The organism is Pseudofrankia asymbiotica (assembly GCF_001983105.1).
Taxonomy (GTDB): Bacteria; Actinomycetota; Actinomycetes; order Frankiales; family Frankiaceae; genus Pseudofrankia; species Pseudofrankia asymbiotica.
Window position 1 is genome coordinate 1 of the sequence record NZ_MOMC01000006.1, and the last position, 57,671, is coordinate 57,671.

Annotated in this window: 46 protein-coding genes, 2 tRNA genes and 1 pseudogene (1 of these 49 running past the window's edge); 38 read left to right on the plus strand and 11 right to left on the minus strand. The window is 73.2% G+C overall.

From position 1 onward, the window contains the following. Positions 1-248: hypothetical protein (locus tag BL253_RS44630; RefSeq protein ID WP_131831433.1), on the minus strand; the 248-nt coding region annotated here is incomplete at its 3' end. 263 nt (positions 249-511) lie between these two features. Between BL253_RS44630 and BL253_RS02185 the strand changes: the two genes are divergently transcribed. The 8 genes from BL253_RS02185 (at position 512) to BL253_RS02220 (ending at position 8,309) form a co-directional block, all read left to right on the plus strand. Then, on the plus strand, positions 512-1,048 hold the full coding sequence (locus BL253_RS02185; RefSeq protein WP_076813144.1) for a DUF1697 domain-containing protein: 537 nt from the start codon (positions 512-514) through the stop codon (positions 1,046-1,048). Between the two features lie 137 nt (positions 1,049-1,185). Continuing rightward, positions 1,186-2,130, plus strand: coding sequence for a ribokinase (locus BL253_RS02190; RefSeq protein WP_076813146.1), 945 nt, complete (start codon positions 1,186-1,188; stop codon positions 2,128-2,130). Positions 2,131-2,322: 192 nt separating this feature from the next. Next, complete coding sequence (locus BL253_RS02195) at positions 2,323-3,165, plus strand: polysaccharide deacetylase family protein (protein WP_081437918.1); 843 nt, start codon at positions 2,323-2,325, stop codon at positions 3,163-3,165. Positions 3,166-4,080: 915 nt separating this feature from the next. Further along, positions 4,081-5,445, plus strand: a complete 1,365-nt coding sequence (locus BL253_RS02200; protein ID WP_241834436.1) for an ATP-binding protein — start codon at positions 4,081-4,083, stop codon at positions 5,443-5,445. A 3-nt stretch (positions 5,446-5,448) separates the two neighbouring features. Beyond that, positions 5,449-5,859, plus strand: a complete 411-nt coding sequence (locus BL253_RS02205) for a roadblock/LC7 domain-containing protein (protein ID WP_076813150.1) — start codon at positions 5,449-5,451, stop codon at positions 5,857-5,859. Further along, complete coding sequence (locus BL253_RS02210) at positions 5,856-6,230, plus strand: DUF742 domain-containing protein (protein WP_076813151.1); 375 nt, start codon at positions 5,856-5,858, stop codon at positions 6,228-6,230. Before BL253_RS02205 ends, BL253_RS02210 begins: the two co-directional genes overlap by 4 nt. Beyond that, positions 6,211-6,855 carry a GTP-binding protein gene (locus tag BL253_RS02215; RefSeq protein ID WP_076813153.1) on the plus strand — a complete coding sequence of 215 codons (645 nt, stop codon included), beginning with the start codon at positions 6,211-6,213 and terminating at the stop codon, positions 6,853-6,855. The genes BL253_RS02210 and BL253_RS02215 overlap by 20 nt, the downstream gene beginning before the upstream one ends. Before the next feature lie 29 nt (positions 6,856-6,884). Next, positions 6,885-8,309 (plus strand): cytochrome P450, encoded by a 1,425-nt coding sequence (locus tag BL253_RS02220; protein WP_241834437.1) that lies wholly within the window; start codon positions 6,885-6,887, stop codon positions 8,307-8,309. 79 nt (positions 8,310-8,388) lie between these two features. On the opposite strand, the gene BL253_RS02225 is transcribed toward BL253_RS02220, so the two are convergent. Further along, a complete protein-coding gene (locus BL253_RS02225; protein WP_241834438.1) occupies positions 8,389-9,369 on the minus strand; it encodes a terpene synthase family protein in 981 nt (326 codons plus the stop codon). Between the two features lie 1,136 nt (positions 9,370-10,505). Further along, on the minus strand, positions 10,506-12,161 hold the full coding sequence (locus BL253_RS02235; protein ID WP_241834439.1) for an aldehyde dehydrogenase family protein: 1,656 nt from the start codon (positions 12,159-12,161) through the stop codon (positions 10,506-10,508). Positions 12,162-12,737: 576 nt separating this feature from the next. Between BL253_RS02235 and BL253_RS02240 the strand changes: the two genes are divergently transcribed. The 10 genes and pseudogenes from BL253_RS02240 (at position 12,738) to orn (ending at position 21,642) form a co-directional block, all read left to right on the plus strand. Further along, positions 12,738-13,457 carry a response regulator gene (locus BL253_RS02240; protein ID WP_076813158.1) on the plus strand — a complete coding sequence of 240 codons (720 nt, stop codon included), beginning with the start codon at positions 12,738-12,740 and terminating at the stop codon, positions 13,455-13,457. A gap of 336 nt (positions 13,458-13,793) precedes the next feature. Further along, positions 13,794-14,222, plus strand: a complete 429-nt coding sequence (locus tag BL253_RS02245; protein WP_241834440.1) for a hypothetical protein — start codon at positions 13,794-13,796, stop codon at positions 14,220-14,222. Between the two features lie 99 nt (positions 14,223-14,321). Further along, positions 14,322-15,446 (plus strand): bifunctional adenosylcobinamide kinase/adenosylcobinamide-phosphate guanylyltransferase, encoded by a 1,125-nt coding sequence (gene cobU / locus BL253_RS02250; RefSeq protein ID WP_241834441.1) that lies wholly within the window; start codon positions 14,322-14,324, stop codon positions 15,444-15,446. 324 nt (positions 15,447-15,770) lie between these two features. Then, positions 15,771-16,211, plus strand: a pseudogene (locus BL253_RS45755) (hypothetical protein); the annotation flags it as partial. Positions 16,212-16,461: 250 nt separating this feature from the next. Further along, positions 16,462-17,250 carry an adenosylcobinamide-GDP ribazoletransferase gene (locus tag BL253_RS45760; protein WP_476644101.1) on the plus strand — a complete coding sequence of 263 codons (789 nt, stop codon included), beginning with the start codon at positions 16,462-16,464 and terminating at the stop codon, positions 17,248-17,250. A 225-nt stretch (positions 17,251-17,475) separates the two neighbouring features. Next, a complete protein-coding gene (gene cobT, locus BL253_RS02260; protein ID WP_081437916.1) occupies positions 17,476-18,606 on the plus strand; it encodes a nicotinate-nucleotide--dimethylbenzimidazole phosphoribosyltransferase in 1,131 nt (376 codons plus the stop codon). 189 nt (positions 18,607-18,795) lie between these two features. Further along, positions 18,796-19,254, plus strand: coding sequence for an SRPBCC family protein (locus BL253_RS02265; RefSeq protein ID WP_076813163.1), 459 nt, complete (start codon positions 18,796-18,798; stop codon positions 19,252-19,254). A 42-nt stretch (positions 19,255-19,296) separates the two neighbouring features. Next, positions 19,297-20,142, plus strand: a complete 846-nt coding sequence (locus tag BL253_RS02270; RefSeq protein ID WP_241834449.1) for an iron reductase — start codon at positions 19,297-19,299, stop codon at positions 20,140-20,142. Positions 20,143-20,344: 202 nt separating this feature from the next. Further along, positions 20,345-20,857 carry a hypothetical protein gene (locus tag BL253_RS02275; RefSeq protein WP_076813166.1) on the plus strand — a complete coding sequence of 171 codons (513 nt, stop codon included), beginning with the start codon at positions 20,345-20,347 and terminating at the stop codon, positions 20,855-20,857. Between the two features lie 77 nt (positions 20,858-20,934). After that, positions 20,935-21,642 (plus strand): oligoribonuclease, encoded by a 708-nt coding sequence (orn, locus tag BL253_RS02280; protein ID WP_076813168.1) that lies wholly within the window; start codon positions 20,935-20,937, stop codon positions 21,640-21,642. A 98-nt stretch (positions 21,643-21,740) separates the two neighbouring features. Here the strand turns inward: orn and BL253_RS02285 are convergent, their stop codons facing one another. After that, positions 21,741-22,709, minus strand: a complete 969-nt coding sequence (locus BL253_RS02285) for a pirin family protein (RefSeq protein ID WP_076813169.1) — start codon at positions 22,707-22,709, stop codon at positions 21,741-21,743. A 649-nt stretch (positions 22,710-23,358) separates the two neighbouring features. Between BL253_RS02285 and BL253_RS02290 the strand changes: the two genes are divergently transcribed. From BL253_RS02290 to BL253_RS02310, 5 genes are all read left to right on the plus strand, one after another. Continuing rightward, positions 23,359-23,431 (plus strand) — tRNA-His (locus BL253_RS02290). Between the two features lie 964 nt (positions 23,432-24,395). Then, positions 24,396-25,145 carry a Crp/Fnr family transcriptional regulator gene (locus tag BL253_RS02295; protein WP_076813171.1) on the plus strand — a complete coding sequence of 250 codons (750 nt, stop codon included), beginning with the start codon at positions 24,396-24,398 and terminating at the stop codon, positions 25,143-25,145. A 90-nt stretch (positions 25,146-25,235) separates the two neighbouring features. After that, positions 25,236-26,135, plus strand: a complete 900-nt coding sequence (locus BL253_RS02300; protein WP_076813173.1) for a HipA family kinase — start codon at positions 25,236-25,238, stop codon at positions 26,133-26,135. Then, positions 26,128-26,535: a DUF3037 domain-containing protein gene (locus tag BL253_RS02305; protein ID WP_076813174.1), complete on the plus strand. Its 408-nt coding sequence runs from the start codon at positions 26,128-26,130 to the stop codon at positions 26,533-26,535. Before BL253_RS02300 ends, BL253_RS02305 begins: the two co-directional genes overlap by 8 nt. 297 nt (positions 26,536-26,832) lie before the next feature. Then, positions 26,833-27,813 carry a DUF222 domain-containing protein gene (locus BL253_RS02310; protein WP_076813176.1) on the plus strand — a complete coding sequence of 327 codons (981 nt, stop codon included), beginning with the start codon at positions 26,833-26,835 and terminating at the stop codon, positions 27,811-27,813. Here the strand turns inward: BL253_RS02310 and BL253_RS02315 are convergent. Beyond that, positions 27,704-30,103 (minus strand): glycosyl hydrolase, encoded by a 2,400-nt coding sequence (locus tag BL253_RS02315; protein WP_241834443.1) that lies wholly within the window; start codon positions 30,101-30,103, stop codon positions 27,704-27,706. The two genes, BL253_RS02310 and BL253_RS02315, sit on opposite strands and share 110 nt — an antisense overlap. Positions 30,104-30,574: 471 nt before the next feature. Here BL253_RS02315 and BL253_RS02320 point away from each other — a divergent pair, with 471 nt between their 5' ends. Together BL253_RS02320 and BL253_RS02325 are read left to right on the plus strand one after the other, a co-directional pair. Continuing rightward, on the plus strand, positions 30,575-31,582 hold the full coding sequence (locus tag BL253_RS02320; protein WP_076813178.1) for an LLM class F420-dependent oxidoreductase: 1,008 nt from the start codon (positions 30,575-30,577) through the stop codon (positions 31,580-31,582). Between the two features lie 262 nt (positions 31,583-31,844). Beyond that, positions 31,845-32,381 (plus strand): glutathione peroxidase, encoded by a 537-nt coding sequence (locus tag BL253_RS02325; protein WP_076813179.1) that lies wholly within the window; start codon positions 31,845-31,847, stop codon positions 32,379-32,381. Between the two features lie 149 nt (positions 32,382-32,530). On the opposite strand, the gene BL253_RS02330 is transcribed toward BL253_RS02325, so the two are convergent. Then, complete coding sequence (locus BL253_RS02330; protein ID WP_076813181.1) at positions 32,531-33,385, minus strand: DUF72 domain-containing protein; 855 nt, start codon at positions 33,383-33,385, stop codon at positions 32,531-32,533. A gap of 11 nt (positions 33,386-33,396) precedes the next feature. Next, positions 33,397-34,719 carry a helix-turn-helix domain-containing protein gene (locus BL253_RS02335; protein ID WP_076813234.1) on the minus strand — a complete coding sequence of 441 codons (1,323 nt, stop codon included), beginning with the start codon at positions 34,717-34,719 and terminating at the stop codon, positions 33,397-33,399. 367 nt (positions 34,720-35,086) lie between these two features. Here BL253_RS02335 and BL253_RS02340 point away from each other — a divergent pair, with 367 nt between their 5' ends. Beyond that, positions 35,087-35,794 (plus strand): hypothetical protein, encoded by a 708-nt coding sequence (locus tag BL253_RS02340; protein WP_076813182.1) that lies wholly within the window; start codon positions 35,087-35,089, stop codon positions 35,792-35,794. Between the two features lie 52 nt (positions 35,795-35,846). On the opposite strand, the gene BL253_RS02345 is transcribed toward BL253_RS02340, so the two are convergent. Continuing rightward, positions 35,847-35,919, minus strand: a tRNA-Arg gene (locus BL253_RS02345). Between the two features lie 485 nt (positions 35,920-36,404). Continuing rightward, entirely contained in the window at positions 36,405-37,286 is an 882-nt protein-coding gene (locus BL253_RS02350; RefSeq protein ID WP_076813184.1) for an aldo/keto reductase, read from the minus strand. A 390-nt stretch (positions 37,287-37,676) separates the two neighbouring features. On the opposite strand from BL253_RS02350, the gene ssb reads away from it, so the two are divergent. The 4 genes from ssb to BL253_RS02370 all read left to right on the plus strand — a co-directional run bounded on the left by ssb (position 37,677) and on the right by BL253_RS02370 (position 42,616). Then, positions 37,677-38,330 carry a single-stranded DNA-binding protein gene (gene ssb / locus BL253_RS40900; RefSeq protein ID WP_081437921.1) on the plus strand — a complete coding sequence of 218 codons (654 nt, stop codon included), beginning with the start codon at positions 37,677-37,679 and terminating at the stop codon, positions 38,328-38,330. A 294-nt stretch (positions 38,331-38,624) separates the two neighbouring features. Continuing rightward, positions 38,625-40,925: a DUF7846 domain-containing protein gene (locus BL253_RS02360; protein ID WP_076813187.1), complete on the plus strand. Its 2,301-nt coding sequence runs from the start codon at positions 38,625-38,627 to the stop codon at positions 40,923-40,925. Between the two features lie 190 nt (positions 40,926-41,115). Continuing rightward, positions 41,116-41,556: an NUDIX domain-containing protein gene (locus BL253_RS02365; protein WP_076813188.1), complete on the plus strand. Its 441-nt coding sequence runs from the start codon at positions 41,116-41,118 to the stop codon at positions 41,554-41,556. 31 nt (positions 41,557-41,587) lie between these two features. Beyond that, positions 41,588-42,616 carry a tellurite resistance TerB family protein gene (locus BL253_RS02370; protein WP_076813190.1) on the plus strand — a complete coding sequence of 343 codons (1,029 nt, stop codon included), beginning with the start codon at positions 41,588-41,590 and terminating at the stop codon, positions 42,614-42,616. Positions 42,617-42,650: 34 nt separating this feature from the next. Here the strand turns inward: BL253_RS02370 and BL253_RS02375 are convergent, their stop codons facing one another. Next, entirely contained in the window at positions 42,651-43,709 is a 1,059-nt protein-coding gene (locus BL253_RS02375; RefSeq protein ID WP_076813192.1) for an LLM class F420-dependent oxidoreductase, read from the minus strand. A 433-nt stretch (positions 43,710-44,142) separates the two neighbouring features. Between BL253_RS02375 and BL253_RS02380 the strand changes: the two genes are divergently transcribed. From BL253_RS02380 to BL253_RS02405, 6 genes are all read left to right on the plus strand, one after another. Then, entirely contained in the window at positions 44,143-44,688 is a 546-nt protein-coding gene (locus BL253_RS02380) for a DUF4232 domain-containing protein (RefSeq protein ID WP_241834444.1), read from the plus strand. A 250-nt stretch (positions 44,689-44,938) separates the two neighbouring features. Further along, on the plus strand, positions 44,939-46,171 hold the full coding sequence (locus BL253_RS02385; RefSeq protein WP_076813195.1) for a toxic anion resistance protein: 1,233 nt from the start codon (positions 44,939-44,941) through the stop codon (positions 46,169-46,171). A 122-nt stretch (positions 46,172-46,293) separates the two neighbouring features. After that, entirely contained in the window at positions 46,294-46,824 is a 531-nt protein-coding gene (locus BL253_RS02390) for a hypothetical protein (RefSeq protein WP_076813197.1), read from the plus strand. Between the two features lie 198 nt (positions 46,825-47,022). After that, complete coding sequence (locus BL253_RS02395) at positions 47,023-49,011, plus strand: TerD family protein (RefSeq protein WP_076813198.1); 1,989 nt, start codon at positions 47,023-47,025, stop codon at positions 49,009-49,011. 293 nt (positions 49,012-49,304) lie between these two features. Continuing rightward, on the plus strand, positions 49,305-53,312 hold the full coding sequence (locus BL253_RS02400) for a GTPase (protein WP_076813200.1): 4,008 nt from the start codon (positions 49,305-49,307) through the stop codon (positions 53,310-53,312). A 125-nt stretch (positions 53,313-53,437) separates the two neighbouring features. Then, a complete protein-coding gene (locus BL253_RS02405; RefSeq protein ID WP_076813201.1) occupies positions 53,438-55,186 on the plus strand; it encodes a GTPase domain-containing protein in 1,749 nt (582 codons plus the stop codon). Positions 55,187-55,219: 33 nt separating this feature from the next. Here the strand turns inward: BL253_RS02405 and BL253_RS02410 are convergent, their stop codons facing one another. Further along, complete coding sequence (locus tag BL253_RS02410; protein WP_420801613.1) at positions 55,220-55,837, minus strand: nitroreductase family protein; 618 nt, start codon at positions 55,835-55,837, stop codon at positions 55,220-55,222. Between the two features lie 212 nt (positions 55,838-56,049). Between BL253_RS02410 and BL253_RS02415 the strand changes: the two genes are divergently transcribed. Both BL253_RS02415 and nudC read left to right on the plus strand, forming a co-directional pair. Then, positions 56,050-56,958, plus strand: a complete 909-nt coding sequence (locus BL253_RS02415) for an alpha/beta fold hydrolase (RefSeq protein ID WP_076813203.1) — start codon at positions 56,050-56,052, stop codon at positions 56,956-56,958. Between the two features lie 201 nt (positions 56,959-57,159). Further along, a protein-coding gene (nudC, locus tag BL253_RS02420; protein ID WP_076813204.1) for an NAD(+) diphosphatase crosses the window boundary here: on the plus strand, positions 57,160-57,671 show its start. It continues 577 nt past the right edge of the window; 512 of the gene's 1,089 nt are visible here — the first part of the coding sequence; the start codon lies at positions 57,160-57,162; its stop codon lies off the right edge, out of view.

Sequence of the window (57,671 nt, forward strand, 5' to 3'; positions counted from 1 at the left end):
GCGACGAAGGCGCCCGCCGCGACGAAGGCGCCCGCCGCGACGAAGGCGCCCGCCGCGACGAAGGCGCCCGGCACGACTATGGCGATGAAGGCGCCCGGTGCCACCAAGGCGCCCGGTGCCACCAAGACGCCCGCCGCTACCAAGGCGACCAAAGCGGCTGGCGTGACCAAGGCGACCAAGGCGGCCGGCGCGACCGGTCCGGCCCCGGCGGCCGCGCGGAACAGCTCGGGCGCGGCGCGTGGCGTCACCCCGCCTCGGGGCGCCGCCGCGGTGGGCGAGGGGGGTTCGGCGTCGGCTGGCACCGGCTCGAAGCGGTCCGCGGCCCCGGGAGGCCCCGCAGGCTCCGCGGGCCCGGCCAACACGGGCGAACCCGCCGGCCAGGCTGGCGGAGCGGCTTCGGCGGCCGCGCCTCGGCCCGATGGGTCCGCGCGGATTCTGTCGGATCGGTGAACTAGCGGAGAGCGGGTGCCTCGTACTCGTAGAGTGCCGCGTGGGGGCCGGAAGGAGGCTGGTGACCACCTACGCGGCGCTGCTCCGCGGGATCAACGTCGGCGGTGTCAAGGTCGACATGGCCGACCTGCACGCCGTCTTCTCCGGGCTCGGGTATGCGGGGATCTCGACCTATCTGCGGACCGGCAACGTGCTGTTCGGCACCGAGGCACCCAGGTCGGCGCTCGCGGCGGACATCGAGACCCGCATTGATCGGGAGATCGGCGTGCGCACCACCGTCCTGCTCCGCAACCGGGACGAACTGGCCGCGCTGGCCGCTGGTAACCCGTTCCTGGACCGTGAGCCCGACCCCACCAAGTTGCATGTCACGTTCTTGGCGGAGCGGCCAGGCAAGTCCCTCGTCGCCGGGCTTGCCGCGCTCGCGGCCGAGGGCGAGGACGTCGTCGTCGTCGGGCGTGAGGTCTACCTGCACTGTCCGCACGGCTACGGCCGTACCAAGCTCAGCAACACCGCGATCGAGCGCCGCCTCGCGGTCATCGCCACCACGCGCAACTGGCGCACGGTCACGGCGCTGCGCGACCTCGCCACCGCGGCCTGACCACGCCGAGCCCGCGCCCGCGCTCGATCCCAGCCGCGTGGGCCGGATGAACGGGCCGGACGGCCGGGCCTTGAGAAGGCCACCGCATATGCCCGCCCAGGAGCCCAGGAGCCCAGGAGCCCAGGCGAGGATGAGGCGTGGCTGAGCGCGGGCGGGTCGTCGTCATTGGTTCCATCAACATGGACGTGGTGGTGACGGTGCCTCGGCTGCCAGCGCCCGGCGAGACGCTAGCCGGCGGCTCGGTACACCAGGTGCCCGGCGGCAAAGGCGCCAACCAGGCCGTGGCCGCGCGCCGGCTCGGTGCCCCGACGGTGCTCGTCGGGGCGGTCGGCGCCGACGGTTTCGGGACCGTGCTGTCCGGCTTCCTCGACGGCGAGCGCATCGACACGGCGTGGGTCCGGAGCGAGCGGGGCCCGTCGGGCACCGCGTTGATCACGGTGGTCGACGGCGGCGAGAACACCGTCATCGTGGTCGCCGGCGCCAACGCGGCGGTGAGCCCGGCGAGAGTGACCGACGCGGCGATCCGCCCGAGTGACGTCGTGCTGCTGCAGGGCGAGATCCCGGCCGAGACCAACGAGTCGGCCGCGCGCGCCGCCCGTGCCGCCGGCGCGACGACGATCCTCAATCTGGCGCCGTTTCGCGCGCCGAGCCGGGAGCTGCTCGCCGCCGTGGACGTTCTGGTCGTCAACGAGACCGAGTTCGCCCAGCTGGTGGGCCTCGGCGTCGGCGGGGGTGGCGCCGCGCCGGGGATCGAGGAGCTGCTGCGCTCCGGAGATCGGCTGGCCGCTCCGGACGGCGCGCCGCTCGGCGACGTGGTGGTGACCCTGGGAGCGGACGGTGCGCTGGCGCGGATCGGCGGCGAGGTGCTCGTGGTGCCCGGCCGGCGGGTGCCGGTGGTCGACACCACCGGTGCGGGCGACTGCTTCTGCGGGGCGCTCGGCGCGTCGCTGGCCATGGGGCTGGCCCCGGCTGAGGCCCTCGAACGGGCGAACGCCGCCGCCGGCCTGGCGGTCGGCCGGTTCGGGGCCGGCCCGTCCATGCCCACTGAGGCCGAGGTCGCCGAGGCGCTCAGCGCGGTCTGACCTCACCGCGCCATCGGCGGTCATCGTCGTCCGCCGGCCCGGGCGGTTCGATCCTCGCCCCTCTCGTCGCCGCCCTGTCCAGCATGATCGCTTTCCGTGTCGTTTTAGGCGCGCCGGGTGGTGAGATGAGGGGCTATTCGCGATAGCCATGGCACAGTGCGATACATGGTGACCGATTCGGTGACCGACCCGATGACTGCGTCTCGCGAGGCGGTGACCACCGCGGGCGGGCCGCGCGGCTCGGCGCGGCGGACGCTCGGCGGCGTCCCGGGGCTCCCTGCCGCCGCGGTGGCATCCTGGCCGGCCGTGGCGGGCGCCGCCCTCGTGGCGGGGCTGGGTTACGGGCTGCCCGCGGTGACGGCGCTACGCAAGGTCCGCGGCCGGCTCACCCCCGCCCTCGCCGGGTTCGGCGCCGCCGACCATGTGGCGCTGACCTTCGACGACGGGCCGGACCCGCGCTCCACACCCCGTTTCCTCGAGGTGCTCGAGGAGCTGGAGATCCGTGCGACCTTCTTCGTCCTTGGTGACGCGGTCAGCCGCGCGCCGGGGCTCGTCGTCGACATGGCCGCGGCCGGGCACGAGCTGRCCATCCACGGCTGGGACCGCAAGCCGATGCTGCTGCGCGGCCCGCTGTCCACCTACGACCAGCTCGCCCGCACCCACGAGCTGGTCGCCGCGGCGGCCGGCCGCCCGCCCCGGTTCGTCCGACCGCCGCACGGCATCCTGTCGGCGGCGGTGCTCGGCGCCGCCCGCCGCCTGGAGCTGACCCCGGTGCTCTGGACGGCGCGCGGACGCGACTGGGAGGCGGGCGCGACGCCGTTGTCCGTCCTGGCCGCCGTCGGGCCTGACCTGCGCGGCGGCGCCACGATCCTGCTGCACGACAGCGACCGCGCCGGCGTCCCCGGCGCGTGGCACAGCGCGCTGGGCGCGCTGCCCGAGCTCGCCTGCCGGTGCGCGGACGCGTCCCTGCGCCTCGGCCCGCTCGCCGAGCACGGACTGCCCGGCCACCCGCCACCCGCACGGGTCTCGCGATAGCTCAGGTCTCGGGGCAGAGCGGGCACGACGGAAAGTCGCCGCGGGTGTTCGTGACCTGCGCGGATCGCGGCTCATGGCATCGAAGCCCCTCGGCGCCACCTCTCCCGCGGCTCTGGTCGTAGCGACCAGGCGGTCCAGCACTCGTGGGAGTTCCTTCGGGTGGAGGCGCGTCGCGCGGTTCAGGACGCCTCGCTCGTCCACCCTCCGTAAACGCCTTCATGCCGGCGTCCCTATCTCCCGCGAACTCGTCGTACAAATCAGCGGCGACAGCCGCGGCCGCCTTCCGGGGCAGTCAGGTGATCCGGCACTTCTGCCCGCCGCCGGGTAGACGGCCGTGTAGACGCAGATGAACCGCTGGGTACCCGTGCTGAAGTGCGAATTCACATAAATGACTCACGGGATCGGGGCGCCACGCCCTGAGTGGGTTGGCCGGGAGCGTGCTTCGGCGAGTGTCAATCCGACCCGTCGAAGTGGTGATTCATATCACATGATGGATCCTCTGGTCCGCGGCGGATCCCTCCGGCGCGGCCCGGCGCATCCGGGGGTGGACGCTTTTCCGACGCATCCGCGGCCTGCGATAACGTCAGACCCGTCCGGAGAGATATCGGAACCGCCGTATTCGAACTGAGCAAGGTGGCCGCGTGCCCAGTCAGGACATCGCCGTCGGGCCCTCGGCGGCGCGTGAGTCTCTCCGCGGGCCGCGCCCGTGACTTCTCTCCTTGTCCCCGTCGGTCACCGACACACGCCCACGATCAGACCAAGGTTCTGCGAATGAAACGCAAGCGACCGTCACCTCGTGGTTCGGAAGGCGGCTCTTCCGTCGTCTTCGGTGCCCTGGTAGCAGCAGCTCTAACCGCGCTCTGTACGGTGGCCGCGGTCCTTCTCGTCGCTCCGCGCGCCCGGGGCGCCGTTATCGTGTGCGGCCTCGTCGGGGCGGTCGCGGTCGGCCTGGCCTGCGCCGAGATTCGCCGCCGCGGGCACGAGATCGTCCAGCTGCGCCGTCGGCAGGCCGCCACCGAGCACGAGCTCGTGCGCCGGCTGGAGATGCAGGAGGCCGAGACCAGCCGCCTCGCCGTCGAGGTGCTGCCCGCCGCGATCAGCCGGCTGCACCGCGGCGACTCGGTCGAGGAGGCGCTGTCCGGCTCGAGCCAGTCGCCCGTCCTCGGCGCCGCCTTTGTCAAGGCGCATGACGACGTGGTCCGCTCGGTCCTCGAAGCGGTCAAGGCGGAAGAGGACCTGCGCGACTCCTCGCAGCGCGCGTTCGTCAACGTCGCCCGCCGTGTCCAGGCCATCGTGCACCAGCAGTTCCAGGATCTGCGCGAGATGGAGGAGCGGCACGGCGGGAGCCCCGACGTCTTCGACGACCTGCTCCGCCTCGACCACGGCACCGCGCTGATCGGCCGGCTCGCCGACTCGCTCGCCGTGCTCGGCGGATCCCGCCCCGGCCGGCAGTGGCAGCAGCCGGTGCCGCTGTTCAACGTGCTGCGCGGCGCGATGTCCCGGATCACCGACTTCCAGCGCGTCGAACTGCACTCGGTGGTCGAGCTCGCCATCGCGGGACCCACCGTCGAACCGCTCATCCACGCGCTCGCCGAGCTGCTGGACAACGCCACCCGGTACTCGCCGCCGCAGACCCGCGTGCACATGACCGCGGTCGAGGTGCAGTCCGGGATCGCGGTCGAGATCGAGGACGGCGGCGTCGGCCTCGGCGAGGAGGCCCGGCTGCGCGCCGAGCGGGTGCTCGCCGAGGTCAGGTCGGGCCTCGACCTCGCCGACCTCGGCGAGAACCCGCGCCTGGGCCTGTCCGTGGTCGGCCGGCTCGCGCAGACCCACCGCTTCGGGGTCTCGCTGCGGCCCTCGGCGTACGGCGGCGTGCGCGCTGTGCTGATCATTCCGCGCGACCTGGCCACCGCCGTGCCGCTGTCCGCGGCCGACCCGGGCGCCGCGGTCCGGGCGGACCTGAACAAGCCGATGCCCGCCATCGCCCTGCAGCCGGAGGAGCCGCAGAACATCGGGATCAACAAGAACGGCCTTCCGCAGCGCAGGCGCGCCACCACCGCCCCGCTCGACGGAAGCCAGAGCCAGCGGAGCCTGGCCGCGCCGCTCCCACCGCGGCCCGCCGCCCCGTCCCCGCCCATGTCGAGTGAGGCATTCGCTCCCGCCGCGCCGCCCCCGCCACCGGGACTGTGGCTCGCCGCGTTCCAGAACGCGGTCTCCGGCGAGGGCGCGAGCACCGAGCACGCTGTGACTGACGATGCGTCGAGCAAGGAAGGCGAGTAGTCGATGGACCACCTGCGGCCCAGCATGGACTGGATGCTCAAGGACCTTGCGGAGAGCGTGCCAGGCACCCGGCATGTCATCGTCCTGACCGCGGACGGCCTGCGCATGGCCCAATACAACACGGATGTGGACACCGCCGACCGGCTCGCGGCCGCGTGCGCCGGGCTGCAGAGCCTGTCCGCCGCCGTCGGCGCGGAGTTCCCGCGGGGGGACAAGCGGATGCGGCTCGTGGTGATCGAGGTGGGCGGAGGGTTCTTCTACCTCATGGCGGCCGGCGCGGGCGCCTACCTCGCGGTGCTGGCCGACGAGGGGGTGGACGCGGGGTTGATGGGGCAGCAGATGCGCAACCTGGTCGCACGCATCGGTGAGCACCTCACCAGTCCGCCGCGGATGGAGGAGAGGACCGCCGGGTGACCCCACCCCCGATCAACGACGCGCCCTCCGCCTGGGAACAGGGCGGTCCCGAGCGCCTGTACATCCTTACGGGCGGGCGCGGCGCCTCGGGCCGCCGGGCCGACATCGACCTGATCACCCTTGTGGTGGCGCGGGCCMCGGCCCAGCCGGAGATGCAGCCGGAACACGCGTCCATCCTGCGCATGTGCCACTGGCCCCTGTCCATGGCGGAGATCTCCGCGTACCTCAGGCTGCCGTTCAGCGTGGTCGCCATCCTGGTCTCCGACCTGCTCAGGGACTCGCTCGTCGAGGTGCGCGCCTCGGTACGCATGGACAGAATCGGCGATCCTGAACTGCTCAAGGCGGTGATGAATGGACTCCAGAGGCTCTGAGCTGGCGGTTGGACCGGCGCGCGAGGACGCGCTGCCCGCCTCGGCCGCCACCGCGGTCAAGATCGTCGTGGTCGGCGGATTCGGCGTCGGCAAGACGACCCTGGTCGGCTCCGTCAGCGAGATCAGGCCGCTGACGACCGAGGAGACGATGACCGAGGTCAGCGTCGGCGTGGACGACGTCCGCGGGGTCGAGCGGAAGGACGCGACGACCGTGGCCATGGACTTCGGTCGGATCAGCATCAACGAGCAACTGGTGCTCTACCTGTTCGGTACGCCCGGACAACAGCGCTTCTGGTTTCTGTGGACCGGCCTGTTCGAGGGAGCGCTTGGCGCGGTCGTGCTGGTCGACACCCGGCGGCTCGAGGCCAGCTTCGACGTCATCGGGCGGCTCGAGGCAGGCGGCGTCCCGTTCATCGTGGCCGTCAACGTCTTCCCGGACGCCCCGGCCCACCCGTTGGAGGACGTGCGCGCCGCGCTGGATCTGCCGGCCGCCGTGCCGATCGTCTCGTGCGACGCGCGCAGCCGGGCCTCGAGCCGGGACACCCTGCTGGCCCTCATGCGCTACCTGTACCGGCTGTCCACCCAATCCGCGGCCCCGGTGGCCGCCTCAGCCGCCACGGAGTAAGCGTGTCAACAGCCATACCCGAATCAGGCGTGGAACCAGGCGCCGCGATCCCGCCGCCGGGGGGTCCGGCGCGCGAGGCCTTCACGCGGGGTGCCGCACTGACCGCGCTCTACGGCCCGGAAGCACGGCACGATCCCGGCGCGGTCTACGAGAAGCTCCGCGCGGAACACGGCGGGATCGCCCCGGTGGAACTCGAGGGGGGCGTCCCGGCCTGGCTGGTGCTCGGCTACCGGGAGAACATGGAGGTCGCGCGCACCCCGAGCCGGTTCACCCGGGACGCCCGGCTCTGGCGGGACTGGAACGAGGGCAGGATCGCCGCGGACGACCCGCTGCTTCAGCTCATCGGATGGCGTCCCGACGTCGTGTCCTACGACGGCGAGGAGCATCGACGGCTGCGCGCCGCGGTCAACGAGTGCCTGACCAGGTTCGACCGGCAGGGCACCCGGCGGCACGTGCAGCGTTACGCGAACCAGCTGATCGACGGCTTCGTCGAGGACGGCCGCGCGGACCTGGTGACCCAGTTCGCCGCGTACCTGCCGATGCTCGTGCTGAGCCGGCTGGTCGGCCTGAGCGAGGGGTACGGCCGGAAACTGGTCGAGGCCATCGTCGGCATGCTCAGCGGCGGCGAGGAGGCGTACGGGCACAACCAGTACATCATCGCGACCCTGCGGTCGCTGACCGAGGCGCGGCGCAGGTCGCCCGCGCACGACCTGGCGTCCTGGTTCATCCAGCACCCCTCGGGGCTGAACGACGAAGAGGTGCTCAACCACCTGCGTGTGGTGATCGTGCTGGGCTACGAGACCACGACGAACCTGGTCTCGAACACGCTGCGGATGGTGCTGACCGACCCCCGCTTCCGCGCGTCGCTCACCGGCGGGCTCATGACGTTGCCGGACGCGGTCGAGCAGATGCTGTGGGATGATCCGCCGCTGCTGGTCTGCCCGGCGCGGTTCGCCACGCACGACATGCACTTCGCCGGCAAGGAGATCCGCGAGGGCGACATGCTGCTGCTCGGCATCGCGGCGGGCAACGCGGATCCAGGGATCCGTCCGGATCCCGGCGCGCCGGTGCACGGCAACCGCTCGCACCTGGCGTTCAGCCGGGGCCCGCACGAGTGCTCGGGACAGGAGATCGCCCGCGCCATCACCGACACGGGCGTCGACGTGTTGCTCAACCGGCTGCCCGACCTGCGCCTCACGGTGCCGGAGGACCAGCTGACCTGGACCGCCTCGACCTGGTCCCGGCACCTTGACGCGCTCCCGGTCACGTTCGCTCCGCAGCGCCGCTCCGCCCCGCTGGCCGCGCCAGCCGCCCGGGCGGCCTCCGCCCCGGTCGAACCGAGCGCCGCGAGGGACGCGCTGGCGGCGGTGGCCGAGGCCGAGACACAGGCCGAGGCGGAGACCCGCGGTGGCTTCCGGGCCTCGCTGGTCGGCCTGTTCCGCCGTCGGCGCTAGGGGTCTCGTGGTCGGTTGACGCGCGGCGCGGTGGTGCCCGGGGACGATGCCCGGGCACCACCTTTCCTCCGGCGCGCCGTCAGGCCGCCTGCGGCGAGGTCAGCATGCGAGAGATCTCCTCGCGCGGCGGATCGGTGTCCATCAGCAACTCGTTGGCGGCGGCCCAGGCCTGGTAACCCCAGTTCCAGTCATCGACGATCCTCGCGCCCATCCGCGCCTGGGCGCGTTCCGCGTCGGTGAACCCCAACACGTCGCACGCCGTGTCAAGGCGCTGCTTGGTGGTGTGCATCGACCGGTCGAGTGCCCGCATCTCCTGCTCGCAGCGGGCTCTCGCCTCCTGCCAATCGCAGCCGTCCTGGTCCTGGATGATCGTGATCATGTTGCGCGGGTCGTCACGCTGCGCGTCGCGGACCGAGGAGTAGACGTCGTTGCAGTACACGATGATGTCGCTGGCCAGCTTGCGCAGCAGTCGCAACTGGGTGCAGTGGTGGATGCGCGGCGGCAGGTAGGTGTAGTTCACCTTCTCGCCGAGCACCAGGCACAGCGGCACCGCGCCGTTTCCCAGGCGTAGTTCAAGGTACTCCTCGACCGTCGTGTCCAGCCGCTGGTCCCGCATCGCCGCGTACATGGCCTGCGTGTTGAAATACCATTCCCAGTGCTCGCTGGCCCGAGCCACCCACTGGTCCGGCGAACTGATGATCTGCCGTGTCCACAGATCATTGAAGATCGTCCCCATGTGGGACTTCGGGGGTCTCCCGTAGAGAATCCCGGTCAGCTCCGCACTGATGATGTTGATGCGGCTGATGTCCGCTGCCAGGTCGTCGGTGAAGTCGTCGTAGATCCGGAAGAAGCTGCTGATGTCGTAGGCGAGTTCCAACTCCGGCAGCGGGGCCAGGGGGTACACCCAGGCCGAGAGTGTGGCGTACCTCTCAGTCCGGGGGGTGTAGACCTGGAAGCGGGTGAGCCATTCGACGGTGTGCGCCAGGGCTTCGGCGGCGTTCCTGTTCGGCTGCCAGGAGCGCGCGGCTTCGTGCACTGTGAGGATCTGCTCGCCATTCATTGCGTCTTGGCCTGTCTCCTGGTTAAGAATGGTGATCACGGATCGCTCTCGCGTTTCTGGGGTACGGCGTCGGGCGCTCCTGGAGTCACGGGGGCTGCGGGCCGCTCCAAGGAGGCGCACAGGGCTGGGGGAAGAGTCGTAATCGCAGGTCAGAGTGCTCCCAACAATCTTCGCGACGATGGTCGGGAGAAGCTGATGCGGGCGGCGGTGAAGACTTCGACGCGATTTCGGTGACAGGGTGTGACGATCAAGCTGGTGTAATGATGGCGGGCGACATCCGGTCAAAGTGACAGACCGTGACCGGAGAAGGGTGCCCGCACAGGCTAAGGAGTCACCCAGCAGGGACGGGATTGTTGAAGTCACGTCCCCGGACCCGGGACGCTCCTCTGCATACCTATTGTGTCCGATCTCGCGGTCGCAGACCACGAAATGCGGCAAAGCCAGGCCCCTTCTCGGCAGGCGCCGCGGAACCCGGCGAAGACGCCGCGTGAGAAGTCGCACCCAGCTCTCGGCAACGAGAAGGCGGAGCGGACGTGCCGACCAGGACGCCATCGTCGGACCGGCTGATCCGTACCGGGACATGGTCGTCAACGCCTTGGCGGCCCATCTGGCCGCGTACCCGTCGGCGCTGGTCGAGGCCGACGAGTACTCGCGGCGGAGTGAAGGGCGCGAAGCCGCGGCGGGTACAGGACCGTCCGCCGTGGGCGGAGTCGCGTAAGGGCGCCATCGTCCGCGCCGGGACGTTCACCAAGGCGCGGAACGACACCGTGGCGCGGGCCGAGTCGGCGCTACGGGAGGGCGCGGCCAAGGAGAAGAGGTCCCGGCAGGACGACCTGGCGGGGCGGTACGAGGCGGTGGCCGACCGGCCTGCCGGCGACGCCGACTTCCACGAGATCCGCCACTTCTACGCGGGCCTCCTGATCGCGGCGGGCGCGAACGTGAAGGTCGTCCAGGCTCGCCTCGGCCACAGGTCCGCCGTCGAGACCTTTGATACGTACGGTCACCTCTGGCCGGACAGCGAGGAACGACACCCGGAAGGCCGTCGACGCGGTCCTGGGAGGCCTCCCCGGCGCTGCGACGGTCCAGGGACGGTCCAGCACGGGGGGAGCCAGCCGCCAGAGTTCCTGTGCCGCAGGCTATGTCTCCGGGTACAGCGAGTACGACGGGAAGTTGCCGTAGAGGCGCTCGCCGGGGTCGGGGGCGACGGTGACGGCGTGGACGAGGTGCTCGCCGCCGACGAAGGCGCCCTTCCAGGAGGCGCCCCGGCCGCCGAACGGCTCCGCCCGGTCCCCGCGCGAGCGCGGCCGGTTGACGCCGATCTTGAACGCGGCGAGTTCGGCGGACATCCGGTGGGCGTTGTCCTCGTCGTCGCAGGCGAGCGACGCGACGAGCGCGCCGTTCGAGGCGTTCATCGCGGCCAGCAGCTCGGCCTCCGAGTCGACCACCACGATCGTGTCCACCGGGCCGAACGGTTCGGCGTGGTGCAGCGCGCACGAGGTCGGCGGGGACAGGATCGCCGTCGGCGCCGCGTAGGCGGAGGTGTCCTGGCCGGGCAGGAACCGGCCGTCGGCGAGGTTGCCGCGAAAGAGCGGGACGCCGCCCTTGGCGATGGCCTCCTCGACCCGCCCGGAGAGCTCCGCGGCCTTGACCGCGTTGATCAGTGGCCCGAAGTCGAGGTCCGGCAGCGGTTCGTCGTCGGCGGTGACCGCCAGCGGGTGGCCGAAGCGGACGGACTCCACGACCGGCAGGTACATCTTCAGGAACTCGTCGAACAGCTGCCGCTGGACGACGTAGCGCGGGTAGGCGGTGCACCGCTGCTTGGCGTACTCGAAACCCTTGCGGACGTGCCCGGCGAGCAGATCCCACTGGGAGAACTCCCAGATGCCCCAGGCGTTGAGGCCCTCCTGCTCCAGGAAGTGCCGTTTGCCGGTGTCGCAGAGCGCCGCGGCGACCTGGCCGCCGGCCGAGCGGCCCCCGACGAACGCGAGCGCCCCGATCTCCGGTGCCCGCACCAGGGCGCTCGACAGCCGCGAGCCGGGACCGGAGACGAGGGAGAGCGGCAGCCCCTCGCGGCGGGCGAGGGCGCAGGCCAGCGTGAGGCAGGCGGCGCCCCCGTCGGTCGGGGTCTTGGCGATCGCCGCGTTGCCGGCGAGCACCTGCACCAGCATCGCGTGCATGAGCACGCTCATCGGGTAGTTCCAGCTGGCGATGTTGCTGACCGGCCCGGGCAGCGGCGCGCGGTCGGCGAGCATCGGATCGATCTCGTCGAGATACCAGCGGACGCCGTCGATGGCCCGGTCGACGTCGGTCCTCGCCAGCCGCCACGGCTTGCCGATCTCCCAGACCAGCAGCAGGGCGAGCGTGTCGCGGTGCGCGTCGAGCGCGTCGACGGCGGCGGTGACCCGGGCGCGCCGCTCGGCCAGGGGCACGTCCCGCCAGCGCCGGTGCTCCTCGCACGCCGCTCCGATCGCCTCGCGGGCCTCGTCGAGCTCGATCATCGGCGGGCCGGCGATGGAGGAGCCGTCGACGGGCGAGACGCTGTGCGCCAGCGGCACCCCCGACACCCGCCAGCGGCCGCCCCACAGGTTGAGCAGGCGATCGTCGCCGAACGCCTCCGGCGCCGCGTCGCTGGCGCGCGCGAACGCGTCCGCCCACGCGGTGCCGGGTGCCTGGCGCAGGGCGGAAGCCTGGCCGGCGACGAGCCGCCCGTCGGCGGTACTGGCGGCCGGCCCGCCGCTGGCGGCTGGGTTGTCGGCGCCGCTGACGCGGCTGGTCCGGGCGGCGGTAACCATACCCGCAGGGTGCGCCACCGTTCGTTGGTTCGCCAGCCAATGCCTTTACGCTGATCACCCCGCCGGGTACGCGAATCACCCCCGACGGGCGAGCATGGCCTGGCGAGCCGAAGGGGAAATCGGCCGTCGATATCTCAAAGCGTCCTAAGAAAAATCGTCGAGAACGGGTGGGCGACGCGGAGGCCGGGTGTGCTTTCTGTCTGACCGCTCGGTCCACAGCGGTGCGTGAGCTGGTAGGAACGGTCCCGGTCCAGCGTGGTCCGATGGTGGGCCTCGCCCCCGCGCGGTGGCGGCGAAGCCTGGTCGAGGCCTCGACGCCGGCTATCCGATGCGCGTCCCATCTGTTCACTCTTGCGCCAAAAAGGAACCTTGACGGGGGTACCATTCGGGCATGTCGGGTTCGTTGGGCCTCGTCAGGGATCGACCTTCGGTCTCCCGGCGCCGCGCGCCGCGCGGCCCGATGCAACCGCTAGTACGTGCCTCATCACGTAGAGTGGGCGGGTACCTGAACCGCTATTCGCCGGTAGTCCTATTAGTTACTTCCGAACGATCCGTTCATAGATTTCCGGGTGTGTGATGACGGCCAGTGTCGTTCCGCCGTCGGCTGCTGCCGCGGCCGACCCGATCCGGGACATGACTCCGATCCGGGTCCTCGTGGTGGACGACCATGAGCTGTTCCTACAGGGCCTGCAGACCGTTCTTGAGATAGAGGACGACATCAGTGTCGTCGGCCGCGCCGGTGATGGGCAGGCGGCGGTTTCCCTGGCCACCGGCACGACGCCCGACATCGTGCTCATGGACGTCCGGATGCCGCTGCGGGACGGGATCGCGGCGACGGGCGCGGTCAAGCGGGCAGTCCCTGGCGTGAAGATCGTGATGCTGACCGTCTCCGACGAGGAGAACGACCTCTTCGAGGCGATCAAGGCCGGCGCCGTCGGTTACCTGCTCAAGTCGATCCCGCCGCACGAGGTCGCCGACGCCGTCCGGGCGGTACACCACGGGCAGAGCCTCATCAGCCCGTCGATGGCCTCCAAGCTGATGGCCGAGTTCGCGAGCATCGCGCGCGGCACCGAGGACCGGCCGCGCCTGCACACGCCCCACCTGACCGCGCGTGAGCTGGAAGTGCTCAAGCTCGTCGCCGAGGGCAGGGCGAACCGGGAGATCGCTCGCAAGCTCTTCATCAGCGAGAACACCGTCAAGAACCATGTGCGCAACATCCTGGACAAACTCCAGCTGCACTCCCGCATGGAGGCCGTCATGTACGCCGTCCGCCAGGGCCTTTTCGATATCGAATAAGACGATCGCCTCGCGCCCGCCGTCGGACGCCGAGTGCTCTCCCGCACGGAGCTCGGCCCAGGGTTCGCGGCCGTCGGTCGCCCGGCTCCGGGTCGATTCGGTCGCACGGCTCCGGGTCGATGAGGTGGCTGGGTCGCRCGAGCACTGACGGGCCGCCGCCAACGTCCGCTGGCGCGCCGCCGTCGATATCGGTGTCGCTCGCGCGGGTGCTCGGTTTCCTGCGATGCGGATGGTGGGTCGCGTGGGGTGTCGCCCGGCGGCCGAGCGTGCCACGATGCGGAAGGCGATGAGAGCGGGACCGTCAGCGACGGAACGTGCCGGGCTGGAGGTGGTGCGGTGAACGTGGCCCGGGCGCGGCGAGCGGCGGGAACGACCAGGACGGCCGTGTCGACGGCGACCACGGCGCTGTCGGTCGTGACGGCGGCCGCTGTCGTGGGATCCGCCGCGGCGGTCGTGGCGACGGCCAGGATCGCGACGGCCGTCGCCTCGAGTGCGGCCTCCGCGGCGTCGGCCGCGGCGGCGTCCGCCTCGTCGGTGGCCGCGTCGGCCACGGCGGATGTCATGTCCGTCACCGCGGCGAACGCCGCGAACGCGGCGGCGACCACGGTGGCGGCGGCGACCACGGCCATCGCCTCGGCGGCGCTGGCGGTCCGGGCCCGAGGCCGCACGGCACCCCAGGCAGCGGGCATCCTGGACAGCCGTGAGAGCCACGCGACGCGTTCTGAACTTCCGGCCGGTAGGCCGCCCCGTCTCGGCCACGGGTGAGACGGGCTCGGCTACTGGCGGGATCCCCTCGGCCATAGGCAGGCTTTTCCCGAACGACGAGGCTGCCTGGCCGGGTCCGTCCCCGCTGGGCGGCGGCCGGTGGCGGGGCTGATGGCCGTCGTCGTGCTGGCCGACGGCCGCGCCACCGCCACCGCCACCACCACCACCACCGCCGTCACCGTCACCGCGGCCGGCCGGGACGAGGAGGACGACGCCGGCGAGCCGCGAGGCCCGGTGGGCGTCCTGGTGGACGACCCGCGGTGCGGCCGGCTGCTCCTCGACTGCGGCGCCGGGGTCGCCACCAGGGCCGCGTTCGCCGGGGTCTCCCTGGCCGGGGCGCGAGTGCTGCCCACCGGCCGTGGCCCGGACCGGTTGGACCCGGACCTCCCCACCGAGGTGGTGCCTGGCCGCCAGGAGGCGGCGCCGCCGGGCGTGCGGATGCTTCCCGCGGGCGGCGGCGAGGTCGTCCTGCTGGTGGAGACGAGCCGCGGCGTGCTGCTGCACTGCCCAGCCTCCGGGCCTCTGCCCGAGGGCACCGTCGCCGCGCTGCCCTCGCGGGTGATCCTCACCGTTCCGCTCGCGCCGGTGGTGCGCGACCAGCTGGCTGGCGTCACGGTGCTCGTGCCGCCGGCGGCGGGGCGGCGGGTCCTGGTCACCGGCGGCGCCCGGTCCGGAAAGTCGGAGCTGGCCGAGCGGATGCTCGCCGGCAGCGAGCGAGTCGTCTATCTGGCGACGGGCGGGGTCCCATCGTCGGAGGACACCGAATGGTCGGCGCGGGTGGCCCAGCACCGCCGCAGGCGACCGGCCAGCTGGTCGACGGTCGAGACCGCGGACGCCGCCGCGGTCCTCGTGTCCGCCGGTGAGGTACCCGCTGTCCTGTTCGACTGCGTCGGCACCTGGCTCACGGCGGCCATGGATGCCGCCGGGATCTGGGTCCTGGACGAGGGCGCGGACGCCCACGGAGACGCGACGGCGACCAGCGCGCGGGCCCGCCGCACCGCCGACGCGGCGCTCGCGCGGGCGGTGGATGCCCTGCTGGAGGCCTGGACGGCGACCGAGGGGCGCGTCGTCGCCGTGACCAACGAGGTCGGTTCGGGGGTCGTGCCCTCGACGGCCGCGGGCCGCCGGTTCCGCGACGAGCTGGGCCGGCTCAACGCCCGGCTCGCCGCCGTGGCTGACGAGGTCTGGCTCTGCACGGCCGGTATCGGGCAGCGCATCCGCTGACTTCACCCCCTTCTTCGGGAGTGTCGGTCTTGGGTACCTACCGTGGATGAGGCAGGATGATCAGAGCGATACCTGGCGCGGAGCCCGCGTATGTCCGCGGGAACCCTTTGAACGTCGACAACCGTCGAAGAAACGGGCGACAAAGGAGGATCCGGCCATGACGACACCGGGCGGCGGTGCCGGCGGCGAAAGCCGCCACGGCGATGGTGGTTTCGGCGAGCGTGATTACGATGATCCCGGCTACGCCGAGCAGGGGAACGACCCCTCCGGCTACGAAGGACGCGGCTACGCCGATCCGAGCTACGCCGATCCCAGCTATGCCGATCCCGGCTATGCCGATCCCAGCTACGCGGACCCCGGCTACGCCGATCCCGGCTACGCCGATCCCGGCTACGAAGGACGCGGCTACCCCGACGAGACCCCGGCGCCGTTCCCCGGAGTACCCGACGCTGCGGCCGGCCCCGCACAGCCCAGGGCCTCCGGGTGGCCCCAGGCCGGGCACGCGCCGCCGCGGCCGGGAAACGCCGGCGGTTCCCACGACCGGCGCCGCCCAGGCCGGCCCGGCGACGCGCCACCCGACCCCCCCTACGGCCACCAGGCCACGCCGGGCGGCGTCCAGGACGTCGGGATGGACGCCCTGCTGGCGAACAGCGAGCCCTACGGGCGAGAGCCACGCCGACCGCGCCGCGGATGGCGTGGGGTGCCGGACCCGCGCGGCGCCGCCGCGCCCACCGAGCCGAGGGCCGGGGCCGGGGCCGCCGGTGAGCCGCGGACCACGTCGACCCGGCCCGTGCCGGGCCCGACGCAGCCCCCGCCCGGCGCGGGGACCTTCGGCCGCAGGGTGGGCCACGGCGTGACGCAGGGCGTCGGCCAGAGCGTCGGCTGGGTGCGCGACCGGGCGGCCGGTGGGATGACGGCGCTGCGGGCGCGGCGAGCCGAGACTCCGGCGCACAGCCGGCGCCGGTCCTCCGCGCTCGATCCCGCGGCCCTGCGCGCGTTGCCGATGGCCGTGGGGATGTTCACCGTCCTGCCGCTGCCGGCGAGCCGGTCGGCGGGCGACGCGACCGAGCCGGGGCTCGGCGGCTGGGCGCTGCGCTGGCTGCCGCTGCTCGGCGCGCTGCTGGGCTTCCTCGCCTGGGCGTTGTCGCTGGTCTTCTGGCGTGGCCATGGCGGTGGCGCGGCGTTCCTCGGCGCCGTGGTGTGGGTCGGCGTCCTGGCGCTGCTCACCCGTGGCCTGCACCTGGACGGCCTGGCCGACGTCGCCGACGGGCTGGGCAGCCGCAGGCCGGCGGCGGAGGCCCTGGTGATCATGCGCCAGTCCGACATCGGTCCCTTCGGGGTGGCGGCGGCCGTCGGCGCGGTGTTGCTGCAGGTCGCCGCGGTGTCCACCCTGCTGGGCGGCGCGAGCCGGGCCCAGGGGCTGGTGCTGCTCGTCGTGGCCGTCGTGGCGGGGCGGCTGGCCGCACTCGACGCCGCTCGCCCGACGGTGCCACCGGCGCGCCCCGGCGGTTTCGGCGCCGTCGTCGCCGGTACCGCGTCCGCCACCTCCACAGTGGTCGCGGTCGCCGTGACGCTCGTCCTCGGATGGCTCCTGCTCGCGCTCACCGCGACGAGCCTCGTGGCGGCGCTGTGGCTGCCGTTCGCCGTTCTCGTCGGCCTCGCCGCCGGGCGGCTGGTCACCTGGCATGTGGTCCGCAGGCTCGACGGCATCACCGGCGACGTGTTCGGCGCCGTCATCGAGATCACCACCACCGTCACCCTGCTCGCCCTCACCGCCGTGGTCGTCTGGGGCGGTCTGTTGTGACCCATCCCGGGCGGCGGGTCGCAACGGCCCCCCGCCCGGGTCGGCGGCGCGCTCTCGCGCCTGTCGTCGGCACGGCCTGAGCCCAGGGCCGGTCGGTACCCGCGTCGCGTAGGCGGCTTCGACGGCGCGACCTGTCTGTGAGACGGGCCGATGTCTGTCACGTTCGGGCTCCGGGGACGGATGACGTTCTGTAACGTCCGCCCCGGACCGAGAGGAGAGCCATCCATGAGCCCTGAACCGTCGGACATGTCCGTCCTCGATCGCCTCGCCTCGAGCATCCAGCCGGTGGACCCGGCCGTCGCGCGGGCGGCCCGCGAGCACCAGGACCGGCTGACCAAACCGCGCGGCTCACTCGGGCAGCTGGAGGACGTGTCCGTGCGGCTGGCCGCGCTCGCGGGCCGGGTGCCCGCGCCGGTGCCGGCCTCGCCGGCGGTCGCGGTGTTCGTCGGTGACCACGGCGTGCACGCTCAGGGCGTCTCGCCGTGGCCGCGGGAGGTCACCGGCCAGATGGTCGCGAACTTCCTGGCCGGCGGGGCGGTCGTCAACGCGCTCGCGCGCCAGGCCGGCGCCGTGGTGGCGGTGGTGGACGTCGGCATGTCGATCGAGGCGTCGGCCGTCATCGGCGCGATGCCGGGCCTGGACCGCCGCCGGGTGCGGGCCGGCACCGGCGACATCACCGTCGAGGCGGCGATGACCAGGGACGAGGCGCTGGCCGCCGTCGCCGCCGGCGCGGCGGTCGCCGACGGCCTGCTCCGCGACGGCCACGACCTGCTCGTCACCGGGGACATGGGCATCGCGAACACCACGCCCTCGGCGGCCCTGATCGCCACGCTGCTGGGCGCCGACCCCGCGGTGGTGACCGGCCGCGGCACCGGTGTCGACGACGCCACCCTCGCGCGCAAGGTCGACGTCGTGCGTCGCGCGGTCGCGCGAGCGGCGGGCGACGGCGTCGGCGCGGGCGACCCGCTCGGGGTGCTCGCGTCCGTCGGGGGCCTGGAGCACGCGGCGACGGTCGGCTTCGTGCTGGCGGCCGCCGCCGCCCGCGTGCCGGTGCTGCTCGACGGGGTGATCGCCTGCTCGTCGGCGCTGGTCGCGGCGGCGCTCGTGCCGGACGCGCGCGCGGCGATGTTCGCGGGGCACCGGTCGGTCGAGCCGGGCGCCTCGGCCGCGCTCGCCGCCCTCGGCCTCGTCCCGCTGCTCGACCTCGGCATGCGGCTCGGCGAGGGCTCGGGCGGGGTGCTCGCCGTGGGCGTCCTCCAGGCCGCCGCCCGTGTTCTCGCCGAGGTCGCTACCTTCGACAGCGCTGGCGTGACCGACAAGAACGCCGCCGACGGCCTCGGCGCCGGCGATGCCTGACGACGGGATGGGTAGACCCTTGGTGACGCGGAGGTGGCCGACGGCTGGCTGACCAGTAGCGGACGGGTGTCGGCGCTGTCCCCGCCGTTACACGTCCGCGGCCTGACATCGCGGCTTGGCGAGGTTCTCGGGCCGGCAGCATGGTCGTCGTGCGCATCGTCGCGCGCAGCGACCGAGGGGATGAGAACCATGCGTGAGCCGTTCCGGACGAGCTTCCTGTCCGCGTCCGTCACGGCGGCGCCGGAAGAGGCATGGTGGGTGCTCGCCGGTGACACCGAGCCAGGCATCGAGGCGCCGGGCGCGATGCTGACGGGCCGCCAGCTGATCTCCGACTGGCGGCCAGGGTCCCCGGTCCGGCTGGTCGCCGCCGGCACGGCCGTCTACGGCACCGTGCTGCGGGCCGCGGCTCCCTACCGGCTGACGTACACGCTCGGCGCGCCGCGCCCCGACGGCGAGGACCCCACGGTCATCGTCACCTGGGAGATCCTGCCGGCGGCCGACGGCGGCAGCGTCGTGATGCTCGCCGTCGACGACCTGTGCCCAGACGGCTCCGACGACCTGCGCGACGCGTGGGCCGAGGTGCTCACCGAGGTCCGCTCCCGCCTGGAGATCCTCTCCCCGCCGATCACCGGCAGCCCGAGCTCCTGACCTCTGGGCCGGACTCGGCCTTAGCATGGGCGCGTGCTGGGCATGGCTGGTGGCGGCGATGGCGTCTTCGTCCCTTCGCGGCTCGGCGCCCGGTTCGGGCCGTACTTCGAGCTGGACGTCCTGGCTCCTCCTCAGGCCGACGGCGCTGGCGTGGCCGCCGGGCCGCCGGCCGGCTGGGCGGCGGTCGCCGACCTTTCCGACCCGCTCACCGGCGCCTTCGCGCGCCGGGCAGGCGCGGTACGGGCGGCGCTCGCGGCCGGGGGCGGGCTCGCGACCGAGGCGGTCGACGAGCGGGTGGCGGTCTCCGTCGCGCAGCTCGGGGTGTGCGCGCGGCTGGTCGCTCCCGCGCTCGCGCTGGCCGTGGCCACCGGCCGTCCGCCGGAGTTCAGCCCGCGGCTGCTCTACTGGCGGGACAGGCTCGGCGGGCCCTTCCCGCTCGCGCTCGGCGGGCCACCCGTGCCGGTCGGCCAGGCCACCACCGGCACGGGACCGTCGGACCGGCTCGGCCGGGGACTCGTGGACGGGATGCTGCTCCCGGTGGTCGCGCCGATCGTCTCGGCGATCGAGCGTCACCATCCGGTGTCATCGAAGATCCTCTGGGGGAATGTGGCGTCCGGTCTCGCGGGTGCCGCGAAGATGATCGGACAGGCGGAGCCGGCCCTGGCCGCGCCCGCCTGGGGCGTCGTCGACGCGCTGTGCGCGGGCGACGGCCCGCTGCGCGGCACCGGCGCGCGGGTTGCCCCGGCCCGGTTCGGCCGCCGCAGCTGCTGCCTCATCTACCGACTCGATTCCGGCGCTGGCGCTGGCGCTGGCGCCGACGGCGACCGCGCCCGTCGCGCGCCCTCCCGAAGCGCGCTGTGCGAGGACTGCGTCCTGCGTTTTCGTTGAGGCGGGGCAGCCGCCGTCGCCTGGGGCAGCCGCCGTCGCCCGTTTCGCGGCCGCGGCCGTCGGGTGTTGGCGGGTCGGGGAAGCTCGTTGCGTCCTCGGTTGTGCCACCACGCCGGGGCGGGAGATGCCTGCGGCTACAGTGACAGCCCCAAGGGTCATCTCGGGCGAGCCGGCAGGATGCGGGCGGAAAGGCGTGGGTGGGGTGGACGCGGTCAGACGTGGCTATCTCGGCCTGATTCTCTTCATAGCCGCGCTGGTGCTGATGCCGTTACTGATCGTCGACTACCACCGGCAGACCGAGGCGAAGGCCGACGACCGCCGGTCAGCCGCCGTCGTCGACACCCCGCCGGACCCGACCAGCCCCGCGGATGGCGAGGCGCTCTCGCCCACGGCCTCCGCGGCGCCCACCTCCGCGGCCCCTGTCGCTCTCGGCGCCACGCCGCTGATCGTCAGGTTCCTGGGAGTAGAGGACGGTCGGCCCCTGAAGGGGGACGTCCAGATCACTCTGGACACCGAGGGCGATGTTGGCGTGGTCAACTACACGTTGTCCGGCTTCTCCACGCCGTGGCTCGCGCTGAGCCCCCCGTACCTGTTCGCGCCCCATCCGGGGGGCTGGCACACGGCGGCGGCGCCCAACGGGCAGTACACGTTGACGGCGACGCCGGTCGACACCCGGATCAGCCCGCGCTCCGTCACCTTCCTCGTGCAGAACTGACCCATCCGGGCTACCGGAGGTTCGGTTCGTCCGAGGCGGGCGTGACGCTGCGAGCGGGAAACCCTAGTGTCAGATGGATGGACCGCCTAGTTTGGATTGACTGCGAGATGACAGGCCTCGACCCGGCCTCCGACGTGCTGCTCGAGGTCGCCTGTCTGGTGACCGATGGCGAGCTCAATGTCGTGGGTGACGGGACGGACCTGGTGATCGCGGCTCCCGAGGCGGCACTCGACGCGATGGTGCCCGTCGTCAAGGACATGCACGAGACCTCCGGCCTGACCGCCGCCGTCCGGAAGTCCACGCTGAGCGTCGCCGAGGCCGAGCGGCAGGTCCTCGCCTACGTGCGCTCACTCGTCCCGGAGAACCGCCGCGCTCCGCTGTGCGGCAACTCGATCGCCACGGACCGCTCGTTCCTGGCGCGTTACATGCCCGAACTGGACGGCTACCTGCACTACCGCATGATCGACGTCTCGTCGGTGAAGGAACTGGCCCGTCGCTGGTACCCGCGCGCCTACTACGCCGCCCCGGTCAAGCACGGTGGTCACCGCGCTCTCGCGGACATCCGCGAGAGCATCGAGGAACTGCGGTACTACCGTCGGACCGTCTTCGTCCCGCATCCCGGCCCGACGACCGACGAGGCACGGGCGGCCTCCGTCGAGATCCGCGCCGAGACCGACGCCGCGGCCCAGCCCTCGTCATCGGGCGACGGCGGCGCGGAGCGGTCATCCCCGGATCCGGCCACGGCCGAGGCCACCGACACGACGCAGCCCGCCCCCAACGCCTGACCGGAGCGGAGATCGTCCAGAGCGGCGGTGTCCCCGACGCCGCCGCCCCGGTTGTCCTTTTGTCTCGTCCTTCGCGCTGAGAACGGGCCGCGGGAGTGTCAGACCCGGTGGGGCATCAGCGCGTTGGCGGGGATCACCCCGAGGCGCCCGGCCTGGAAGTCGTCGATCGCCTGCTGAAGCTCCTGGCGGGTGTTCATCACGAACGGGCCGTACTGCGCCACCGGCTCGCGGATGGGGCGGCCGCCGAGCAGCAGCACCTCCAGGTTCGGCGAGCGCGACTCCTGCCGCTTGGACGCGGCCAGCACCACCCGGTCGCCCGCCCCGAACACCGCGAGCTGGCCGGTCTCGACCGCCGTGGCCGCGGGGCCCACCGTGCCGGCACCGGCGAGGACGTAGGCGAGCCCGTTGAACTCGGGGTTCCACGGCAGGTCCACCCGGGCACCGGGGCTCACCGTGACGTGGACCATCGTGATCGGGGTGTGCGTCGAGCCGGGGCCGCGGTGCTCGCCGACCTCGCCCGCGATGATGCGCAGCAGCGCGCCGCCGTCGGCGGACGCGACCAGCGAGACCTGCTGGCCCTCGAGGTTCTGGTACCGGGGCGGGGAGAACTTGTCCTTGGCCGGCAGGTTGACCCACAGCTGGATGCCGTGGAACAGGCCGCCGCTCTCGACGAGCGCCGCCGGCGGCGTCTCGATGTGCAGAATGCCGGAGCCGGCCGTCATCCACTGGGTGGCGCCGTCGGTGATCAGGCCGCYGCCGCCGTGCGAGTCCTGATGCTGGAACGTGCCGTCGATGATGTAGGTGACCGTCTCGAAGCCGCGGTGCGGGTGCCACGGCGTGCCCTTGGGCTCGCCCGGGGCGTACTCCACCTCGCCCATCTGGTCCATGTGCACGAACGGGTCGAGGTCCGCCTTGCTCACGCCGGCGAAGGCACGCCGTACCGGAAAGCCCTCGCCCTCGTAGCCGAGCGGGGCCGTGATGACCTTCTTGACCGGGCGTGGGGTGTCACCGAGGCCTGGCTCGGCCAGCCGCGGAAGGGTGACGGTGTCGGCGGTTACGGCGGGCATGAGACCAACCTCCTTGGTTGCATGTGCAACTAGCGGCCAGTGTAACCGCGGCCGTCACGTCAACCTTCCCGCGCCGTGGGCCGCGGTGGGTGGTGCTTGGCGCGGCCGCCGTCGAGTGGGTGGCGAGGACGGCCGGTGCGTCACGCGACCGCGACGCATGATCGGGTGGAGTTTGCCAGAGCCCCGACGGACTAGTTCTCCGATGGGCAATGAGAGTGATGGAGCCGCCCAGGTCGCCCATGACGCGCCGGGACTTTGGTAAACACCGTGTGACGATGGACACCGATTGCTCCACGGAACGCTACCTTCGGGGTCGTGGATCGCCGATGCTCAAGGCAAGAGCGGATCATCCGGGAACGCATTCTGGGCATCAGCCGGCTGCGGGGACGTCAGCGCCCCAGGGACAACCGTGGCCCGGCCCATCTCCCCGCGCGGCCCCCGGGCCGCCGACGCCGCCGCTGATCCGCGGTGACGATCCGGCCGGCTACCCTGTGTAGCTAGCGCGATGACAGGTAGGCCGACCCAAAACCCTGCTGTCGCAGCCGCCAGCCCGACCGGTAGGATGGCGAAGCCCGGTAAGGGACGCGCCCAGTAAGCCCGGCCACCTCGCGTGGTCGCGGTGAGCGGGTCGCATCCCCGGTCCGGCATGGTGGGTGTAGCTCAGTTGGTAGAGCACCGGGTTGTGGTCCCGGGTGCCGCGGGTTCAAGTCCCGTCACTCACCCGAGCTGGCGAGTCATGTTCGCCGCTCGAGCGGGGCAGTTGTGTTCGCTGCCCTTCTCGGGCAGCTTCCCTCTTGCCGTTATGTCTGCCCAGGGGGGCGACCCCCTGGAACCTCCGGGTCGGGGGCCTGTGGCCCCCGACACCCCGCCGGGCTTGCCGCCTGCGGCGACGTCGTCTGTGATCGGGAGTTCTGGTCGCTGCCTTTTGGGCAGCTTCCCCTTGCCGTTACACATGCGCGGGGAACGACTGCGTGGAACCCCCGGTCAAAGGCCTGCGGTCCTCGGCACCTTCCCGGGCTTGCCGCCCGCGGCGGCTTTGTCGGCATCGGTGATGGTTCCCTTTGTGGTGCGGTGCTGTTGCGCTGGGCTGCCGGGGTGGGGCACCTTTGGGCGGTGAGCTTTTTTGCGAGGTGTTGGCTGTTGCGGGTGGGTGTCAGGTGGGCTGGTGACTGTGGAAGGCGTTGGTTCGGGGGATGGACTTGTTTTCCGGGTGAGGCGACGCTGGGGCGTTCCCTGGTCGGTGGTCGGGGTGATGGCGGGTGGTAGCGCTGTTTGGCGGTAGGTGGTGGGGGAGGTGGGGTCTCGGCTGGGGGGTGGGTTGGTGCCCTGGGCTTCGGGTTTGTGGGTTTGACGCGGGGATTGGGATTGTCGGGCCGGGCGGGGCCGCCGGTGGATGCCGCCTCGTGACTGGCTTCTTCTCGTTGCCCTTGGTGGTGGTCGCAATGCCGTCATGAGTGTTGGTGCTGGTGGATCGGGCTGGGACGCAGGGGTTCCGGTAGGGGTGACGCGTCGTTTTCGATGGGTCTGGGGATGGTCGCGTTTACGGTGAGGAGCGCTGACCGGATCGCGGAGGTGGGGATGAGTGGTGTGTCTCCCCTGTGGTCGCTTGCCGAGGTTGGCCAGATCGCTGGATCCTGTTGATGACGTCGTGGGCACGTCGGGAATCGGCATGGATGCGGGGGCGCCATGGTCAGGCTGGGTTCGGGAGAGCCGCCGGACAACGAGGCGGGACGCGGCGAGTGGCTACGGCGCGTCCTGTGGCCCGAACAGACGTTGTTGGGGCGGCTGCCGGATCGCTCGCGGACGGAGCTGCTGGAGCTGGGCGGGTTTCGKGAATTCACGAGCGGTACGCCGATCGTGCGGGAGGGCGACCAGACGACGTTCGTGGCGGTGCTGTTGCGCGGGTGGACCAAGGTGACCGCGCTGACGGAGACCGGGGGCGTGGCGCTGCTGGCCGTGCGGCACGGCGGCGACGTCATCGGCGAGTTCGCGGGGCTGGACTCCCAGCCGCGGTCGGCGACGGTCACCGCCGTCGGGAGCGTGCTGGCGAAGGTGATCAGGAACGAGGAGTTCGCCGGATACCTGGCCAGGGATCCGGTCGCCGCGGCGGCGATCAGCCGGAGCATCGTGGCGAAGACGCGGTTCAGCATCCGACGGCGCGTCGAGTTCGCCGGCTGCCCGGTGGCCGTGCGAGTGGCGCGGGTGTTGCTGGAGCTGGACCGGGCTTATGGAATCGACCGGTCGAAGGGCGGGCGGGCGCTGGGAGTGCCGCTCGCCCAGCAGGAGCTGGCCGCCCTGGTCGGCGCGCATGACCCCACCGTTCACAAGGCGTTGCGGGTACTGCGCCGGGACAGGGTCATCGAGACCGGGTACCGGCGGGTCGCGATTCTTGACATGTCCGCTCTGGAGACCGCCGCGGGACTGCCCTCGAGCTAGCGCCCCTTCCGCTGGCCGTTCCCAGAGCGCGACTAGGTTTCCTGCGCGGGGCGGCACCGGGGTGGTGCTCGGGAGGGCGGGAGGTCGGCGATGCTCCGGTTGGTGCGGGCGACTCGGTATGCCACGCCGTTGCGGGAGGGCGGCAGCCTGCCAGGGCTGATGGAGGGCGACGACCTGGGGACCTGGGTGGTGAAGTTCCGGGGGGCAGGGCAGGGGCCGCGGTCGCTGGTCGCCGAGGTGGTCGTCGGCGAGCTCGCCAGGGCGCTTGGGCTGCCCGTGCCGGAGCTGGTCGTCATCGACGTGGATCCCCGACTTGGGCGCGTCGAGCCCGACCAGGAGATCCAGGACCTGCTCAAGGCCAGCGCGGGCGCCAACCTGGGGATGGACTATCTTCCCGGCTCGATCACCTACGACCCGCTCGCCTTCGAGGTGGATCCGGGACTCGCAGCGCGGGTGGTGTGGCTGGACGCGCTGACGCTCAACGTGGACCGGTCATGGCGGAACCCGAACCTGCTGGTCTGGGGCGGGCGGCTGTGGCTGATCGACCACGGCGCCGCGCTCTACCCGCATCACGGCTGGCCAGCCCGGCCGGTCGAGGCACAGCCGCCGCCCGCGGACCTGGCTCCGGCTCCGGTCGACGAGCGGGCCCTGCCTCGGTGGGAGGAGCACGTGCTCCTGCCCGCGCTCGGCGCCGACCCCGGCGGGGCGCTTCGCGCCGCGGACGCCGAGCTCGCGCCGCGGGTCGACGCCGAGCTGGTGCGATCCGTGGTCGCCCTGGTGCAGGAGGACTGGCTCGACGCCGACCCGGAGCGATATGTCGGCTGGCTCACGGGGCGCGCCGGTGGCCGACGCCCGTGGCTGGAGCCGATGGTGGCGGCGCGCCCGGCTGGCATCTCGGCCGCGCGGGAGGGGGCTGGCCACGGCGAGGGGCCGCCGGCCTGGCTGCGCCTGGCGCGCGGCCAGCGGACGCGGGAGAACCGGCGTGGCTGAGCTGTTCGAGTACGCGCTGGTGCGCGTCGTGCCCCGCGTCGAGCGGGGCGAATGCATGAACGTCGGCGTGCTGCTGTGGTGCCAGGGCGCCGGCTACCTCGACCTGCGCTGCGTGCTGGACGACGAGCGGCTCGCGGCGCTCGACCCATACCTCGACCTCGCGGGCGTGCGCGTCCATCTCGACGCGCTGCACCGGGTGTGCGTCGGTGGCACCGCGGCGGGGGCGGCGGGGGTGCTGTCGCCCGGCGAGCGGTTCCGCTGGCTCACCGCGCCACGCAGCACGATCGTGCAGACCTCGCCGGTGCACACCGGGGTCACCGGGGACCCGGCCGCGGAGCTGGAGCACCTGGTCGAGCTTCTCGTCGACAGGCAGGGTCCACCGAGCGGCGCCGCTGGTTGAAGGGGCTCTGAGCTGGGCGTATTGTCGAACATGAGTTCGAAGAGGGCGGCCGTTGGTCGATCCCGGCGGCGGCACCACCGAGGCGCGGCGGCTGAGGCGACCCGGCCCGGCGCTCCTCCCGCGGCGATCACTGGCGCCGTGGCGGGGCGGCGGTTGTGGCCGGCGTGCCGCACGTCCGCGTCGCGGCCGATCCGGGGGAGCGGCGTCATGCCCCGAGGCCCGGCCGCGGTCGCCGCGGGTTGGCGCTGTTCTCGAAGGCGGCGGCCGGACAGCCGCCCAGCTCCGGGGGGTGGCTGGATGGACGGTGACAAGGCGGCGGCGCTGGGGGCGCTGCGCCATGCGCTGGCTGAGATCGAGCCCGCGTCGCTCCCGGACGGCGCCGCCGTCGACCTGCTGAGCCAGCTCGGCGGGGTCATCGCGGCCGCGCAGGCCGCGCTGGTGCGGGTGGCGGGGGCGGCGGAGCTGGCGGGTGTGTGGGGCCGGGCCGATCTCCGGGGCGCCACGCGTGCGCAGGGGCCGGCCGGGGCGGCCGGCCCCTGCGCGCTCCGCCGCTCGGTCGGGCCCGGCGGGGACGGTGACCGGGCCGGGGCCGGCGGAGCGGACGGGCGTCCGACACCCGCTGGCTGGATCGCCGGGCAGGCGCGGCTGACCGTCACGGCGGCCGCCGCGTTGCTCGTCGCCGCGCGGGCCCTCACCGGTCTGCCGGTGCTCGCGGAGGCGTTCCGGCGCGGCGAGGTGAGCCTCGACCATGTGCTCGCCGTGACGGCGCCGCTGACCAGTCCGTCGCGTCTGGTCGCGCTCGCCGGCCCGGTGGAGGCGGAGCTGACGGCTCTCGCGCGCCGGGCCGGGCCGGACCAGGTCCGCGCCGCCGTCACTCACTGGCTGCGCGACGCGGACCCGGCCGGCGTCGAGCGGGACGCCGTCGCCGCCGGGCGCGCCCGCTCGCTGTCGCTGGTACCCGTGCCGCCCGGGTGCGCGGAGGCGCACCCGGGCGGCTGGGTGACGATCGCCGGCTCGGTCTCGGCCGACGACGCCAGGACCCTGCTGGACGCGCTGCGGCTGGCGGCGCGGGCGTCAGCCGGATCGGCTGACGCCCGCGCCCCGGCGCGGAGACGCGCCGACGCACTGCTCACGGTCGCGCGCTGTTACCTCGCGGCCGCGGGTCATCTCACCACAGCTGCGCGTAGCGACCTGCCGCCGTCGTGTTCTGGTACAGGCAGTGAGGTCCCTTCGGCCGGTAGATGTTCGAGCCGAGGTTCTGCATCTCGCAGTTGTTGAAGTACGACTCGTAGTACATGCCGCGGCCGGCGCGGGCGACCATCCAGTCGCGCATGAACTGGATGTAGTTGGCGTTGTCACCGCCGCCGTTCGTGCCGGATCCGGACGCGACCCCCCACTCGGGGACGCCGAACAGCTTCCCGTGCGCCCGCGCGAAGTTGTACAGCCAGGTGATGCCACCCTCCATGTTCGCCTGGGTGTTGAACTGGTCCAGCGTGTACGACGGCGGGTACTGGTCGTACGCGTCGATCGACACGATGTCGACCCACTGGTCGCCCGGGTAGAGGTCGAGCGGATGGTGGCTCGGCGGGTTCTGCGAGTAGTGCGAGTTGATCGTCCAGTCGAACTTCGGGTCCGGGTTCGCGGTCGAGCGGATCGCGTCCACRACATGGCGGTAGCAGTTGACGTACGCGGTCGGGTCAGTGCCCGACCACGGGTACCAGTTGCCGTTCGCCTCCCACGCCAGCCGGACGATCGAGTTCTGCCGGCCGGCCGCGTTCAGCGTCTGGCCGAACTGGCGCCAGTTGCTGTCATAGGCACCGGTGGCGCAGGTCTGCAGCGACCCACCCGTCTCCGGGAACGGCGGCACACTGATCACGAGCTTGCCGGGCCAGCCGGCGAAGTTCGAGTAGATGAACGACTGCCCGACGATCGACTGCCAGCTGTCGCGCGCCGTGTACACCTGCGCCACGTCGCACAGGTTCCCGCGGAACGCGCAGAACGCGTCCACGTCGGCCGGGGTGATCAGCGGGTCGCCGTTCGCCCCGGACAGCCACGGCTCGCCGGACCGGGTGGGGAAGTCGCCGCCGGTCGGCGGCGGCTCGGTGTCCTGCGCGTTGTACGTCTCGGCTCGGTCGAAGGAGACCGCGAACGCCGCCGACGAGGCGTTGCGCTGGCCGATGTTCGTGACGACGGCGACGTGGTCACCGAACGCGAGCTGGCCGGAGTCGTAGATGAGCGCGTTGCTGGCGGTGGGCGCGTAGGTGTCGACCGTGCTCGTCGTCCGCCCGTCGACGCTGACCGTCAGCAGGCCGCCGGCCTTCTCCTTCACGCCGTAGATCACGATCCGGGTACCCGTCCAGCGGATCGTGGCCGTGGCGCCCGCCGTGAGCGAGTAGCGGAACGACTTGTTCGGCGTCGGCGGCTGGCAGCCTCCGCACTGGATCCAGTTCCCGTTGTAGGCGACCTGGTCGTCACCGACGCCGGTCGCGGTGTCCTCGACCGTCGTCTTCGTGCCGGTGGGCGGGTCCGGGTCGTCCGGGGTCGTGTCCGTGAACACCTCGGCGCGGTCGAAGATGACGGCGAACGCCGCCGACGAGGCGTTGCGCCGGCCGAGGTTGGTCAGGACCGCGGTGTGGACGCCGTTCGCGAGCGTGCCCGAGTCGTAGATGACCGCGCTGCTCGAGGTGGGCGCGTAGGTGTCGATGGTGGTCGCCGGTCCGGTGTCGACCTTGACGGAGGCGATGCCGCCGGCACGCTCCTTGACACCGTAGATCTTGATCTGGGTGCCGGTGAACGAGATGCTGGCGGTCGCGCTGGCGTTCAGCGAATAGCGGAACGAGTGGTTCGGAGTGTCCGGGGCGCAGCCGCCGCAGAGCGTCCAGGCGCCGCCGTAGCTGACCTGGCCGACGCCCGTGCCGATGGCGGTGTCCTCGATGACACCCGTGGCCGCGGCGAGCGCGGTCGGGGCGAGCTCGCCGACGCGGACCACGGTCTGCCGCAGCTTGTCGTCGGTGAGCGGCTCGGTGGCCGGCGACGCGGTGGTGAGGATCGGGAACTGGCTGATACCCGCGGTGGCCGGCGGCTGGACCGTGGTGTGCAGGACGCCTGGCAGGGTGCTCGGGTCGACGTCGGGGAAGGGAAGCGCCGACGCGTCGGCGGAGGCCGTGGCACTGGGGACGACCAGCGCGGCGAGCAGCAGCGCGACCACCAGGAGGATCGGCCGGCGCGGTCCACCGGCGGCCCACCGCCGGCCCGTCCGGAGCCGGCGTCCGGCGTGACGGGCTGATCGGGTCCTGCCCGGTGGTCCGCCATGTGCCGGCGGCTCGAGCGCGGTCGCCTGGCCGGGCTGGCCGCCCGGCCGGGTCGGTGCTCGGCGCAGCGGGCGCGAGCTGAACTGCCCATGGGCAGGACGGCGGTGCCGGCCGGCGGACGCCGGCGGCTTGCGCTGCTGGGTGTTGGCGGGTTCGCCGTCGGCCTGGTTCCCGGCCTCGGCCGGGTCGTCAGTCGAATTCCAGGAGTGTCCGGTTCCCGGCGGCGAGTTTCCCAGGGGCGAGTTTCCCAGGGGCACTGAGTCATCCCTTCGTCCCGGGCCAGATGACTCTTGACGCCACCACGATGGCCCGAAGCTGTCGGCTAGCACTCGGACCATAAGCAGAGAGTAACCAACGATTGCTCTACGTAGCGGATGTCCGGAGGTTCGGCGGCGACACCCCGCGCTTCGCCGTGACCCGGTAGGAGTGGCGCGTTCGGTCCGCATCCGCTCGCCCGCGCTCATGCCGGGAAGCGGGCGCCGCCGAGGCGGAACGCCATGTGGACGTCGGAGGCGTCACACCGGGGACCGGAACGGTTGCTCCAGCCGGCCGCCTGGCGGGAGCGTGTCCCAGGGCCATCGGCCAGGCCGGCTGGAGCGACCCGCCCGGGGCGCGACGTGCCCAGGTCAAAGCCGGTTCGGAGCGCGAGCTCCCTGATCGACTCAGTTGCCCCAGCTCAGTTGCCCCCAGCGCGGCGGCCCCGTCGCGCGGCCAGCAGAGGAGACCGGATGAAGATCGACGCGAGCCTGTCCGACGACATCGGGGTGACGCAGGCGGTGGCCGCGAAGATCGAGGGGGACGGCTATGCGGGGGTGTGGGCCTCGGAGACCAGGCACGACCCGTTCCTGCAGTGCCTGCAGGCCGCGATGGCGACCGAGACCGTCACCATCGGCACGGCGATCGCGATCGGGTTCGCCCGGACCCCGATGACGCTCGCGAACATCGGCTACGACCTGGCCCGTTACTCCCGCGGCCGGTTCGTCCTCGGCCTCGGTTCGCAGATCAAGCCGCACATCGAGCGCCGGTTCTCCATGCCCTGGTCCCACCCCGCCGCGCGGATGCGCGAGCTGATCCTGGCCACCCGGGCGATCTGGGCGACCTGGCAGGAGGGCGCGAAGCTGGACTTCCGTGGTGACTTCTACACCCACACCCTGATGACTCCGTTCTTCACCCCCGAGCCGCACGAGTACGGTCCGCCGCCGATCTTCCTCGCGGGCGTCGGCGAGCTGATGACCGAGGCCGCGGGCGAGGTCGCGGACGGCTTCTTCGTCCACCCGTTCACGACCAACCGCTATCTCGACGAGGTCACCATCCCGGCGCTGCTGCGCGGRCGGGCCAAGGCGGGCAAGGACAGCCTCGACGGCTTCGTCGTCAACGGGCCGTTGTTCGTCACCGTCGGGCGCACGGAGGAGGAGATGGCCGCGGCCGTCTTCGGGACGAAGAAGCGCATCGCGTTCTACGGTTCCACGCCCTCCTACCGGGCGGTACTGGAGGCGCATGGCTGGGGCGAGGCGCAGGACGAGCTCAACACCCTGTCGAAGCAGGGCCGCTGGGACGAGATGGCGGACGTGATCACCGACGAGATGCTGTACGAGTTCTCCGTCGTCGGGACGCCCGCGGAGGTCGGGCCGAAGCTGGTCGAGAAGGTCGGCAAGACCTACCAGCGCATCACGCTGTACAGCCCCTACGACGCGGACCCCTCGCTGTGGACCGAACTGCTCGCGGCCGCGAGGTAGCCCCATCAGCGCACTCGGGCAACCCGCTTCACGGGAGCGGTGCCGTGGCCGCGCGCCGCCGCCGCGCGCCGCCGCCGCGCGCGGCGGCCGGGTCGGACGCGTCGGATGCGTGGAGGTGGACGCGTGCCGCCGAGTGGCCCTGCCGGCCGCTGGTCACCTGTCCTTGTCCACTTCTTTGACGACGAATCACGGGCCGGCAAGTAGCGTCAGGTATGCAGATATGTCAGTCTTCGGATGATTCATCAGGAGAGTTGGACCGATCATGGGTGTGTACGACTTCAACGTGGCGACCGCTGACGGCGGCTCGCGGTCACTCAGTGACTACGAGGGTCAGGCGCTGCTGATCGTCAACGTCGCGAGCAAGTGCGGCCTGACGCCGCAGTACGAGGGTCTGGAGGCGCTCTACCGTGAGCTGAACGGCCGCGGCCTGGAGATCCTCGGCTTTCCCTGCAACCAGTTCATGGAGCAGGAGCCGGCGACGGACGCCGAGATCCAGGAGTTCTGCAAGGCGTCCTACGACGTTACATTCCCGGTGTTCAGCAAGGTCGACGTCAACGGGCCGGACGCCACCCCGCTCTATGGTTACCTGCGTTCCGAGGCGCCAGGTGACTTCGGCCCGCAGTACGGATTCCTGTACGACTTCATCGCGAAGACCTTTCCGGACCGGGTCGGTACCGACGAGATCAAGTGGAACTTCACGAAGTTCCTCGTCGGCCGCGACGGAAAGGTGATCCGTCGCTATGAGCCGCCGGTGACCCCGGAGGAGATCCGCGCCGATCTCGACACTCTGCTCGGCTAGCGTCCACCGCGTCGGCTGGCGTCCACCGCGCCAGCCGGCTGCCCACCCGCCGTCGCGGCCGGCCCGCCCTCGCGGGTCGACCGTGGCGGCGGGGGCCGCGCCCGCTGCCCGCGCCCGCTGCCCGCGGCTGCCGACCGTGGTGGCGGGCATCAGAACAACGTCTGGGTCTCCGCCGGGAGGAACTCCCGTGGCAGCGGGTCGAGATCGGGCACGCGGGCCCGCACGTCCGCATGGAAACGGCGGGCGAGCAACGGCGCGTCGGCGTTGTCCGGGGTGTGGATGAAGACGGTGGGTGAGCGGCCCTCGCGGAGCCACCCGGCGACGATGTCGACCCACCGTTGCCAGCCCTCGACCGTCCGGGCGGAATCGTCGCGGCCAAGGTAGCGGACGATCGGCCGGTCGGTCAGCGCGACCGGCCGGAACGGCACGCGGGGCTTCTTGCTCCAGGCGTCCCGCTCGGCGTCGCTGGCGGGAGGGCTCGCGAAGAACGTGGTGGTGTCGAAGGGGATCCATTCGGCGCCCACGGCCGCGAGCGCTTCCTCGAGAAGTCGTGCCGCGCGCGGGTCGTCGAAGAAGGCCGGGTGACGGACCTCGACGGCGTACCGGTGGGACGTGGTGAGCTGGCCGAGGAAACGGGCGAGCAGGGAGACGTCGGCGGGTCCGAACGCCCCCGGCAACTGGATCCAGAGGGTGTGCGCCCGGGGGCCGAGCGGTTCGACGGCGTCCAGGAAGGCGCGCAGGGGCTCGTCGACGCCGGTGAGGCAGCGCTCGTGGGTGATCAGCTTGGGCAGCTTGGGCAGGAAACGGAAGCCCGGGTCGGTCTGGCGTGCCCAGGACTCGGCGGTGTCCCTGCTCGGCGTCGCGTAGAACGTCGTGTTCCCCTCGACGGCGTTACACCAGCTGGCATAGTGCCGCAGGCGCTCGTGCGCAGGCAGAGGATGGGCAAGGAAACGTCCCTGCCACGACCTGTGGGTCCACATCGCGCAGCCGACATGTAGCCGCATGCCTCGGCCTGTCACTCGGGCCGGGACGGGACGACGGCGTAGCCGAGTACGCGGACGCCCCAGCGCCCGAGGTCGGCTTCGGTGAGGCCGCTGAGCTGACCGGCCGACCGGAGAAAGGGGAGGACCTTCGCCTCGTCCACAAGGATGGCGTAGACGCGGGTCGTGATTCCCTCGTATCCGCCGTAGCCCAGGCTGTACGGCTGGACGGTGAAGCAGTTCTGGTCGCTCGGCACCAGCTCGTCGCCGGGATAGAACCGGCCGTTGCCCGGATTGTGGGCGGCGGTCGAGTCGGTCGACGCGGGGTCGGCCCAGGCGGCCACGACCAGCCGCCAACCGTCTGGCACCGGACCGCTGAGCCGACCACCGACAGCCAGCGACGGATGCCAGGACGGATAGTAGGTGTAACGCATCTCGGTGGGCCGGATACCGGCCGCCTCGGCGTCAGGCTGTGCCACGACGTCTGCCTGGGTCTGCAACGGCAGGAGATAGCAGCCCCGGGGCGCGGGCACGGCCTCATCAAGTGCCGGGATCATGTCGGCGCGCGGCGGGCCCGGGCCGCCGACCGGGCCGGCACCACCGGGACCGCCCGGGGGCTGGCCGCCGGGTCCGCCTCCCGGCCCGCCGCCTCCGGGCGGCCTCGGGTCGACGGGTGCGCCTGGTCGCGCTGAGGCCGTCGGGACGTCCGATCGCGTGCTCACCCCATCGTCGCCGCGCACCGCGAAGAAGGTGACCAGAGTCGCGATGGTGCTCGCCACCAGCGCAGCGCCGGCCGCCAGGGAGACCATCCGCCAAGGAACGGCCCATGACCGTTCCGGCCGCGTTGGCCGCGCCGCGTCCCCGCCCGTCGCGGCGTCGGCCCGGCGGCCGCTTCGCGCGGTTGCGCCCGGATTCCTGGGCGCGTTCGCGCTCGTGCCCGCCTCGGTGGCCGCGGCCATGCTCGAAGCGGCGTCCGCGTGCGCCGCCAGGCCCGCGTCCGCGTCGGAGCCGGCGTCCTCGAGGCGGGAATCGAGTTCGGTTTCGGGGCTGTCGTCGTCGGCGGCGGCGCCCGAGAGCCGGTCGGGTCGCGCCGGTCGTGAGCGGACCCGCCGCCAGGCCGAGAGCCACGCGTCCCGCCGGCGCGGGTCGTAGGCCTCCACGATCAGGGTGAGGGTCTTGGCGGTCAGCCGCCTGCGCCCGTTGCGCAGGTCGTTGACCGTCGTCTTGGACAGCCCGGTCCGTCGCTCCACGGCACGGTCGTAGGAGTCGCCGAGCAGGGCGAGCATGGCGACTCGCAGTTCGTCCTCGGTCGAGACCGAAGCGGGGTCCGGCACCGGCTCCATCCCCGGCTCCGTCATCAGGTCGCGCTCCTTCACGTCAGGTGCGACGGGCGAGCCCTCGGCGGGCGTCGTCGCGCGCCTGCCGGGCCGGTCACCGTGCGTGCGCCAGACCGGCACAGGGAATGCCTGTCGGGGTAATTCTTCCAGCCCCGGCCGGCGAAACAGGACGGGACGGGACAGCCAGGACGCCGTGTCGCCCAGAGAGGCGTTGCTGCGGCGCGCCGGGCGATAACCTCGGCTCGCGGCACGGGGGGCCGGCGGTGGCCGGTCACCGCCCCCGGAGATCTGCCGGGGGCGGTGACCGGCCATGCCAGACCACCGCGCCAGGCGGCCGCCCGCCGGGCGACCGGGCCAGGTCGGTAGGCCGACCCGGCTGGGAGGCCTCGTGAACCAGAACACCAGTGTCGACGACAGCTTCGTCCGCACTCGCGCCGCCCTGCACGCCGTCGCCGAACACGTGCTGGCCGCCGCGCGTTACCGTGCCACCGGCCGTATCGGCCTGACCGTCGCTCCGGGCGGGTTCGGGACTCCGCCGTTCGGCGACGAGGGCAGGACCATCGCTGTCGACGGCACGGACCTGGTCGTCAGCGTGGGCCTGGGCGACGGGACGCCCGGCGCCGAGGTGACGCGGGCTCCGCTGCGCACGTTGGCGGCCGCCGCGGCGCTCGCCGGGCTGCCCGCGCCCGGGGGGCCCGCCGAGATCTACCGTCTGAACACACCCTGCGACCCGGATGCCCCGCTGGCCGTCGACGCCGGCGCGGCCCGCCGGATCGGTGACTGGTACGCGCTCGGGGACGCGGCGCTGCGGCGCTGGCGGACCGAGATCCCCGACGACGAGCCGACCGCCGTCACACTGTGGCCCGAGCACGCCGACGTCGCCATCCGCGCCGCGGACATCAACTACGGCGCCTCACCGGGCGACGAGTACCTCGCGCGGCCCTACCTCTACGTCGGCCCGCCGGCGCCACCGCCGGCCTCGCCGGAAGGGTTCTGGAACGCGCCCTTCGGGGCATACCTCACCTGGGACAAGGTCCACTCGGTGGCCGACGCCGTCGACTTCTTCCGCCAGGGCCGTCGGCTCGTCCGCGGCTGAGGGCCACTCTCTGATCAGGGAGTGGCCAGAGGCGCCGCAGCGCAGGGGTTTGTGCGCCCGGCAGGGATCGAACCTGCGACCCAGTGCTTAGAAGGCACTCGCTCTATCCGCTGAGCTACGGGCGCTCGTCCTCCATTGTGCGGCCTGGTGTTGGCCGCACGGTGGGACGAGGCGGCCCGCGTCGTCGACAGCGCGGCGTACCCGGCCGCTGAGGCACGGTCGTGACGGCTGCCGGGAAGGACGAAGGCGGTCAGAGCGGCAGCTCCGATCTCCCTCGCGCGGGCCACGCCGATAATGCCCGTACCGGGAGCCTTTCGCCACAGGCTAAAGGTCCCGACGCGCCGTCGGTGGGCGATATCGGTCGCCACGCGGCGCTTCGCCGCGTCGTGGACCTCGGCTCGGCGCGGCTGCTCGACGCTCGGCGCGGCTGCTCGACCGCGTCAGGGTGTTCGGTCCCGTTCCTGGGGGCGGCCAAAGCCTGACCCGCCGAACCGCCGGCTTCCGTCGACGACTCGTGACACGCCGCGGTGGATCCTCCGCCTGAAATGCGGAGGATCCACCGCGACGGAGCCCGTGCCAGGGCGGCGGAGCCCATGTCAGCGGCGCCGTGTCAACGGCCGGCGGCCTCCAGCGCCGCGAACTCGTCGTCGGTGAGGGTGAGGCCGGCCGCGGCGACGTTCTCCTCGAGGTGGTCGACGGACTTGGTGCCAGGAATCGGAAGCATCACCGGCGAGCGGCGCAGCAGCCAGGCGAGGGCGAGCTGGGCGGGCGTCGCGCCGTGGGCCGCCGCGGCGGCGTCCAGCGGGCCGCCCGGCCGGGCGAGCGTGCCGGTGCCGACCGGGAACCACGGGATGAAGCCGAGCCCCTCCCGCTCCGAGTAGTCGAGGACGTCCTCGGAGGCACGGTCGGCCAGGTTGTAGCGGTTCTGCACGCTCACGATGTCGACGATCGTGCGGGCGTGCGCGAGCTGGTCGACGCTCACCTCGGACAGGCCGATGTGGCGGATCTTCCCCTCCTGCTGCATCGCCTTCAGCTCGCCGAGGGAGTCCTCGGCCGGGGTCCCCGGGTCGATCCGGTGCAGCTGGAACAGATCGATGCGCTCCAGCTTCAGGCGGCGCAGCGACATCTCCACCTCCTGGCGCAGGTACGCGGGCCGGCCGACCGGGTCCCACGCGTCAGGACCTGTCCTGACGAGGCCGGCCTTGGTGGCGATCACCAGGTCGTCCGGGTACGGATAGAGCGCCTCGGCGATCAGCTCCTCGCTCACATACGGCCCGTACGAGTCCGCCGTGTCGATGAAGTTCACACCCAGCTCGACGGCGTGCCGCAGCACCCGGATCGCACCGTCCGGGTCGGCTGGCGGGCCCCATACCCCGGGCCCGGTGATCTGCATGGCGCCGTAGCCGAGCCGGCGTACCGGCAGGTCACCGCCGATCGTGAAGGTCCCGCTGGCGCTGGCCGTCGGCTGTGCCGTGCCCGTCGCACTCGACATGTTCGTCTCCTCGTCGTTCCTGTAGGTCGTGCCCCGCGGCCTCCCGGTCGGCTCGCGCCACCCACCGACGTCGGCCAGTTCCCGCCTGGCCGCTGCCCGCGGCCCTTCACTGGTCCTTGTTCTCACTGGTCCCTGTTCCCGGCGGCCCGTCGCTGGCAACCGCGCCCCAGCGGGCAGTGTTCCCAGCCCCACAAGATCGTTCGCGAGCTTCGGCCCAGCCTGTGGACGGGGCGCCGTCGTCCACAGGCAGCGCCGGCGTGCTTCTCACCTCGGTGGCCGGCGGTGATCCTGATGGTGCCGCCGGCGACCGCCGGCCGGCACCCCCGACCTTCGTCAGCGCACGTCAGCCGCTCCCATCGGCCCAGCGGACCCATGCCCCGGAAGGCCAGCATGCTTGACGCCACCATCAGCCTCGTCGGCAACGTCATCGAGAACCCCAACCTGAAGGTGACCCCCAGCGGCACCTACCTCTGCTCCTTCCGCATCGCCTCGACGGCGCGCCGCTACGACCGCAAGGAGAACCGCTGGGTCGACGGGTCGTCGCTTTTCATCGAGGTCACCTGTTGGCGCAGGTTGGCCGAGAACGTCGCCGCCAGCCTGAACAAGGGCGACCGCGCGCTGATCATCGGCCGGCTCCGGCTCCGCGAGTTCGACAACGCGCAGGGCGAACGGCGCCGGCGTTACGAGATCGAGGCGGACGCCATCGGCCCCGAGCTGGCCTGGCGCCCCGCTCGCGTCATGCGCGCGACTCGCGGCGGCGCCGGCGAGCGCCCGGCTGGCCAGACCGGCGTCGCTCCTGGCACCGCCGCCGAGACCGGCCCCGTCGCCAACGGCGAGTCCGGCGGCGACGCGCAGGCCGGGCCGGTCTCGCCGCTCGACGAGACCGCGCCCTGGTCAGACGGTGACCTCGACGGTGATTCCTTCGCCTACGCCGGCGCGGCTCCGGCCGACGAGCTTTCTGACGAGGTCCCCGGCGAGGCCCGGTCCGACTGGTCTGACACGGCCGACTCTGATGCCGTCGACGACGCCGGGGACGCGCGCTGAACCTGAGCAGACCCGCGCTGACGCCGCCAGCCAGGCCCGGCTTCCGTGCGGTGCCCCGCCAACGGGGTGTCGCGCGGAAGCGGCCGGTCCGCGACGGATACGGCGCTTCGACACACGACCCGCGAGGCGGGGCTCCGCGAGGTGTGGCCAGCCTGTGGCACGTCTGTCGCATGGGCTGTGGCGGCGAAAAACGCTCGCGAGGCCGCACAGCTCATGCTCCGAACCCATGGCCGGACGTCGGCCGCCACGTCGGCTGTCGTGGGGCGCGGCCCGGGGGAGTGAATGTGACCAGCGGTGTCTTACCTCGATCCGGAGCGTTCCCCCTCGCCGGATACGCTCACCCCGGTGACCAGCGTGCGCGACGACCGGGAACGGCCAGCCGCCGCGGCCGCCACCCTCCGGCAGGCCGCGGCACCTCGCACGACCGCCCCCCCGGCCGGAGATACCGACGTCGGCCCCGACGCCCTCCCGCCCCGGCCCGGCGCTGCCCCGCCCGCGCCTGAGGGCCGCGAGCCGGCGACTCAGACCCCGGCGCGGACCGCGGCCAGCCCAGGCCGGCGGGCGCTGGCCGCCGTCGCCAGGCGTCTCGCCGCCGTCAGCCCCGCGGGGCGTTACGTGGTGGTGCTCGCGCTCGTCGCGGCCGCGCTCGCGCTGGTGGTCAAATACCTGCTGTTCCCCTATTTGTCGATCAACAACGACGAGGCGCTGTACCGGCTGCAGGCGCAGACCCTGGCCGCCGGCCGGCTGTTCCCGGTGGCCGGTGACCCGGCCTCCTCCTACGCGCCCTGGCTCGCGGTGCCCAGCCACGGGCACTACGTGCTGAAGTACACCCCGTTCGTGCCAGCGCTGTTCGCGTTGAGCCTGCTCGTCACCGGCGGCTTCGGCCTGGGGCTCGCGGCCGTCGCCGCGGCCGCCGTCGGCGTCACCTACCGCCTCGGGCTCGCGCTGTTCGACGACCGGCGGGTCGCCGCCGTGGCAGCGACGCTGTTCACCGCGTCGCCGCTGGTGGTGCTGCTCGACGGCATGCTGCTCGCCTACCTCCCCGTGCTGGTCATGGTGGAGCTGGCGGTGCTCGGCCTGCTGCGAGGCCTGCGCGCGGCCAGAGCCACGACGCCCGTCGACGAAGGTGGCCCGGGCGGTCCGTCGGGCGGCCGGGGCGGCTGGCGGGACGGGAACCGGTGGGCGCTGGTCGGTGCCGGCGTCGCGGCGGGGACGGCGGTGGCGGTGCGGCCGTTCGACGTGCTGACACTGCTGGCGCCGCTGGCGGGCTGGGCGGTGGTGACGGCGCGGGGCCGGCGCGGCTGGCTGATCGGATGGGTGTGCGCGGGCCTGGCGGCGCCAGCCGGGCTGCTCCTCGCGTTCAACGCCGCCGCGACCGGCTCGGCACTGCGGCTGCCGTTCAGCTACCTGGAGTCCGAGGACAGGATGGGCTTCGGGGTACGCCGGCTCTACCCGACGGACCGGGCGCACCATTTCGGCTTCCTCGACGGGCTTGCGTCGGTCGGCGACCACCTGTTCCTGCTGGGAGGGTGGGCGTGCGGCGGGGTCGTCCTGCTGGCGTGCGCGATCGGCGCGGTCGTGCGCCGCCGGGTGGGCGGCGCCGGGCTCGCGCTCGGCGCCGGTGCGCTGGTGTTCCTAGGCGGCTATGTCGCGTTCTGGGGCGCCTGGAACGCGGCCTACCTGTGGGGCGGTATCCGTTACATCGGGCCGTTCTACATGCTTCCGGTGCTGGCCGTGCTCGTCCAGCTCGGGGCCCGCGGGCTGGTGGACCTGGCTGCCTGGCGGCCCCGGCTCGCCCAGGTCGCGGTGGCCGTCGCCGCGGGTCTCACCTGCCTGGTGCTGGCGACGGCGATTCCGGCCAACCTGACACTCACCCGCCACGACCGCGACCTCGACGCGGCGATCGACGGGCTGCCCGGCGACCCACTGGTGTTCCTGTCGGTCGACCCGCTGTACCTGATGCACCCGACGTCGCTCGCCGCGAACCCGCCCGAGCTCGACGGCCGGGTGCTGTGGACCGTCACCCGCGGCGGCACCGCGGACCTCACGGTCCTCGCCCAGCACCCGGCCCGGCCCGCCTACCTGCTGCGGATCCCACCCGCCTACAACCGCATGCCCGGCTCCCCGTCCGGGACCCGCCTGGAGCGGCTGGCCACGCGCACCGGCGACGCCGTCACGCTGGACGTGACCGTCGACCCGGCGTACGAGCCGGCGAAGGCGGCACGGCTGGTTCTCACCACCAACGCCGGCGACGTCTCCTACCCGATCGACCCGTCCCGCCCGGTCACCGCCCGGCTCGCCGTGGATGCCGACGGCGCGACGCTGCGCGGCCTGACCCCGGCGACCGGCCTCGCCGGCGACCCGAAGGTCACCCGCAGGGCTCCGGCCCGCCAGCTCAAGCCAGGCAACCGGACCCTGGCGCTCGCGCTCTACGTGACCCCGGCGGACACCGGCAAGGAACAGTTCGTCGACCGCCAGCTGGTCCCGACCGTCGCCGCCGCCGACGGAGACGTCACCGTCGTCGCGTCCACCGGGCAGGTCGCCGCCACCCCCGGCCGCGAGCCCCCTCAGCTCCACCTGACCGCGCCCCACTGACCGGCCACACCGGTTGTCCCCGCTTGCCTGCCCGGCCTTGCGACCGGTGACAATATGGTCGTCCTCGGAGCTTTCGGCGCCTAGCATGGGCACGCACGGTGCATCGACGGCTTGTTCTCGTGACTGCTCGCCCGCCACCGTCCCCTGTCGTGGCCTCGTCGTTGTCGCCCCTCATCGTCACGGAGTGCGGATGGCCCTCGCCCGGTCCGAGATCGACGCCCGGCTGCTCGTCCTGTACGAGAACCGGGTCCTGCTGGCCAGTCATCGTGGGCAGCCCTGGTACTTCCTGCCCGGCGGGCGGGTGCGGCCCGGGGAGACCATCGAGGACGCGCTGCGCCGCGAGATCGACAGCCAGGCCGACCTGGACGTCGGCGCGCTCGACTTCGTCGGCTGCATCGAGCAGGCCTACACCGAGGACAGCCTCGCCATCCACGCGCTGACCACGGTGTTCACCGCGCCGCTACCGTGGGCCGCCCAGATCATCAGCAACGACCCGGGCGTGCACCTGGCCTCCATCGCGATCGAGGACCTCGCCGACCTGGAACTACGGCCGGCCCCTCTCAAGGACATGATCCAGCGTTGGGCCGCGGGACGTCCGCCGCTCTGGCGCACCACCCTGCCCGCCGTCTGACCGGCGCCCGCGACGACCGAAGGGATCTGGAATGGCCGTGCTTCCCGCCATCCGGCTCGACGCGCGGATGGTCGCGCGGACAGCTGGCCGGGTGCTGCTGACCCGGGAACCGGGCCAGCTCTGGCACGCGCTGCCGGGCGGCCCGGTGGACCCCGACGAGGGCACCCAGCGCTCGCTCGCGCGGCACCTCGGCGAGCTCGCCGGCCCCCTCACCGGCGCGCGGGCGCGCGACGACGGCCAGACCGCCGCGGCCGGAGCCTCGCCGGGACCATCGACGGCCAGGCCACCGGCGCCGGCTCGGATCTGGCGATTCGTCGGAGCCGTCGAGCACACCGGCGACGCGGGCGACGCCCGCGACGCGGATCCGGCCGACGAGTCCTGGGCCCGCGGGACACCCGGAGCGGAGCACGTCCTCACCCTGCTCTTCGCGGCCGACTGGCCGGAGGGCTTGGCGGTGCCCACGTCGTGGCGCGGCCGCGACGTCAGCGCCGTCCGGACCGACGACCTGGTGGTGACGAGGCTCGCCCCGCTGCCGGTCGCCTGGGCGACGCGTCGCTGGCTCGCCCAGGGCTATCCGGTGTGGCGGTCGCTCGCGCCCGGCGCGGCCCGCGCCGCCTGGTACGGCTCCCAGCCGCCGGTGGCGACGCTGCGCGGCCAGCTCGCCGCCCGCCGCGACCAGTTGCGGGGCCGGCGGTTCCGGGACGCGGCGGTGGCGATGTGCGCCCTGGTGGCCGCCGCCGACGGCCGGATCGACCCGGCCGAGCGCGACGGCCTGCGGGCCTTCCTCGCGACCGACCCGGTCATGGCGAACTTTCCCGCGGCCGAGCTGGAGCAGGCGTTCGACGCGCATGTGGCGGCGCTGGCGGCCGACGCCGACGCCGGCAGACGCGCGATCCTCGCCGACGTCGCCAGGGTCCGCGGGCGTCCCGCCGAAGCCACGGCGGTGCTGCGGCTCGGCGAGGTGATCGGCCGCATCGACGGCGCCTTCCCCCCGGTCGAGCAGGCCGTGCTCGCCGAGGCGGCCCGGGCGCTCGGCCTCGACCCCGCTCCGACCGTCTGATCAGTGGTCAGTGCCCCGGCGCGGCGGCGGCCGGTCAGGACACCCGGGCCGCCTCGGCCGCGAGGGCGGCCGGAGCGATCCTGGCACCGGGGAGGGCCTGGATGGCGGCGACGGTCTCCCGCGTCTGGTCGGGAGTGAAGGACGACGGCGGGGAAAGGGTGATCCGGGTGGCGAGGCCGCCGAACCGCTCGGCGACGCGCGCGGGCAGTTCGGCGGGCGCGGCGACGATGCCGAACGCGTCGACCATGTCGTCGTCGATGAGGGTGGCCATCTCCGCCCAGCGGTTCTGCTTCGACAGCGCCGTCAGCTCGGCGCCGAGGTCACCCCAGCCGTGCAGCTCGAGCACGCCGCGGTACGCCGGGGTCGAGCCGTAGAACGCTATCTGTGAACGCATCCGGGCGATGCCGGCGGTGATCTCCGCGTCGGTGCCGGTCGCGACGAAGCCGCCGACCACGATGTCGAAGCCGTCGAAGGTCGCCCCGGCGCGGCGGCGGCCCTCGGCGAGCGCGGGGATCGTGCGCTCCCGGATCCAGCGCGGGGTCGTGAACCAGTGGCAGAAGAATCCGTCCGCGACCTCGCCGGCCACCCGGGTCATCACGTCGCCGACGCCGGCGAGCAGGACCCGCGGCGGGCCGAACGGGTGCGGCGTGGGCACGAAGGCCGGCGGCATCAGCGTGTGCGCGTAGTACTCGCCCTCGAACGCGAGCGGCGTGCCGTCCGCCCAGCTCGACCAGGCCGCCCGCATGGCCAGCACGAACTCCCGCATCTGGGCGGCCGGGCGGCCCCACGGCATCGAGAACCGGCGGGTGATGTGCGCCTTGACCTGCGAGCCGAGACCCAGCGAGAACCGGCCCCCGGAGAACCGCTGCAGGTCGTTCGCCGTGTAGGCGAGCGACATGGGGGACCGGGACAACGCGACGGCGATCGACGTGCCCACCGTGACGCGACTGGTCGCCTGGGCCGCGAGGGCGAGCGGCAGGAACGGGTCCTGGCTGACCTCGCCCGTCCAGACGCCGTCGTAGCCGACCGCCTCGGCGTCGCCCGCCTGCCCCGCCGCGACCTCCAGCGCCCCGAGCGTGCCGTCGATCTTCACCCCGCCACCCCTCACAGACCCGGCTTGAGACCACCCGCCCGCCGGCCTGGGCGAGGGAGAGCCGACGCCTGGCGGCCGTGGCGAGCGCCGAGCCCCAGGTGGGGCGGGTGCCGCCGACGTCGCGTCTCCCCTTGCCGCCCCAAGAACGCCGTTCCGGCGGGATGGGGACACGATTCCACGTCCGGCGGACGCGGCGCCACCGACGGAACGGGGGTCGGCGCCGCCGAACTCACCCCGTGAAGGGGGATTGGCAATGTGTCTGCCGATGGATGGTCACTCTCCGTGTTCGGAGTGGAGTGGGCAGGGCAGAACCCTGGCGCAGGCGGACTCGGTCTACCGAGCCATCTGATCGGACGTGAACTCCGGGTCGCCGCGCCACTAGGCGCCGCGACCGTCGTGAAGGGGGATCGCCATGCGAAGGATCAGTCGGGCCGTGGTTGCCGCGGCCGTCTCGGCCAGCTTCGTCTCTGCCACGGCGGCCGGTGCGTCGGCCGCCGTGTCGCCAAGCCCTCGGCCCGCACCGCCCACGACCGGGTCCGCACCCTCGGCTCAGCGCTGGTTCCCGCCCTGCTGGTCGTCCCAGCTGCGTCCGGCCATCGTGGAAGGAGAGGGCGCCGCGGGCAGCACGTACATCACGTTCTCCTACACGAACATCGGGCGGCATAGCTGCGTGGTGAAGGGCTATCCGCATGTGTCGTTCGTCAACGCCAAGGGATGGCGGATCGGCGCGCCGGCGGCGTGGATGGCGGGCACCGTCAAGCCGGTGATRCTCGCCCCCGGTGGTAAGGCGAAGTTCGTCGTTCGCGAGGTCCACGCCGGAATCCAGAAGGGCTGTGACACCGCGAAGACCTACACGCCCGCGGCCGGCCTGAGGATCTTCGCGCCCAACGGCGGCCGGCCGCAGTTCGTGAAGCTGGCCGACAACGCCTGCATCAACCCGACGGTGCAGCAGCTCTCTGTCGGCCCGATCACCAAGTAACAAGATGACCTGACGGCGTGACCTGACGGCCGCGGCGCTGGGCCTGGGTGAGACACCGCGAAGGTGGCCGCCCAGGCCCGGCGTCATCCTCGGATCCGTCCGTACTGTCCTCAAGCCGACCGACTGTCCTTCAGCCGACCGTCGCGGGGCGACCGATCTGTTAGATAAGTCGGCGTAGCCTCGAGGAGGCTGGGTGCCCGGATCTCGGCCTACGCTGGGTGAGCGGGTTTGCGGTGCGGAGAGGACCGACATGTCGGATTCGCTGAACCTGGGTGCGCCCCTGGCGCCGCCCGCCGTCGTGACCACGAAGTCCACGGAGGCCGGCGCGCTCGTGCTCTCGCCCCCGGCGCCTGTCCCGGTCGTCCCGGACGACCAGGTCGACAGCATGGTGCCGATCGACGAGGCGACCAGAACCCAGCTGCGCCAGCGGGCCGCCGCCTTCGCCGATGACCTCGCCGCGCAGGACCCGCGCAGCCCCGTCTTCCAGGAGAAGATCAACGACATCGCCCGCATGGGTGAGCGGGAGATCGTCGCGAGCGCTCGGGTGTCCAACCGGATGCTGGACCGCCCGGCGGCGGCGATGCGCGCGAGCCGCGGCCGGGGTGGCCCGGCGGCCGATGCCCAGACGAGGGTGGCCGGCACGCTCGTCGAGCTGCGCCGCACCGTCACCGACCTGGACCCTGGCCGGGCCGACCTGAAGGGCGCCCGCAAGATTCTCGGCGTCGTGCCGTTCGGCAACAAGATCGCCAGCTATTTCCAGCGGTACCAGTCGGCGCAGAAGCAGCTCGACGCCATCATCACCTCTCTGGGTTCCGGCCAGGACGAGCTACGCAAGGACAACGCCGCGATCGAGCAGGAGAAGGCCAACCTGTGGGCGGCGATGGGCAAGCTCACCGAGTACGCCACCCTCGCGAAGGCGCTGGACGGCGCGGTCTCGGCCAAGGTCGAGCAGCTGCGGTACACCGACCCCGCCGCGGCCGACGCGTTCACGTCGGACGCGCTGTTCCCCATCCGCCAGCGCCAGCAGGACCTGCTCACCCAGCTCGCCGTCAGTGTCCAGGGCTACCTCGCGCTCGACCTGGTGCGCAAGAACAACATCGAGCTCATCAAGGGTGTCGACCGGGCMCAGACGACCACCGTGGCGGCGCTGCGGACGGCGGTGATCGTCGCGCAGGCGCTGGCGAACCAGCAGCTGGTGCTCGACCAGATCAACGCGCTGAACACGACGACGAACAACATGATCGTGCAGACCAGCGAGCTGCTGCGCCAGCAGTCGGGGCAGATCCAGGCGCAGGCGTCGTCGTCCATGGTCAGCGTCGAGGCACTGCAGACCGCGTTCGACAACATCTTCGCGACGATGGACGAGATCGACTCCTACCGCTCCAAGGCGGTCGAGAGCATGGCGACGACGGTCGCGGCGCTGGAGACCCAGGTAGGACGGTCGAAGACGTACCTGGAGCGCGCCCGCGCGAACGAGCGCTGATCAGTCCTGGCCGATCCGCGTCGGCGGGCGCAAACCGGGCATGACCACGAGGCCGGCGCCGGCACGCGGTGCACGCGGGTCGTTCGTCGCCGTGGTAGCGAGGGGTAGCGACAGGAGGAGCGTTGTTCCGCCGACGCCGTGCTGACGACGCCGCCGGGGACGCCGACCCGGAGGCCAGGCGGGTCGCCGGCGCGGATGGCCCGGAGCAGGACGAGGCTGGGATCACCGGCCAGGTGGGGCAGCTGTGGCGGGAGCTCGCCACGACCGTCCGGCAGGCGAACGCGGACGGCGGACGGCTGCCGCCGGGGGTGGTGCCGATCGTGCGTGACCTCGACGACGCGCTTCGGCCGCTGCTGGAATACCTGCGGGTCCGGCCGCCCAACGGTGAGGAGCTGCGGAGTCTCACGGCGATCATCTCCGAGTACCTGCCCCAGGCGCTCAGGGACTACCTGGCGCTGCCGCCGCGGTACGCCGAACGTCCCGGCGTCACCGGCACGTCCCCGGCCGACGACCTGATCCGCCAGCTGGTCCTGCTCGACGAGGGCGTGAGCGAGCTGCAGGATCTCGTCTACAGCGGGGACGCCGCGAAGCTCGCGATCCAGGCTCGCTTCCTGGACACGAAGTTCCGCCGATCCGACCTCGACCTGGAATGACCGGCCTGGAATGACCCGAGTTGGAGTGACACGACCTGGACCGACTGGCACGATCGGGCCCACGCGAACCAGCCGTGCGGAACCGGCCTGACCTGGGCCAGCACCCACCTGACCTGACTGGGACGTTGACGACCGCCTCATGACCATCACCGGCACCACCGCCGCCGTGGCCACCGCCAGTGGCCCGATCCGCGCCGCATGAGCGTCACCCTGCCCAAGGGCGGCAACGTGCTGCTATCCGCCGTGGCACCTGGCATCGAGCGGCTCCGCGTCGCGCTCGGTTGGGACGTCCCGCCGGCCGGCCCCGCCGCCGGCGCCGCTGGCTTCGCGGCCACTCCCGAGCTGGACGGCCTTGTCAGCGTCGCGAGCGTTGGCCGTGGGGGGTCCGGCGAGTCCGCGACGTCCACCGAGGTGCTTCTCGCTCACCAGGTGCCGAACCCGACCGAAGGGCCAAGCACGCCGCCCGCGCCGCCGCGCACCGGCGCCCGCGACGTCGAGACGATCGTCGTCACGTTGGCCGCCATCCCGGCCGAGGTGGGCCGGCTGCAGATCGGCGCGGTCATCGTCGACGCGGCCAGCCGCGCACAGGCCTTCGGATCGGTGCGCGGCGCGTACATCCGCGTGCTCAACGACGCGGACGGCGTCGAGCTCGCCCGGTACGACGCACGAGCGGAGACCGGGCACGAGACCGCTCTCGTCTTCGGTGAGCTCTACCGCCACCCGGCGGGCTGGAAGTTCCGAGCCGTCGGCCAGGGCTACGCCCAGGGCCTCGCCGGGTTCAGCGACGGGGGCGGGCGCGACCCGGTACCGGCCCGCCCCGCCGACGTCGCCGGTTTCCTCACGCGCACGTCGCCCACCCGGTCGCGGCGCAAGGTCGCCGACCACCTGCACCCGCCGCACGCCGCGGCGGGGGTGGCACGCCCGGGGGCTTCACCGCCGCCCGCGGGCGGCCGGCCCGCGGCGCCCGCCCGCCCGGCACAGCGGAGCCCGGCGCCGTCCCGGCCGCCGGTCACACCACGATCGCCCGCGGCTCCCACCCGCCCGGCGCCCCCAAGTCCGGCCACGCCGCCAAGGCCGCCGGCCACGCCGCCAAGGCCGCCGGCCACGCCGCCAAGGCCGTCGGCCGCGCCGCCAAGGCCGGCGCCTTCCGCGCCGCCTGCGCCGCCGACGCACCCCGCCCCATCCGCGCCCGCCGGACCCGCGGCGCGTTCACCGCTGGACCTGAGCGGTGACTCCCACGAGCCGCCGCCGCGCCCGCCGGCGCCGCCACCGTCCACGCCGACGCCGGCACGGTCGAGCGCGGCACGCTCTCCTCTGGACCTGGGCGACCACGACGGCCCGCCCGCCGCTCCCGCCGCTTCGCGGGCGGGACGCTCGCCGCTCGACCTCGATGCCGACGAGCGACCCGGCGCCGCGCGGTCCCTCTCGGCGCCGCCGGTCGGCGCGTCACCCGGGGCTGTGGCCCCCAGCGCCGCGTCTCCCTCAGCGCCCGCCCGGCACCCGGCCGGGGCGGTCGATGGCCCCGGCCGCGCGCCGGCGGACCCGGGACTCTTCGGCGAGCGGTCGTCGCGATACCGGCAGCGCCTGGAACACGTCACGGAGCTGGGGGATGACCACCCGGCCACCGCCTGGACCGCCGAGAAGCGCGGCTCCGGCTCGGCGACGATCACGCTGACGTGGGCCCCGCTGACGACCAGGACCGGGCTGCCACGGCCGAGTGACCTGCATCTCGGCTGCCTGTGGCAGGCGCTCGACGGTTCGGCGGGCGTCCTGCAGACGCTCGGCGGCGCGACGAGCGCCCCCGGCCGCGGCGCGGGCCGGCAGGTGCTGGCGCTCGCTCCCCGCGACGAGCACGAGGGACAGAAGATCTTCGTCGACCTGCGGGCGCTGGAGACGTTCAAGCGCTTCTTCGTCTTCGCCTATGGCCTGCGCAGCGCCCCTGAATGGAAGCTGCTGCGCGGGGAGCTCACGGTCGGCGCGCGCACGGGCGAGCATCTCGAGATCCCGCTCGGGGACGCCCCGCCGACCGCGCGGACCTGCGTCATCGCCTCGTTCCACGTGGCGCAGGACGACCTGGTCATCCGCCGCGAGAACGCGTTCTTCGACGGCACCCAGGCCGAGGCCGCGGCCCACTACGGCTGGACGCTTCCCTGGAACCCCGATGGCATGACCATCCGCGACCGTTAGCGGCGCCGCCACCGGGTTGGCGCCGGTCAGGCGGATCGCGGGTCATTGACCGTTACGCGGGTGCTCCTTACCGTCGTTGCAGGCTGGCCATGACGTTGACGTCCCGATTCGAGGGCACCTTGTTCGACGAAGTCCCACCAGGATCGCGCGTGGGCGGGCGGGTGGCCCGGCCGGCCGGGCCACCGCGCGGCGGCGGTCGGAGCCGCCGGCGGCCGTGGTGGTCGCCCAGGGGGAGCGTCCCCGCCCCCGGTGCCGTCGGCGTTCGACGCCCGCGGGTCGCCGGGCGGTAGCCGGTGGCGATCTCACGGGGCGACACTCTCGGCGCCGCCGCGCGCCGCGCCGCGGACAGGTCCGAGAAGACACGACGGCGGCTCGCCGAGATCGTGGCCGGGCTCGCGGCCGAGCTACGGCCGAGCCCGAGGGACCGCGTCGAGCCGGTACACCTGGCCAGCCCCGCCCGCCTGGTCGACCCGCGTTCGCGTGAGATCGCGGGCGTCTTCGAGGCGACGTGCGCACGGCTCGCCGGCGAGTTCGACGCGCTCGCGAACGGGCCGCTCGCGCGCCTGGGCCCTGTCACGATCGCGCTGTTCGGCCGGACCGGCGCGGGCAAGAGCACCCTGGTGGAGGCGATCGGCCGCGGCGACGGCTCCACCATCTCGCCCCTCGCGGTGCTGGACCACACCCGGGAGATCAACGAGGTTCCATGGGGAGACCTGCTGCTGGTCGACACCCCCGGGTTCGGGGGTGAGTCCTGGGCCCAGCTGGTCGAGGAGGCCCGCGCCGGTGTCGAACGGGCCGACCTCGTGCTGCTCTGTTTCGACTCGCTCAACCAGCTCGCTCCGGAGTTCGCCACCGTCGCGGAGTGGATCGCGGCCTACGGCCGGCCGGCGGTGGCGGTCCTCAACAGCCGCAATCGCCGGTGGCGGGATCCCGACAAGGTCACCACCCTCCGGAAGCGGGCGGGCCTCTCGAACTCGCTGCGCGGTCACGCCAGCCACATCGAGGACGAGTTCGCCGCCATCGGCCTGGCGGGCATCCCGATCGTCGCCGTCAGCTCGGTGCGGGCGGCGCATGCCCGCTGCGACCCCTACCGGGCGCAGGACATCGAGAGCAGGGACGCCGCCCTCGCCCTGGCCGGCCGCGAGACCCTGCTCGACTGGTCCAACCTGCCCGCCCTCGAGGCCCTCCTGGCCGAGGCGCTGGGGGACGACAACGCGGTCCACCTCCGCCTGGGCAGGCTGATCAACAGGGTACGCGGCGAGCTGGCGGAGGCGGACAGGGTGCTCGCCGAGCAGGTGGAGACGCCGGCGCTCCTGCTGGCGGAGCAGATCGAGGCCGGCATCTCCAGGTCGATCCGGACCACCGGCCGACTGGCCGACGGCGCGGCGCCGGCCGGGACCGCGGGCCATGCGGCGGCACGCGCCCTCGCCGAGCTGGAAGGCCTGCGGGGCGAGCGGTTCACCGAGCCCGAGATCTCGCCGGGACAGCACGTCGCCAACGTGGCGACGGGCCGGCTGCGGCCGGCGCGGATGGCGGCGCGGGCCCGGGCCGCGGACCTCGTCGAGCGGGCCTGGCGAGACAGCCGCGTGGTCAGCGAGGACGAGTTCGAGCGTTACGTCTACCAGGACGGCGAGGCCAGGGACACGGCCCAGGCCGTCGTGGACGCCGTCGTCGTCCGGTACGCCGAGACCCTGGGTGCTGTGCGCGCCGACACCGTGGCCGACCTGCGCGGCGTCGTCCGCCGCGGGGTCGCGGACGGGCAGACCGGGCGTCTCCTGCGACTCGCCGGCACGGCGGGCGGGGTCGTCGCCTCGCTCGGCGGTGTCGGGCTGGGCGCCGCGATCGCGAGCGCCGCGGCCGGCGGTGGCGCGGCCGCGGCCGGCGTCGGCGCGGGCCTGGCGATCGGAGCGATCACGATCACCCCGGTGGGGCTGGCGGTGATCGGGATCGGCCTCGCGATCCTGGGGCTGGCCGGCAAACTGGCCCTCGACCGGGGCCAGCGGGCGCGGGACGACGGGCATGCCCGCGCGTTGGCGGACGCGCGCGCCGCGGTCAGCGAGACCTTCGACCGGGTCGAGAGCGCGGTCGCCGACGCGTGCGAACGGGCACGCGTCGCGGCGTTCGTCGAGTACGTGCTGCCCGAGGTCGACGTGGCGATCACTCTGCGGCGCGTCGCGCGGGCCGCGGCGAACCGCCGCGCGGTCCTGAGATCCCAGCACGGACGGGTCGAGACGGCGCGGGAACCCGTCGCGGTGCTGCGGGAGGCGGTGGCGGCGTGCGAACGCCGGTCGCCGTATGGCGAGGCGGCACCCCGGATGCTGTGGCTCGGCGAGTCCTGGGTTCACGACCCTCGTGGGCTAGCCGACGCCGACGCCGACGCCGACGCCAGGGCCGGGGCCGGGGCCGATGCCGGGGCGCCGGGCCGGCCGGTGACCGGCTCCGCGGCGGACCGCGCGGATGGCGCGGCAGCCGCGCCGGGCCGGAGCGGGCCTGGCCGGCCGCGCCCCGCCCTGCCCGAGCCACCCCGCGAGCTGACACCACGCCCGCGCGCCGGCGACCGCTGGCTCCGGGCGGTCATGCGCTCCCTGGAGGTGGCCGACGTCGACGCGGCGGGTCTCGCGGACCTGCGGGGGCTCGCCGCGGACCGCCGGCCCCGGGTGGCCGTCGTCGGCGACTACAGCAGTGGCAAGTCGGCGCTCATCAGGCGCCTGCTGACGGACGACGGCGACGGCGGGGACGGCGACGAGGGCGGCGGGGACGGCGACGGCGGGGGCGGCCGCTTGGCGACGGCCGGGCCGGCCAGCGGCGCACGCGTCACGACCAGCGGGGTCACGGCCTACGAGTGGCGCGGCCTGCTCCTCGTGGACACGCCGGGCCTGTCCAGCGGCGCGCGGGCAGTGGACGGCGTCGAGCACGACGCGCTCGCGCGGGCGGCCCTCGAGGAGGCCGCGCTGGTCCTCCATCTGGTCACGCCCGCCCTGTCGGCCGCGAGCGACGACGGGCTCGGGCGGGCCGTCGCCCCGGATCCGGTCGGCGGCTCGGACCGGCTGGAACGGACGATCTTCGTGCTCACGCGGATCGACGAGCTGTCCGACCCGGTGCTCGCGCCGCGGGAGTTCCGTCGCGCCGTCGCGAGCAAGCGCGCGGAGCTCACCGACCTGCTCGATCGGCTGGCGCGGCGCGCGGGGACGGACGGCGCCGTCGCGGCCGGCGCTGTCCTCGCCGTGGCGGCGGACCCGGACGAGGCGGCGGGTCCTGGGCTGGGCACGGGCGGCGGCGCCCACGCTGGCTGGGACGGAGTGGCCGAGCTCGTCGCCGCGCTGGACCAGCGCATGCCCGGCCTCCTGGCGAACGGCGCGGACGTCGGCGTGCTGCGGGCGGGGATCAGCCGCCTTTGCCGGCTCGCCGCCGACCACGACCGGCACGCGGCGGCCCTGGCTCTCGACGCGGACCGGCTCGGCCAGCGGGCGCTCCGCGTCGAGGACGCGATCGTCACCGGCGAGGCGCTCGGCCGGGAACGCCGCGCCACGCTCGACACCCTGGTACGTGACCATGTCGCGTGGCTGGTGCACGGCGTCCGCGCCACGCGGGACACCGCCGGGCGCGACGCGTTCGCGGCCAGGCTCGCGTCGCTCGGCGACGACCCGGAGCTCCAGGAGCGCGTCGCCGAATGGCGATCCCAGACCCGGCGGTCCATCGCCGCCTGGCGGCTGGTGGCCACGGGAGACACGGCCGGCCTCACGCGGGAGCCTGGCATCCCGTCGGCGCTCGGCCTGGACGTCGATCTCGGCAGGCTGCGGCGGCGCCGGCGCGACTACGCGGCGACGCTCGGGAGGATCGGCGGGCCGCTGGCGAAGCCACTGGCGAAGGTGCTCGCGAACCCGGCGCGTGTCGTCGGGAACGCCGAGCGAGTGGGTGGCCCAGCCGGGACCGCGAGGATGGTCGCGCGGTTCGGCGGCGGTCTCCAGATCGCGATCGGCGCGGCCGAGCTCACGCTGCTGATGTGGGACCGGCGGGAGACCGCGAGGTCGGAGCGTGCACGCGCCGAGGAGCTGCGGCTCGTCGAGGACCGGCTGACCGAGGCGGTCGAACGGTTCGAGGCCTCGCTGGGGAGCCTGGCCCCGCTCGCCGACGACCTCGACGAGCTCGCGCGGCTGCTTCCCGCGATCGCCGGCGAACAACGGCGGGCCACCGACGAGGCCGACGCGCTTTCCGCCCGCGCCGCCCGCTGCCGCGACGCGATCGCCGACGCCCGGCGCCTCCTGGGCGTGACCCGCACGCCGCATGACCCCAGGCCATGAACGGCCAGGCCACCAGCGGTCTCAGGCCGCCAGCGGTCTCAGACCACGAACGGCTCAGACCACCAACGGCTCAGACCACGAACGGCTCAGACCACGAATGACGCGAGCGACGATCGGACCCGAGGATGACGACTGACACGGCCGGGCAATGGCTCGCGGAACTCCAGCATCGCGTCGCCCAGGTCCTGGGACGGGAACAGGTCGACGGCCTCGCCGCCGAGTGGTCGGCCTTCGACCGCTGTCCCGAGGTCCAGGTGACGGTCTACGGCCCGTACAGCGCGGGCAAGTCGAGCCTGCTCAAGCGCCTGCTGACCGATGACGGCACGCCGGTCCCGGACTGGGTCACGGTGGGCGCGGGGCGGTCGACCTTCGCCGTCGGCGGCGTCACGTCGGGGCAGCTGCGCTATCTCGACACTCCCGGGATCGCGAGCGGGCAGGAGGCGCACGACGCCCGCGCGGACAGCGCGCTGCTGCTGACCGACGCGGTGATGGTGGTGCTGGCCCCGAGCCTCATCACGTCCGACCGCGGCCAGATCCTGCGGGCTCTGGGCGCCGACCTTGACGCGGTCGCGCCCGTCTTCCCCCCGGGCTCGCGGCTCATGGTGGTCGCGAAGGCGGACACGGCCGCGGACCCGGCGGACGAGGACCGCTACCGGGCGTTCCAGCGGTCGAAGGCCGCGGAGCTTCGCAAGCTGATCGGCACCGCGATGGCGGCCGACGAGTACGCGGTGCACGTCGTCGCCGCCGACCCGTTCGAGGAGGTCGGCGAGGACGCCGATCCGGCACCGTCCGACTACGACGACGGCCGGCGATGGGACGGCATCGCCGGCCTGCGCACGGACCTGGCGGCTCTCGTTCCCCACCGCGCCGAGCTGCGCGCCGCGGCGCGGACCCGTTTCTGGCTCACCCACGGGATCCAGGCCCGCCGGCTTGCCACCGCCGAGCGCGCGTCACTGGCGGAGAGCCTCGAGGAGGCGGGCCGGCAGGGCGCGCGGGGTGACCGGTGGGAACGGGAGCTGCTCGATCTCGACCGGACCGCCCGCGAGGATCTCGGCGCGACCATCACCGAGAAGTCCAGGGACGCCGAGCGGCAGGTCGGCGCGGCGGAGGGCGACGAGCTGCGGGCGGAGCTGCGCAGGCGGGTGGAGGCGGCGGTCCAGACCTGGATGGACCGGCACACGACGGGGCTCGACCAGCTCAGCCGCGAGATCTCCGTCGAGCTCGCGGCCCAGGCGGACCGGCCCGCGGCCGAGGACCTGCGCCAGCTGCTGCGCGACCTGCTGCGCGGACTTCCCGCCGACGAGTCCGGCGCGAAGCAGAAGGCCGCGGCGAACGGGGTCGGCGTGGTCCTGCGGGAGAACGGTTTCGGCCTGGTCAAGAACATCGTCGAGATCAGGGTCGGCATGCCGCTGGCCCRGATTCGGGACGAGTTGAAGCGGTACGACACGTTCCGCGCCCGCCGGCGGGTGGTCACCTCGCCGTTCACGACGCCGGCCCAGGTCGAGAAGGCGAAGATCCTCGTGCGCCGGCTCGACCTGATCGAGTCCGCGATTCCCGTGGCGAACACGCTCACGACCGTGGTCACCGACCAGGTTCGCGGCTGGTGGGACGACCGCAGGGAGGAGAGCAGGGCGAAGACACGGCGCAAGGCGCTGGACCGCGTCTCGACCGAGATCACCGAAAGGCTGCTGACGGCGCCGCTCGACGAGGGCGGCACCGGCTGGAACGAGGCCGTCGAGACGCTCCGCTCCGCCATCGCGGCCGCGCGCCCGCCGGCGGTGGCTGTCCGGGCGATGACGTCGCGTCTCGCGGAGCTCGACGCGGCCGGCCCGGTCATGGACCGTCTGGTCCTTCGCCCGCCCAGCCGCTGGTAGGGGTGCGGCCGGGCGAGGACAGGCCGGCGCGGGTCAGCTCTCGGTGAGGAGGAAGGGGTTGTCCCAGGTGTCGAGGGCGGTGACCTTGCTCAGGGGCTTGCGGCGGACCGGGCCGTGGCGGCCCTCCGGCCAGCCGACGGCGACCAGGGAGGCGATCCGCMAGTCGTCCGGGATGCCGATGTAGGAGCGCAGCTTCTCCTCGCCGAAGGTGAACCAGGTGCTGGGAACGGTGCCGAGCCCGTGGGCGCGGGCGGCGAGCAGGAAGTTCTGCACCGCGGGGAAGATCGAGCCAGCCTCCAGGAACTCGTCGACGAAGCCCGTCAGCCGGTGGACGAACAGCACGTAGGCCGGCACGTTCTCGAAGTCGTCGACAAGGTGCAGCATCGTGCGGGTCAGGCGGGCCTGATGCGAGTTGTCGTCGTCGGCGGGGCGCGGCTCGTAGCCGTAGATGCTGGTGCACACCCAGTCCCAGCCGGCACGGAACGCCGGGCCCAGGATCGCCCGGGCCTCCGGCGAACGCAGGACGATGAAGCGCCAGCCCTGCGCGTTGGAGCCGCTCGGCGCCCAGGTGGCCGCCTGCAGGCACCGGGCCAGCACCTCGTCCGACACCGGGTCCGGCCGGAAGCGCCGCAGCGAACGCGCCGTCCGCATCGCCTCGAACAGATCTATCTGAGGCGTGTCGGACCCCTGCTCCACCTCGGCCACGGCGACCTCCTTTCGGCCCACCCAACCTCCCTAACTTCGACGTCAGGGTCAAATAGCGTGCCGATCATGGGAGACCGCTCGAGCCCGGCGCGGCCTCGCGGTCGCCGAGGTTGGCCACTTTGGTGGTTCGTCCCCTGGTGGGCTGATAGCAAGGCGGAATGCGGCTGACGACTGAGCGGGGCACGACCGTCGTCCTGCACGACCTCGGCGGGCTCGGTCCCGCCGCGGGGCCCGCGGTGCTGATCTGCCACGCGACGGGGTTCTGCGGCCGGATGTACGCGCCGCTCGCCCGCCTGCTCGGGACGCGGGCCCACGTATGGGCGCTCGACTTCCCGGCTCACGGTGAGACGCCCGCGCCGGCGGACGGGGCCTACGACTGGCGGGCCTGGACGGCGGAGGTCGCGGCGGCCGTCGCGGCGATCAGGGACCAGACGGCCGGGCCGGTGCACGCCGTGGGCCACTCGATGGGCGGGGCGGTCGCGCTGCAGGCCGCGGCCGACCGGCCGGGCTTGTTGGCGTCGGCCTACGTGTACGAGCCGGTGGTGACGCCGGAAGGGTTCCAGGTCATGGCGAACTCGCTGGCGGCCGGCGCCCGCCGACGCCGGGCCGTGTTCCCGTCCCGGGAGGCGGCGCTGTGGCGCTACGCCTCCCGGCCGCCGCTGGGTGAGCTCACCGCCGAGACGCTCGCGGCCTACGTCGAGCACGGCTTCGAGGACCTGCCCGACGGCACCGTGCGGCTGCGCTGCCTGCCCGAGAACGAGGCGCGCACGTTCGACGCGAGCGGCCGGATCACATTCGCGACGGTGGCGGGCGCCGACATCCCCGTGCTGGTCGCGGCGGGCGCCACCGAGCACGTCCGGCCGCCGGGCTCGTTCGGCCCTGGCCTCGCCGCCGCGCTGCCGCGGGCCACGCTGCGCGTCCACGACCACCTGGGACACTTCGGCCCGTTCCAGGCACCCACCGCGGTCGGCGCCGACATCCTGCGGCATCTCGCCGACCCGGTCTCCTCCCGGACCGATGCCGCCGCGTCCGGCGACCGCCCCTGGGCTCCCCAGCCTCGCGGGTAGGCCCCGCGAGGCCCGCGGAGCCGAGGAATCGGCCGACGGCCTGGACGGTCCTCTGACGGGTCCGCGACGCGGATCGTCGAGGCCTGCCCGCCGCACTGTCGCGACCTCCGTCGGAGGGCATTCGGTGGTCGAAGGCTCGGCCGCGAGCGTGGACTGGCAGCCCGGCGGCGGGAAGCGGACACGGCGGAGGAGGATGCGGGCGTGAGTGGATTTGGGCTGGTCAGGCCGCCCGCACTGGCAAGCGCCACTGTCCTGCGTGACGAACTGTTCCGGCTGGACATGGGGCGCCAACAGGAGAGCTGGGCGAAGGCACGGGTCATCGTCCTCGACGACGAGGGGCGCGCGACGGTCGAGCTGCCAGGCTCACCACGCGCCCAGCGGCCCGAGCAGGTCGGTGGCGCGCCCGAGTCCTCACCGTCCTCCTCCTCTGATGACACCGATGCCGCCGCCGATGCCGGCATCGGCGGCGCCGCGCGGCTGGTGACCCGGTCAGGGGCGAGCGTCGCGGCGTCCCCGCCGGCCGGCGCCGTGCTGCTCGGCGAGGCCGACGGGACCGTCTACTGGGCGTTGCGCGCTGACCGCGCGGACGGGGGCGCGGCCGCTGGTCCGGGGGCCGAGGAGGTGGCGAAGACCCGCTGGCTGAACCTCGCCACCGTCGGCGGCGAGCTGGTCGGGCTCGACGCCGCTCTGTTCACGACCGCGGTCGCGCTGCT

Coding starts and splice junctions, on each gene's coding strand:
- BL253_RS02335 (WP_076813234.1), bottom strand. CDS start 34,719: ATGACGGAGCCGGGGATGGAGCCGGTGCCGGACCCCGCTTCGGTCTCG.
- BL253_RS02235 (WP_241834439.1), bottom strand. CDS start 12,161: ATGGTTACCGCCGCCCGGACCAGCCGCGTCAGCGGCGCCGACAACCCA.
- BL253_RS02215 (WP_076813153.1), top strand. CDS start 6,211: ATGGACTCCAGAGGCTCTGAGCTGGCGGTTGGACCGGCGCGCGAGGAC.
- BL253_RS02370 (WP_076813190.1), top strand. CDS start 41,588: ATGGCCGTGCTTCCCGCCATCCGGCTCGACGCGCGGATGGTCGCGCGG.
- BL253_RS02395 (WP_076813198.1), top strand. CDS start 47,023: ATGAGCGTCACCCTGCCCAAGGGCGGCAACGTGCTGCTATCCGCCGTG.
- BL253_RS02310 (WP_076813176.1), top strand. CDS start 26,833: ATGGACGGTGACAAGGCGGCGGCGCTGGGGGCGCTGCGCCATGCGCTG.
- BL253_RS02325 (WP_076813179.1), top strand. CDS start 31,845: ATGGGTGTGTACGACTTCAACGTGGCGACCGCTGACGGCGGCTCGCGG.
- BL253_RS02365 (WP_076813188.1), top strand. CDS start 41,116: ATGGCCCTCGCCCGGTCCGAGATCGACGCCCGGCTGCTCGTCCTGTAC.
- BL253_RS02300 (WP_076813173.1), top strand. CDS start 25,236: ATGCTCCGGTTGGTGCGGGCGACTCGGTATGCCACGCCGTTGCGGGAG.
- BL253_RS02205 (WP_076813150.1), top strand. CDS start 5,449: ATGGACCACCTGCGGCCCAGCATGGACTGGATGCTCAAGGACCTTGCG.
- BL253_RS02330 (WP_076813181.1), bottom strand. CDS start 33,385: ATGCGGCTACATGTCGGCTGCGCGATGTGGACCCACAGGTCGTGGCAG.
- BL253_RS02225 (WP_241834438.1), bottom strand. CDS start 9,369: ATGAATGGCGAGCAGATCCTCACAGTGCACGAAGCCGCGCGCTCCTGG.
- ssb (WP_081437921.1), top strand. CDS start 37,677: ATGCTTGACGCCACCATCAGCCTCGTCGGCAACGTCATCGAGAACCCC.
- BL253_RS02270 (WP_241834449.1), top strand. CDS start 19,297: ATGGCTGGTGGCGGCGATGGCGTCTTCGTCCCTTCGCGGCTCGGCGCC.
- BL253_RS02265 (WP_076813163.1), top strand. CDS start 18,796: ATGCGTGAGCCGTTCCGGACGAGCTTCCTGTCCGCGTCCGTCACGGCG.
- BL253_RS02240 (WP_076813158.1), top strand. CDS start 12,738: ATGACGGCCAGTGTCGTTCCGCCGTCGGCTGCTGCCGCGGCCGACCCG.
- BL253_RS02415 (WP_076813203.1), top strand. CDS start 56,050: ATGCGGCTGACGACTGAGCGGGGCACGACCGTCGTCCTGCACGACCTC.
- BL253_RS02350 (WP_076813184.1), bottom strand. CDS start 37,286: ATGTCGAGTGCGACGGGCACGGCACAGCCGACGGCCAGCGCCAGCGGG.
- orn (WP_076813168.1), top strand. CDS start 20,935: ATGGACCGCCTAGTTTGGATTGACTGCGAGATGACAGGCCTCGACCCG.
- cobT (WP_081437916.1), top strand. CDS start 17,476: ATGAGCCCTGAACCGTCGGACATGTCCGTCCTCGATCGCCTCGCCTCG.
- BL253_RS45760 (WP_476644101.1), top strand. CDS start 16,462: ATGTTCACCGTCCTGCCGCTGCCGGCGAGCCGGTCGGCGGGCGACGCG.